Here is a 57,671-nt window from a genome sequence, read left to right on the forward strand (position 1 = left end):
TGGCTCACTCCCAAAGGGCGAGTTTACTTGGCTTCTATGCGTTGTTACCGATTATTAATTTAGAGCCACTAGATTTTCTAATCGGTGCCTAGCCTACAAGCCAAGTAATTCTCGCTGAAACGAGCATCTTGAGGTAGCTTGGGTATATCTACTTCTTCCATTCTCAGAAGGCGAACCGCCATGCAGGATAGATCCGTATTACCCTGTTGCTTTAAACCGGGAAAGTCATCACTTCTGTGTAATAAATGGCAAGAAACATGTTCTATATGTATACCCAAATAACTCCTGCCGGGTTCATTTGGATTGTAGACGTAAAGCTGTTTACGAGGAGAAGAATGATGAAGTTGAAAGCACTACTGATTGCCGTCAGCTTATTCTCTGTCAACATTGCTGTGGCATCTGATCACTGTAGCTGGTACATCGAAGATCGTGGCTGGTGTACACCGTATTTCCCGACTAGTGATCCTTACCCTCCTAAGAAATAAGTGACAAGTTATCTCAGGACGGGACATCGTCTTAAATGACAAAGCCGCTGAATATGTCAGCGGCTTTACTTTATTGACCTGATCTGGACTTATCTGCTCAGATAGTTGCGAAACTAGCTCAGGGCAAACGCCTTCGAAGCCAGCGGCGGTAGTTCGATACAGACATTGCCTTTTCCGTCTGCAACCGATAGCAATACGTCTTCATTGCCATAAAGCTGCTCTTTCAGCTCGTAGGTACCATCTCTGAGGCTCCATGCATCGATTAAAGCCGCAGGTATAATAACGTCTGTGGTGCCATGATCACTCTCGGCAAAGTTGGCAATGATCAACAGTTTTTGCTGTTCGTCATATCGACTGAAACAAAATAGCTGATCGTTATAGCTCGGATTGTTCTTCCGGTTATAACGGTGAATCTCTTGGTATTGACCCGTCATTGCCGAGTTAGTCAGCGAGAAATTAAGCAGACGCTGGTAGAAATCGCGTAATGCCTTTTCTTCATCAGTGAGTAAACCGCCGTCAAACTCACCATCGTTCATCCAACGCTGGTGACTAGGGACGCCATAATAATCAAAGATCGTCGTACGTGATTTAAGACCAAACCCGGCATCATCAGCACCGGCTTCACCCACTTCCTGCCCGAAATACACCATGGTCGGTGAGGTACTCAACGTTGTCGACACCAGCATCGCTGGTATGCCTTTGTTGGCATCTCCGGCAAACTCAGGGCTGGCGACTCGCTGCTCGTCATGGTTATCAAGAAAGTGCAGCATATGGTGTTCAATATCTTCCAACTGCTCCTGCACTTCGGCAATCGCATCGGTAGAGCCCTTGCCCTGCATCACTAACTTCAGGCTGTCATACAGATCCACTTTGTCGTAGAGATAGTCCATCTTACCGAGGTGGATATAGTCACGATATAGGTGCGGCTGGTAGACTTCAGCCATCAAGAAGGCATCCGGGTTTGCCTGCTTGATTGAAGAGTTCATAAAACTCCAAAACTCAACCGGTACCATTTCCGCCATGTCATAACGGAAACCGTCGACACCAAGCTTTAGCCAGTACAAGGCGATATCACGGAATTTAATCCACGAATCAGGTACTGACTTATCTTGCCAGAATAAGTAATGCTCATGGTGATCTTTTAGCTCATACCCCTTCGGTAACTCATCAAAATCTTTAGTCCCATCTGGTTTGACACCATAATTTACCTTGACCGTTTCGTACCAGTCATCGAAGTTTGGCTGAGCCAAGCGCGAACCATTACCGGTCCATTTGGCAGGGTACTCTTCATAAGAGGTATTCAAATCCGGATGGGCTTCGCCGCCTAGAGGCAGATAACCATTTTCAGGTTCTGGCAGTCTGAAGGCTTCGCCCGGAATGTAATAAAAATTATTATCCCGGTGATAGGCCTGTGTCGTATCATCAGATGCGCCAAAATCCTCGACACCGACCGGGTTCGTCAGTCCTTCGTAACGTCGTGCGACATGATTCGGTACGATATCAATGATGACTTTCAGGCCATGTTGATGGCTACGCTCTATAAGAGCCTGAAACTCTTCAAGACGCCTGGCCGGATCGACGGCAAGATCAGGATTAACGTTGTAATAGTCTTTTACTGCATATGGCGAGCCCGCGCGCCCCTTTACCACACTGGGATGATCGGCACTGATCCCATACTGGCTATAGTCTCGTACCAACGCATGATGAGGCACACCGGTATACCAAATATAACTTACACCCAGCTGACGGATCTCGCTTAATGCTTTATCCGTAAAGTCATTGAATTTCCCGACACCGTTTTCCTCAATGGTGCCCCAGGCTTTATTGGTTGTGTTGGTATTTCCAAACAAGCGAGTAAATACCTGATAGACAACATGCTTATCAGGTGTTTTGAGTTTCTTAACGTCAGTCATGATAGGTTAACTCAGAAAGCTAATAGTGGAGATTAGAGAGATGCGAGAACGGGTAAAGGCTTACCCGTATTCTCAAACCACACCAGGACAGATGGTCATCGCCCTGGCGTGGTCAGTTTATAGCGGCTACTTTTTGATAAGCTCAACGAAAGTCGTTTCGGCTGAACGAGATCCGGCACGCTTGGCTTCTTCCAGGAGCTGAAGCGCTTTGTGCATATCATTCTTCTCAACAGCGGCTTTAATTTGAGAGTTATAGAAGGCCTCTGTTTCAGGCAACATAGCCGGTGTACTTACCGTATTGGTGCTAGATTGCTGTGTCGAGGCTGCAGCTGCAACAGGCACAGGCGCAACAACGGCAGTAGTCGGTGCCTTAACAGGTGCCTTTTTCGATACTGGAGCCGTTGCCGAGGCTGAAACAACGAACTCGTCAGCACGATAAGAGCGCAAATTCAGCGGTTTCAGATCCAACTCTAGTGAGCCAAATTTCTGATGCTGAATGACAGGATCGGTCACCATAGGCCTCGCCAGGCCAAGTTCTTCAGCACGAAGACGCTCCGGATGAGGGATCGTGATCTCGCCTTCGCGGTAATCCAGTGGTGAGTAGATAACCATATAAGGCGTTGTTTGCTGATCCATTACAATACGATGCTGGTAGCTTGAAAGGCTAAATAGGTTTGCTGGCATGACATCAAAGTCATCAAGAGCAATGGTCTTAACAATTTGAAATTCAGGGTCTAACAAAATAACTTTTGGAGCAAAAACACCGGCAATTTTCATCCAGCTTTTTACATCAACTTGCAGGCGTTCGATATTGCGAGGGATAGCAAATGCCGCAAAATAGCTTTTCCCTTCAGCGAATTCACTCACTTGAGAATAGTCATCAATGATGAAATCAATCTTATCTCCATTCATTGGCACCCAAGAAAACTCACTAAATGAGTTACAACAAATTGGTGCAGCCACTGCGATATCTTTTGTTAATTCAGTTGAAGGGGAAGCCGTACAGCCAAGTAAACTTGCCGCCAGCAAAGCCGCAAGTGTTGTTTTAATTATTTTCATCTTTGATCTCCCATACCCTAACAACATTTCCCGGGTATATATCTATTAGCATCCGGACAAATCTACAGCAGAATCCAATAGATATATACTCAAAAAGGCAGCCCTTGGGCTGCCTTTAACATTAAATGGCTTAGAACCAGATTTCAGTGTGAACACCAACAACAACTTGGTCATCACCGTTGCGAATACCGATGATACCAGCACTCTCCTCATCGTCAGCTTTAATGTAGCTTACGTAAGGTTTGATTTGTGGACGACCGAAGTAGTCAGCATTAACTGTGAACGCTGAAGCTAGTTCTAGGTTGATGATATCACTCTCAACAGAGTCGCCAGAGCGGCCCCAGTAACCATCTTTACCTTCTTCGTGACCGTAAGAAGCAGTCATTTCAAGACGTAGGTTATCGTTTACTTTGTAAGAAGGACGAACCGCTGCGATGTAACGCTTAAGATCTTCAGCACCAAACAGTTCATCCAGAGCACCGATGTATGTCAATTCAGAACCCATCTGCCAGTTATCTGAAATGTTTAGTACACCGTATGAAGTCAGGAAGATTGACTGTGCATCATCATTACCGCCAGCCCAGCTACCGAAGTTTACGCCACGGTTTTGTGCAACGCCTTCACCGTATGCGATTGCAGTCTGAGTCCAACCGTCTAGACCGTAGTAGTCGCGGTTATAAGTAATTGCCATACCTAAGCCGCTGTCAGAGCTTGAGTCTTGGTTCGCCTGAGACATTACTTTCAGATCGAAATCAAAGCTGCCGCCAAGTGCTTTTACACCGTAGTAATATAAATCGATGGATGTAAGCGTCTTACGCTCACCTTCAGGTAATAAGTCAATACCGCTAGGGAACTTATCTGCATCAGCAGAAACTACAGCAATACCTGCTGTGTTGCCAGCCAGTTTAGTCTGGATACCAGCACCAACACCTGAAGACTGTTTCCAGAACTCACCAGAAAGAAGACCTGCTGCTCGGTTGAAGTAGCGCTGACCACCCCAGATAGATGTATCTTCACCTAGGAAAGAAAAGCCACCAATTTCGACATAAGTTTCTTTCACTTCAAACTGAGCTTGGTCGTTATCTTTCTGGCTACCAGGTGATGAATATGCGTAAGAGTTACCATTGCCATATTCAGAGCGAACAACAAAGTCAGACCAAACGCCATTCTGGTGCTCAGTGTGTTTCTTAATTACAAACTCAACCTGGTTAGTACTTTTACCGTGTGTACCTGCAGTTTTGTAGTCAGGCTTACCAAATTCAGTATCAACTGTCTCGCCTTCTACCATACGGTAGTTCATAGAGCCATAGCCGTGTACTTCCCAGCCGTCAGTAATTACGTCTGTTCCGGATTCTGCTGCTACGTTGGCGGAAGCTAGTGCGGTTAGTAATGCCGCTGCTACAGGTACTAACTTGTGTTTCATAGGAATGTCCCTTCATAATTATTGTGTTGGCTACTATCTGGCAGCCTTTCTTTCGGGACTCATATTCAGCTTTCATTCAGACAAACACATCCTCCTAATACCGGGGGGAGTAGGGAGGAGTAGAGGGGCGTAGTAATTAGGGTGTAGCGATGTTTCGTGATACGCCTCACGAAGATCAGGCGTAATACTGTAAGAAAAATACGAAAAGTAAAAGAAAAATAAGAGGCCAGTCACTTATTTGAACTAATAATGAAATAATCAGTAATCTTAATTAATTTAAATTTCTATCAAAAAAAATCATTCCTTGACTGACGAGATTTTCCCGATTTAATAACGGGTATAAATAGGTAAAATAAGCAAAGAGAAGTACCAAATGTTTGCTAAATTAGCTCAACCTTATCCACTAGGGGCTACATTGTGTGATCAAGGTTGTAATTTTTCAATTCACTGCCCAGATAACCAAGAAATTAAATTAATTCTGTTTGACGCTGAAAATAAAAGAACAACCATTGAACTTGGCAACGAATATATGGGATGCCGGTATGTATTTGTTCCAGGCGTAAAAGCAGGACAGCGATACGGCTATCAAATTAGAGACAAGCACGAACTCCGGCTAGTTCTCGATCCATATGCCCAAGCACTGGATAAAACCCCCTTTTATGTAGAACCTTTCACTGCAGATAAGAGCTGGGAATTTGCAAAGTCTGTTGTTGTTGATCACCAATTTGATTGGCAACAAGCGACACTACCGCAAGTTCCTTATGAAGAAACCGTGCTGTTCGAAACCCATGTCAAAGGTTTCACCAAGCAACACCCCCAACTCGACGAACAGCACCAGGGTAGCTATCTCGGTTTATGCCAACCCCAAGTTATCGAGTTCTTTAAAGATCAGGGAATCACCACCCTTCAGCTATTGCCTGTCACTTCCTGTATGTCAGAGCCGCATTTGCTGAAAATGGATAAGGTCAACTTCTGGGGTTACAACAGCCTGTGCTTCATGGCCCCCGAACCACGCTACGCGGCTAACGATGCAGTCACCGAGCTGAAAACCATGGTCCGGGAACTGCACAAAAACGGCATCGAAGTGATTATGGATATCGTATTTAACCATACCGCTGAAGGTGGCGAAGGCGGTCCTAAGTTCCACTTCAAGTGCCTGGATAAAAACTACTACCTACAAGATAGCAACAAGAACTACCTCAACTACACAGGTTGCGGCAATACCGTCGATCTCACTTACCAGCCTAGCCTCAATATTGTATTAGATACCCTGCGCAACTGGGTAACCCACTATCAAATTGACGGCTTCCGCTTTGATCTGGCTGCCACATTGGGACGAAAACGAGATCGTTTTGACACCCAAAGCGCCTTTTTCAAAGCCATCGCCCAGGATCCTATCCTACGGCAAGTCAAACTCATTGCCGAACCATGGGATGTGGGCCCTGACGGCTATCAGCTCGGTCACTTCCCGCGTGGTTGGAACGAATGTAATGACCGCTTCCGAGATACGGTAAAAAGCTACTGGCTGGAAGGCAATAATAACGTCAAGGAGTTTGCGACCCGACTGATGGGGTCGCGGGATATGTTCAGTGCAGGAGGCTGGCCGGACAAACTTCCCGTCAACTTTATCTCATACCATGATGGCTTTACCCTGCATGATCTTGTCTCTTACAATCATAAGCACAACCATGCCAATGGCGAGAACAACCGTGACGGGCATGGCGACAATCGCTCTAACAACCATGGGGTAGAGGGTGAAACGTCCAACTATTCCGTGATATACAAGCGAGAGCGACAAAAACGTAACCTGATGACAACCTTGCTGTTCAGTTTTGGGATCCCTCACCTGCTTGCCGTGGACAGCCTTTCGCACACCCAGGGCGGCAACAACAACGCCTACTGCCAGGATAACGAGATTAGCTGGGCCGACTGGGATCTTAGCAAGGATGATAAGCGCTTCAATACATGGCTAACGCAAATGCTGGCAGCGCGAAAACAGATAATGAGTCCGTTTATTAAAGCCTTCAGCGGGCATGAACGCGGCCATCACCGTATCCACTGGCATCGTTCCAACGGTCAGATGATGACGGCCGAGGACTGGCAGGGACTCAATGCTTTTGCCCTCTATCTGGGGTTATACAAAACAGGCAACGAGCTGATGTTCCTGGTCAATAGCTCTGATATCCCTACCCGCTATCGCCTGCCTAGCGGAAGTAAATGGTCCGTCGTTTGCGATACATCCGAATCTCGCCTCAACCAGCGACAGGTTCAGACGACCTATATGCAAAGTGCCAAATCGATGACGATTCTCTATCGCGAATAATCATTATACCAATCTGGATAAGTAGTTGTTCAGATAGTTGCGCAGGAAAAATCACTTAAAACAAGGCATGAATTGCAGATAACTAGTTGCTCTAATTACAAAATTCATAACACAGTTATAAGTGATTTTAACCAGCAAGAATGATCAAATACTTATGTAGATTGGTATTACACCTTGCCCATGTCAGAGGCAGCGGACGAACAATAGCCCAGCTCATGCTGGGCTTTGTTATACGCCAATAAGGAATTACTGGTTAGAAACAGGTATCACCTACGCGTTACAAGCCAAATTTCGACAGGCTTTGTCAATGACTGCGCCTGATAAGCCCAAACTAGGCAGATAGCGCTTAGCGACAACATCATTGTCAAAACAATCCTCCCCCAATGCGCGACACAAAGCCTGTTCGAGCAAACGGAAGCTTCGGTACTCCCCAATAGCCATCTTGTTAGTCTGCAAATAATTCTGCCTAATTTGCGCTTTGTCGGCCCCCATCAATAGCTGAAGAAAGCCAATAATCACACCGGTTCTGTCCGAACCCAAGCGACAATGCACATGGTAAGGACCTGGGTTGTCCGCAATGTATCGGATCACCGCCCGTATTCCGCTTTGAAAACCAAGCTCCTCGGCATTAAAGCTTTCATCACGATCTGACATAAAATAGACCGTCTCGTAGGCTACCGGTACGTTTACAACCTGCTGCTCTAACCACAGTGTTTTGTAATAGCTGGCTGGAGCCGAACGGATATAACTGGCCAGCTGTTGTGATGTTTCAGATAAATTAATCACAGTACGAACACCGTGCCGTTCAAGCAATTTCATCGCGACGCCCTGACGCTGTACTTCAACATCACACAGAGCAACATGCTCAGAACGGGATGGAACAAGCGGATGATAAGATCGAAAAAGGTTACCCTCAGCGATATTCCCCCCTTCAACCTGACGAAAGTTTGCCAAGGTATATTCGGACGAGAACTCTGCCGCTGACTGTTTGACTTTAAATGAACATTGGCTGTCTTCGGCTATTTGGAACAGCTCTGTTTGGCTGATATTTTCCGGCAACAATAAGTAATTGCACCCGCCGTTACCTTGACTATCAAAGCTTTGGCTATTGAAGTAATAGCCAACCGGGTATTCATTGTTAAACGGAAGCGGCTGAGACGCATCATCCCCCCATAGACAGTATTCTATATAACCTGAGTTACCAATTTTGTTCAGTTCATTTCTCGTTTTTCTCAGTACAAAGCCGTTGCCGTTTTTTTCAAATTTGAATGCCGCCTGCTTTTGCCAATTACTGAAAGTCCCAACCAGATAAAGCTCATCTCCCCGATAAGGCAGCGTGAAGATAACATCATGCTCTGTATATTGATAATGCAGCATTTTCTTCCCATAAAATTGTATTTGTTAGTACAGCAATTCAGCCTGTAATAATGAAATCAGCCGAGGTTGCAATATCCCTAATTTCGCAGACAGTGAGCACAATCATTTGATCACTATCAAAAAAACACCCCGTCATTAGATCTTTTCTTTCGTGAGCCGATTTGTATGATTAATACATATAGTCCAATTTTATTACGAGTTAAAACTGAGTGCCAGAGCTAATGACACCAAGTGTTTCTACAAGAGGTCTTAGCGGCTCTTGCATGAACACCCTGCCATAAAATGATAATTACTTATTGACTTACGATAACTAATTACTGTTTAATGCTTCTGGAAATCAAACTGTCTCATACAAAACATGACAAATAAGTACAAAGAATCGTTGTCTGTTTAGGCATACTTTCGCTGCGATTGACACTCTCTTTATCACCTTTTCAACCACGGAATTCATTATGAAAAAACGCTGGATAGCAATGTCATTGACTATTGTTTGCTTGGCCGGTGTCGGGTATTACTTGTATCCAGTATCGGAGACTGATAACACTCTGCCTGTCATTACGGCATCAATCGGGACGATTGAAAAGCAAGCAGTCGCTGTTGGACAGATAGTTCCAGCCCATTCGGTACAGATAAAATCCCAGATTGAAGGGATTGTCGGCGAGGTTTATCACCAGGAAGGTGATAATGTTGAAGTCGGTACACCTCTATTTAAAATTCGTCCCAATCCAACACCTGCGCGGCTTACCCAGGCAATGACTGAACTGATGGCAAGCGAAGCCGAGCTAGAATCCAGTCAAATTCAGCTAGATAACCTTAAACGTCTTGTCGTTCAGAAAATCGTACCGGAAAACTACGGGCAATATATTGAAGCTAAGGCCAAAGTGAAGCGAGCAATTGCCGATCTTCAGCAAAAGCAACAAAACCTGGATTTAATCCGCAGTGGCGAGTCTTCGATAGGGACATCAAAGCTGACATCGACTATCTTCGCCCCCATCAGCGGTACGGTTCTCAACCTAAAAGTAGAAGTTGGCGAGCCAATCATCTCAACTGAATCCAGCCAGTCCGCAACAGAAATGATGTCACTGGCGGATATGAAGGACATGATTTTCAAAGGCAGCGTCAGCGAGCATGATGCGGCGCAACTTCATGTCGGCATGCCCGTTACACTGACTCTAGCTCCGTATTCTGACCAAGAATTAACCGGCATCTTAAAAAAGGTTGCCGTCCAGTCAGAAAAGCTAAATGCGACAACAAGCAATAAGAACCAGAGCTTTGATAATGGCTTTGAGGTTGAAGTCGGTGATATTCAGTTCCCGGAAGGCATTACAATCCGCTCCGGCTTCTCGGCAACAGCCCAAATAACCCTTAAAAAGGCGGAATCGGTTACGACCATTCCGGAGCGTGTATTGCAGTTTGAGGGAGAAACACCGGAAGTACTGGTCGCCGACGAATCTAAGCAGGGCTTCCATACGAAACCTGTGAAGCTAGGCCTGTCTGATGGCATTAATGTTGAGGTGATCTCAGGCCTGTCTGACGGAGATGAGATCGTAGATTCAAGTATGATGGGAGGTCCTAATGTCTAACCATCAATTATATGGGCGGTTCAAAGATACCGTCATGCCAAAAGCACTATATTCCGGGCTATTTCTGTTACTGCTAAGCACAGGTATGCCAAGTTACGCTTTGACGATCGAACAAGCCTGGAACGCAGCAAAATCTTATGACCCCAACTACCAGAAAGCACTGATTAACGAAAAAGTAGGTGAGGCAAATATTCGCAGCAGTCGTAGTCAGTTGCTTCCGGAATTATCACTTGGTGCCAGCAGCAACTGGAATGAACACGACAAAGATAGCAATGGCTACGACGTGACTTTAACTCAGGTTCTGTGGGATAACAGTAAGTGGTCACAACTGGATGCATCTGAAGCATCTGCATTGGAATCGCAATTAAGAAGCCTACAGGCACACAACGACTTAGCTGAAAAACTCATTACTGCCTATCTGGAACTGGCCAAAGCTCAGGGAGATCTTCGCCTTGCGGAACAAAAGCTAAAAGAAGGAACTAAGATGCTCAATGTCATTGAGCAGAAATTTAAAGCTGGCAAGGTAATGTCAACCGAGTTCGAAGATACCCGGGCAAATCAGCTTGATATTGAAGCCGAACTGTTGGCTCGACGCTCCGAGCTTGAACAAAAGAAAGCGGCCCTCGCAGCCTTGATAAACCACTTCCCACAACAAATAGATGAAATTAGTACCAAGAACCTGACCCAACCGCGTATGGCTATTGAAACTGAAGCGGAATGGCTAGCCATGGCGAAAAATAATAGCCCCGAGCTACTTGCTGCCAAACAAAAACTCAGAACGGTCGAGCTTAAGCAGGAACAGGCGCAGTCTGGTTACTATCCGGTCGTCAACGGGCGGGTTATGTATAGCGATAACGACAACGCCCATCATAGTGATTTAAATGCCAGTATCTCTGTGAGCTTACCGCTTGATCTAAATGGTGCTACCCGCGCCAGTGTTGATCTTGCCAAACTGGACGTTTTGCAAGCGAAACAAGATGTCCGCTTGGTCGAAATCAATATCAGGGAACTTGTTCAAAGTCGCTTTAATCAGATCGACCTCGATTGGCAACGTGTTGAAATGGCGAAAAAGCAGATTCGCTCACGAGAAAAAGCGCTTGAAAATAAACAAACCGTTTATAAAGCCGGACTTGCGGACGCTGACGATGTGATCACTGCACACAATAACCTGTTTGACAGCCGTAACCTGTTGCAATCATTGCTGTACCAATATTGGTTACATCGAGTCGCACTGTTTAAATCTGTTGGCCAGCTCAACGACGATACCGTTAAGCATATCTCACAGGCATTACAATCATGAGTGCAATGCTTCAACAAACGCTACAAACTCTGCTCGCCCACCGGCTACGAAGTTTACTGGCGATAATTGCCATTATATGGGGGGTTGTCTCGGTATTGGTGCTGGTGGCGCTTGGTGAAGGATTTTATCAGGTTAATACTCAGTCATTTTCGATTCTGATGAGTGATACTCAGTCGGTTTATCAGGGAGTGACCAGCAAGCCCTGGCAAGGATTACCAGCCAGACGGGAGATAAAGATCAGCGAAGCTGAAATGCGCCAGCTGGAGCATCAATCAGCCGTTAAAAAACTCTCGGTAATTTACCAGAACTGGGAGGCATCCGTTACAGATAAGCATGGTCGCAGTTTACCCGGCTACGTCCGAGGTGTTGACAGTCACTTTGTTACCTGGCGCAAGTTCAGGCTAATCAAGGGCTCGCGTAATATCACTCCAAGCGACATTATAAATCACAACCGAGTGGTCGTAGTAGGCTGGCAATTAGCGAATATCGGCGATTTATCTTTAGGCGGACAACTAAAGGTAAACGGCATTCCTTTTACTGTCATCGGCATAACCGAGCAAAGTGAAGGAGGCGTTCGTATGGATAATGACGAGCAACAGGTCATGATGCCAAGTCCTACCTTTACCGATTTATGGCAGAAGACCCCTTCCATGTTGCTGGTTGAACCCGCAGAGGGGATCTCCGGCGTTGTTCTGAGGAAAAGCCTGATTTCATTCTTTGCCAAACAGCAGCATTTTGATCCGACAGATAATCGCGCGCTATATCTGCCTGACTTCAGCCGGGAGGCCAAATTCTTCATGTCATTGCTTCGTGGTATCCAGCTCTTTCTTGGTGCCAGCGGAACTATGACCCTAGCCGTAGGTGCACTTGGTGTTGCCAACATTATGTTTTTATCGGTAACAGAGCGTACACGTGAAATAGGTATCCGTTTAGCTATTGGCGCCACGCCAGCATCCATATTGCTGCAGTTTATTACCGAAGGGGGCTTATTGGTATTAGCCGGTACCGGGCTTGGACTTTTGATCTCTTATGGCACAGTGATACTCATGACGACAGTCGGAATACCTGACTGGCTCGGCATTCCGAAAATTACCCTTGATGCTGTGATAATGACCCTTGGCGTTACCGGTGTATTGGCGCTTGTCGCATCTTTCTTTCCGGCGAAAAGAGCATCCGTATTAACGCCCGTAATAGCCTTAAATGCGAGGGCATGACATGTTTGTAATTCGACAAATATTGCAAGAGATGGCTGCCGAAAAATTACGTCTGTTCCTGACGATCCTGGCCGTAGTATGGGCAACGGTTTGTATTACAGTAATGCTGGCTGCGGGTGAAGGCCTTCGTCAGGGACTGATTAGAAGCTCAGAAAGCGGTAACGGTAAACTGATTTACTTGAATGGCGGCTATGCGATTAAAGATTTCGGTCGATTTCATCAGGGAGAGCAGCTCAAACTAAAGCCCGAGGATATCGGAGTGATCCGTGCCCTTCCGTCTGTTAACAGAGCCGAGCCGAGCGCCCTTTGGACGACTAATGTAACTCATGGGGATAATGGCACCTGGCAGTCGCCTTTGGCCGTCTTTCCGGGATATAAAGATCTGATGGACTTTGACATAGCACTAGGTGGGCGTTGGTTTAATCCAATGGATATAAAAGAACAGCGCAAAGTCATCATTCTGGGCCAGAGTGCCGCCTATCAGCTCTTCAGTGATAATGATGATTTTGACTGGATTGACTCACCGAAATTGACAACCAACCCGGTTGGTAAAACCGTCAAGGTCGGCAATGAAACGTTTACTTTGATTGGCTTATTAAAAAGTGATAGCTCTTATATCGAAAGTGGAACTCCTCTGGATTACGCCGTTTTCATCCCTTTTTCAACATGGCAGCGCTTCAACCCCAATGGTGAATTAAACGCTATCAATATAGAGCCGAAAAAAACCGTTGTTCGGACTGTGGTTACGCAGAAGGTAAAGCAGGTGATCGCACGAAAATACGGGGCCAGTATGGAAGACGATCAGCTTGTTCAGACGCAGGATTTGTTATTGCGTCAGAAAACCATGCGTCGTTTCTTGATTGGACTGCAGGGTTTCCTTGGCATTATTGGCTTAGTTACCTTGGGTGTTGCGGGTATTGGGATTGCCAACGTCATGTATGCAACAGTAAAACGGGCGACCCGTGATATCGGGATCAGAATGGCGGTAGGTGCCACACCAGGCGATATAAAGCGGCACTATCTATTGCAATCTTTACTGACCATGACAATAGGCGGCGTGATCGGGCTAATGTTGACATTTAGCCTGATAGAACTTCTTCAAAGTATACCGCTCGACGGCAACGTCATTTATGACGAATTAGGGAAGCCTAAACCTGAGCTGTCAATGCCCATTGTAGTCATTGTTGTGCTGTCCTTGGCCCTTGTTGGCATTGCTGCAGCATGGTTTCCAGCCAATCGCGCCGCCACTATTACGCCATTAGAAGCATTGCAAAATGACTGAAAGAAATAATCAACCAAGCGGGACAAGTATGTCGACATCGACCCCAATAGTACAATTACAAGATATTAGTAAGCACTATCAAAGTGGCGAGGAAACGGTTCGCGCACTGGACCAAGTTTCACTTGAAATAAACCGAGGGGAATTCCTATCAATTCTGGGGCCGTCGGGTTCAGGTAAATCAACACTCATGAATGTGTTAGGCTGCCTCGATAAGCCCACTTTGGGTAATTACCACCTCAATAATGAAGATGTTTCAGTCATGACCAGTAAACAACTGGCGATGATACGCAACCAAAACATCGGCTTCGTTTTTCAGGGATTCAACTTGTTGGAATATGCCAGTGCGTTGGACAATGTCGCGCTGCCTTTAGTCTACCGAGGGATAAAAGCAAAAGCGCGGCGAGAAAAAGCGGCATATTTATTAGAACGAGTCGGGTTGGGCGATCGCATGGATCATAAGCCGAACCAGCTGTCTGGCGGTCAAAAACAACGTGTGGCTATTGCCCGCGCGCTAGTTAACGATCCGCAGATCATCTTAGCTGACGAACCAACAGGTGCACTAGACTCACGATCAGGTGCCGAAATTGAAGCCCTGTTCAATGAATTACACCAGGAAGGAAGAACACTTATTGTCGTAACTCACGATACCGCACTAGCAAAACACACACACCGCATAATTAACATCAAAGACGGACAAGTGGTTGGAGATGAGCGTCTTCACCAGTAATACGACTTACCGCTGATGACCATAAAAAAAAGCTCTATTCAAACAACTATTGAATAGAGCCAAGACAATGAATGGAGCTATAGCGAGTTAATCATTCATGTTGTATTCGTTATGCAGGCAGCAATACCGCAAAAGACTCATACGGTTTTAGCGTTACCGTTTCCTCTATTTGCTGGCGATAGTCATAGTTGGAAATAATACATTCAACATTAGCAGCTTGCAGCTCTGCCGGTATATTCAATACCACCTCTTCAGAGGTGAAGTTATTCAGAACAAACAAACGGTGTTGCTCATCAACACGGACATAACCGAACACTTTATCGTGATCTTCAAATACAGGTTCAAAGTCACCATACACAATCACCGGTAAAGCTTTACGAAGCTCAATCAGCTTCTGATAGTGATAGAAAATGGAGTTCTGATCTTCCAGGGCAGCTTCTACATTAATCTCCGGATAGTTAGGGTTAACCTTTATCCATGGCTGAGCCTGAGAGAATCCGGCATTATCCGTTTGGTCCCAATGCATTGGCGTTCGGGCATTATCGCGGCTATTTTCGTGTACCGCAGCCAGCATTGTTTCAGGTGCAACACCGTTCTCGGTTCGCTCTTTGTAGAAATTCAGGGTCTCGATATCACGGTAATCATCAATGCTGTCGAAGGCAACATTGGTCATACCGATTTCTTCACCCTGATAGACATAAGGCGTGCCCTTCATCATATGCATCGTTGTCGCCAGCATCTTGGCCGACTCTACACGATATCGACCGACGTCACCGTACTTAGAGACCACACGCGGCAAATCATGGTTATTCCAGAACAGGGAATTCCAGCCTTCCTCAGCCAATTCTACCTGCCATTTAGTCAGGGCACGTTTGAACTGAGGCAAGTCAAGATCGATTGGATTCCACTTGTCACCGTACTTCCAGGTCAGAGAGATATGCTCAAACTGGAATACCATCGAGAACTCGTTGCGTGCAGGGTTGCTATACAGCTTGGCAATCTCAGGAGTGGCATCCCAGGTTTCGCCTACCGTTAACAGATCTTTTTTGCCAAAGGTCGCCTGGTTCATTTCCTGGATCAACTGATGAAGACGCGGACCATTACCCGTGATCTTCTTGTCAATTTCTTTGCCGATCAAGTCAATTACGTCAAGGCGGAATCCACCAATACCCTGATCGATCCACCAGTTGATCATCTTGTGTACTTCTTCCTGAACCTTCGGATTTTCCCAGTTCAGATCAGGCTGCTTCTTTGAAAAGATATGGTAGTAGTATTCACCCGTCGTCTCATCAAACTCCCACGCACCACCGCCAAACACGGAACCTTGATCATCTGGCACAGAACCGTCTTCTTTTGGCTGACGCCAAATATAGTAATCTCGATATGGGTTATCTTTTGACTTACGTGATTCAATGAACCACGGGTGCTCATCGGAAGTATGGTTTACCACCAAATCCATGATAATTCGAATGTCACGCTGTTTGGCCTCAGCCAGTAGCTGCTGCATGTCTTCCATGGTGCCAAACTCAGGGGCGATATCCTGATAATCAGAAATATCATAGCCATTGTCATCCATTGGCGAGCGGTACACTGGTGATAGCCAGATCACGTTTACACCCAGTTTTTTCAGGTAATCCAGCTTGCCGATGATCCCCTGCAGATCCCCCATGCCGTCATTGTTAGAATCACAATAGCTACGAGGATAAATCTGGTAAACAACAGCATCATGCCACCACTTCGGCGTCATCTTCATGAAAATTGGCTCCCTAAAAAGGCAAAATCAAACAAGTGATATCTTTATTGCCGATATCATAAAACTGTTTTCTGCGGTTTTAAAATACATAAAACCCAAAATGATATAGATATAATCTATATCAAAGCGGATTTAGGCGACCATGATCACAAGAATTAGGCATTGCGCATTTTCTTCGATTCAAATAAATGTGAGACTTGTCGTTATTATTTTCCTGTTCTTCTTTTCCCTATGGATAAAAGCTACAAACAATTCCTTATCGTTGCCGAACTGGGCAATATCAGCCTGGCAGCCAGCCACCTAGGGCTCAGCCAGCCGACACTGACCAGCAATATGAAAAAGCTGGAAGCGAGCTTTGATGTTCCGCTCTTTATCCGTAAATCAAAAGGCGTAGAGCTCACCGAGTATGGCCAGCTCTTACAGGAGCAGGCTCTTGAACTACAACGTCGCCATGATGCCCTGCTACACAAAATGGCCGATCTCAAAGAGCGAAAGACCGAGAAGATCAGAATGGGGACAGGTGATGCCTGGTGGGAGGTGTTCGTCAAGCAAGCACTGCAACAATACAGCCACAATTACCCTTCTATCTCTATTCAACTGGAGTTCGGTAACCACCTCAAGCTAATGGATATGTTGATCCATGGACAAATTGACCTGTTTATCGGGCACGAAATCATCGGCCTGTCACGACGCTGTAATGTCAGCTTTATACCTCTTCTCCAGGATAAAGAAGCCCTGTTCGTTCACCAGTCCCATCCGTTACTGCTCAATCAGGGAAAAGACTCCGATACCGAACTCTACCCGTTGCTTCAGGTCACGCCGGACTCCGAAACCTATCAGCACCTCATCGAGAACCCGCAGCCCAAACAACTGGAGCGGGAAAGGAAAAAAGTCTCTGAGCGCATCGTCTATGAGATCAACTCACTCACGGCAAGCATAGATATCCTCACGACCACCACTGCAATCATGCCCTACCCGCTGAGCATGGCTGATTATTTCTCGCAATCGAATATCGTACCGCTCACGCTGGATCAGAAGGCCCAGACCGGAACTGTCGGAATTTACCACCTCAATGAGCCCCTTGTTGACCATGTCAATGACATCAAGCATCAGCTAATTGCCTGCGGACAGCAGCTCAGCGAATAACTCTATAAAAAAGCCTGCGATACCGACTAAGGTTACGCAGGCTTTCAGTTCTAGGTTCAGGGTATTAAACCCTGACTGTATGCAACCAACTTAATTTCGTTACACTACGAATGTCGCCACTTTGTCATTCAGGTTAGTTGCCTGAGTACTAAGGTGCTCAGCCTGCTGGCGAGCCTCGCTGGCATCATTCGCTAGCTGATCGGTCACATCTTTAATCGTGGTTGTATTCTGTGTGATTTCATCGGTGACATGCGTTTGCTCTTCCGCAGCTGTTGCAATCTGAGTGGCCATATCACTGATCATGGCTACCGAATCATTGATTTGTTCCAGTGCCGCCGTCGCCTGATCGGCATCATCTACCGAGCACTGTGCCAGTTGCGAGCTGGTTTCCATCAGGTTAACGGCTTTAGATGTCGTTTGCTGTAATGTCGCAATCATTGACTGGATTTCTTCTGTCGAGGTATGAGTTCGCTGAGACAACACTCTTACTTCATCTGCCACAACAGCAAAACCACGCCCCTGCTCGCCTGCGCGTGCCGCTTCGATAGCCGCATTCAGGGCCAGCAAGTTCGTTTGTTCAGCAATCCCCTGGATGGTCGACAAAATACTGTTGATCCCCTGGGCATGGTCATTAAGTTCACTGATAACCGTTGTCGCTTCGCTCACTTCTGTAGCCAGATTATTGATTGATACCTTGCTCTGAGCCACCAGCTCGCTGCCGCTGTGAGTATGAGTTGTCGAGTCCTGCGCCGCCCGGGCAGTCTGTTCGGCATGAGAAGCAATTTCCTGAGTCGCTGAAGCCATCTCTGTAACAGCCGTTGCCACCATAGCGATCTCATCTTGCTGGCACTGTAGATCACGAGCCGACTTATCTGCGCGTTGTACCCCTTCACTCGACGTCTGGCTTAGCTCAACACCTTGGGTACGAATATGGCCAATCAGCAACTGCAAGCTGGCTACAAACTGATTAAAGTTTGAAGCTAACTCACCCACTTCATCCTTGCTGTCCAATTCTATACGCTGGGTTAAATCGCCGCCGCCCTGCGCGATCAACGCCAGGGCATTGGATACTTGCTTCAGAGGCCTGAACAAATACCCACAAAGCAGGTTAAACAAGAAGACACAAATAATCACAACCAGCAGCGTCGTCAGCATTTGATCATAGAGCGTACTGTAAAGGGGCGCCACGACAGAGTCATAGTCAATCACAACAACAGTGTTTAGCCCCTTGCCTTCAATCGGCGCAACAAAAACAAAGCTTTCATTACCGTTTAGTACCTTCTTCTCGATATGTCCTTCACGAGCTAAGTTCTTGATCAAGGTATCAGTCAGATCGCTGTCAATCGTGCTAATCGCCTTATTCAACAGCGATGAATCAGCATGAGCAAAAACATTCCCTTCGGCATTAGCGATGAACATGTACCCTTCACCAGGCAATGTCACCTCCTCCAGCTGTTTGATGATGTTCGCCATCTCGACATCCGCACCAAGCACTGCACGCTGGCCTGACACTGTTAACGCCTTGCCCATAGAAACAACCGTTGCGCCTGTTGCTGCCGCAATCGTCGGGTTTTCTACCGTTACAGCGCCATTAAGTTTAATGGCATTTTGATACCAACCCCATTTGCGCGGATCGTTGTTGCCCGGAGGAAGCTGGACATCATTGGCATTCACCTGACTTCCATCGCTAAAGGCAAGAAACACATTGTCGAATTTTGCCGAGTCCCGAACCTGTTTTAAGTGTTCGGTCAAGGCATCATTTGCCGCATTCACTGGCATCGCCGACAGAGCCGAGGCTTTTGAATCCATCCAATCAATAACGTAATTGTTATAGGCCGATGCAACACCGCGAAGCCGATCATTAAGATCATCATCAAGACGACCCAACGAGGAGATAAATGAAAGTGCTGTCACCAGCATTCCACCCAAGATAATGGCGATACTGGCCGAAAGCGCCAGTTTTTGCCGAAGAGTTAGATTAGACATTGATTCCCTTTACGATTCTTATAATACAGCTATACGCATATAATTTTTTCGGCAACATAAACAGTGCCGTATACGGCTTGAAAATAAGCCCCCCGACTTAAGCGAAGATCAAATGCCCGCCATTTATTTCAAGCTTCAAAATTATTACACTTTTATTATACTGTTCAAAGTATCAGCAGTGATTTCTTGACTCACGTCGACAAAATAAATGCCATCAGAGGATAATCAGCCATTATGATGAGCGGTTGTATTCCAGAAAAAGCAAAGCCCTCATGAAAGAGGGCTTTGAGAGGATATTGCTTGCTATCTTATTAGCTATAACTGAGCAGCAGCTATTCTACGCTAAATACTCGGGAGTCTGAGGGGAAGCAACACGTCCCTGCTCTTGTCCCATGTACATACTGACATATTGCTCAGCCGATTCTTTCCATTCAAACTTACACGCCATTGCATTTTGCTGCAGGCGCTTAAACTCTTGTGGTTTCTGGCTGTATAACAACAGGCTGCGCTGGAGTTTGATCAGCAAGGCTTCCGGCATCGGTGCATCAAAAATAAAGCCCGTTGCCACCTGCGGAGTCTGATCATAGTCGATCACGGTATCTTTCAGACCACCCACCCCACGTACAATCGGCAAGGTGCCATAGGCAAGACTATACATCTGATTCAATCCACACGGCTCAAACTCAGATGGCATCATAAAGAAATCTGCACCGGCCTCGACACAATGTGCCAGCGGATTGCTGTAGGCCTCGACAAACGCAAACTTCTCTTTATGCGCTTCACTTATATCACGCAGTGCCGCAGCCAGCTTGGGATCACCCGTACCAACTATCACCACCTGTACATCATTGACCAGGAAGTCTTTCAACATCGGAATGATATAGTGAATACCCTTTTGCTCGGTCAGACGGCAAACCATTCCATAAAGCGGTACATCTTCAACCGGTAGGCCGACCTGTTGCTGTAAATCACGTTTACACGCTTTTTTACCTCGCACCAGGCTAACCTTATTGGCTTTAAAACTCTGCTTAATAAAGGGATCCGTTTCTGGGTTCCAGTCTTGATAGTCACAGCCGTTCACGATGCCGTAGAGATCAGCAGCACGGGCCTGAAAGTCGGCTTCCATTCCGTGCGAGCCTAAATGCGTGAGTAATTCAGAGGCATAATTCGGGCTGACGGCATTGACCTTGTCGGCATAAGCCACACCGGCTTTTAGCATGCTGACATGGGAAGGGTCGACTTCAGCATTGATATAACGACGCTGAATCAGCTCAGGGATCAAACTGTACTGATCGTAATTAAATACGCCTTTGAATACCGCATTATGGATTGTGATCACGCTTTTCGTCTGGGCAAAAAACGCATCATCGGCGTACCGAGTCCTGAGCAGGAAGGGAACCAGGCCAGTATGCCAATCATTACAATGAACAACATCCGGCTGAAAGCCCATCTTCTCACATAAATCTAACGATGCGGCACTGAAAAATGCAAACCTTTCACCGTTGTCAGAATATGCCTGGTTGTTTTCCGCATACAGTTCGGGGCGCGCAAAATACTGAGGCGCATCAACGCCGTAGACAGTCACCTTGCCACTCTCCAGCGCCTTCACCTGATAACTCACAGGTGCCGGCTGAGGAGCTACATATAACTCGGTATCAAGCAGTGTCTCTGCCTGCTCAGAATTTGCAACCTTCTGATACAGCGGCATGACAATACGAACATCATGCCCCATTTCTTTAAGCGCTGAAGGCAATGACTTGGCAACGTCAGCCAAACCACCGGTTTTGACCAAACCTTCGACTTCAGACGCCACAAATAAAATCTTGAGCGATTTTCCTGACATCGGTTTCTTTCTAGTAACCAACTTTTGCTCCTTTTGGTATCACGACAATTCCTTCGTCTGACACATGGTACTTCTTCTTATCTTCTTCAAGATTCTCACCGATAATCGTACCAGGTGCGATATGAACATTCTTATCGATAATAGCACGGCGAATCGAACAGCCTGCACCGATCTTTACATCACCCAAAATGACTGACTCACTGATGGTGGTGCCATGATCAACATTGGTACGGAAGCCCAATACTGACTTATAAACTTTAGCGCCACGAATATAGCTACCAGCCGATATCATACAGTTATTGGTATCAACCTTGTGCTCATCACTATCAAGCACTGTTGCGGGCGGGAGTGGCGGATAGAAGGTGTGCAGCTGCCACTGACGGTTATATAGAGAAAACGGTGCATCTTCTGACAACAAATCCATATGTGCCTGCCAGTAAGACTCGATGGTACCAACATCGCGCCAGTATCCTGTACTCTTCTCTCCCGGGATCACATTGGTCGTAAAGTCATAGACAAATACTTTACCCAGCGGAAACAGTTTAGGAATAATATCTTTGCCGAAGTCATGGCTTGACTGTTCGTTGACTGCGTCTTCCTCGAGCTCTTTACTCAGTACGCCAGTTTCAAAAATATAGTTCCCCATGGAGACTAACGCATGATCAGGATCACCCGGAATCGACTTCGGATTCTCAGGCTTTTCCTCAAAACCGACCATGCAGCCATTGGCATCCACTTCTATCACCCCGAAAGCACTGGCTTCACTCAACGGCATACGTAGGGCCGATACCGTTAGATCCGCTTTCTTCTCCAGGTGGTAGTCAAGCATCTGCTTAACATCCATTTTGTAAATATGGTCGCTACCGAAAATACAAACTTGATCCGGCTCTTCGAGTTCAACAAAACGCAGATTCTGGTAAATAGCATCTGCCGTGCCATCATACCAGCGCTTACCCATCCGCATCTGTGCAGGGATCGGGTCAATAAACCGGCCCGTAATACCTGAAACATTCCAGCCTTTCTTCATATGTACGTAGAGTGACTGAGATTTAAACTGAGTCAGTACATAAATCTTCATCAGATCAGCATTAAGGAAATTATTTAATGCGAAATCTATCAGGCGGTAACTACCTCCAAATGGCACTGCAGGCTTTGTACGCGTATCCGTCAACGGACGCAGACGCGACCCTTCTCCACCTGCCAAAATCATTCCTAAAACACCAGCCATAGTGTACCTCCTTGTTAGTAAGCAATCATGCTCATATATATCACATTTCCATGCTTATTGAGAATGCTTTTGCAGTGAATCTTGATTGATACATTACAAAAGTAAAAATTTATTACAACGTTCACACTTATTGGTATGACAACTACTCCTTTCACTCCGACAGTGACTGTCTCGTCCTCTTATTTATTGGTGGGAAATATCAATAACGAGATTTTATATAATTGTCATAATTCACGGAGCGCCCGAATTTGCTAGCTAAACGGCTCTACTCCCCCTGTCTCCTACCTCTTTGGGAGGTAGATAGCTGAATACTTTTTCAAATACAGCCAGTAGACTTTCTGTAGATTGTTAATGGAAGCACAAAACATGACGACGAGCTTTTCAACTCACCTATCGCCAAAGGCAACCAATGTTATTCTCCATGCCTTTGACTGGCCTTACAGCCGTATAGCTGAAAATGCCGAAGCCATTGCCAAATCAGGCTTCAAAGCGGTACTAGTATCGCCACCGATGAAGTCCAAAATAACGAACAAAGGCACTCAATGGTGGCAACGATACCAACCACAGGACTACCGGGTTATTGACAACCAACTCGGCAATACTGCTGATTTCGAGCAGATGACAACAACCTTAAAACAACACGACTTGCTGGTTTATGCCGATATTGTATTCAACCACATGGCCAACGAGTCCGATCTTCGCACTGATCTTGACTACCCTAACGCGGGCATATTGCAAGACTATGACGAGAAAGAAGAATATTTTGAATCGATAAGGTTATTTGGCGATTTATCTCAACCGCTTTTCACCGAAAGTGACTTTGTTCAGGCATTTCCGATCGAAAACTGGAAAGATCCATGGCAAGTACAGAACGGCCGTATTAGCAGCGGGCATGAAGATCCCGGGTTACCGACGCTCAAATGCAATAATAATGTAGTAAAAATACAACAGTCCTACCTAAAAGCGTTAAAGCTATTAGGTATAAGTGGATTTCGTATTGACGCGGCCAAACATTTGACCCTTGAGCACATTCAACAGGTTTGGGACGAAAAGATCAGTGAAGGCACCCACATTTTCGGAGAGATCATTACCGACGGTGGCGCAACGAAAGAAGAATATGAGCTATTTCTCAAGCCATACCTAAAAGACACCCGGCTTGGCGCGTATGACTTCCCGTTATTTCATTCTCTTTTCAACGTGTTTGAAAAAGGAGAACCGATCACGGATCTAGCCAATCCATACTCTGTCGGTCAGGCGCTTGCTAATGATCGAGCTATTACCTTCGCAACGACCCACGACATTCCCAACAATGACGTGTTCCTCAACCAAGTCATGACCGAGCACAACGAGCGACTGGCCTATTGTTACGTGCTGGGCCGTGACGGTGGCGTACCACTGATCTACTCGGACTTGGATACCAGCGGTATTCTGTCGGATAACGGAAAACCAAGATGGCTCGATACCTGGCAGGATCCTATGATGCAAAACATGATCCGGTTCCATAACCTTACCCATGGCGAACCGATGCACAGCTTCGATCATAGTGACGATCTGCTGATGTTCCAACGCGGGGATACCGGTATCGTGGTGATCAACAACGGTAGCAAGGAGAACACTATTTCGCTTCCGGCAGGTAACTATATGGACTTGCTCGATATGGACGGCACATTAATTGAAACCGCTGAAGTAGTGACATCCGGGAAGGCGTGTCCAGACAATAATAACAACGATACGTGTTATCAGATAAGGCTTCCCGCTAAATCCTGCGCAATGTTAGTCAGAACCTAGCAGAAAAACAGCAGACAGTTGGATAGGTTAAAGGTTGATAGCCGAGTGCTATCAGCCTAATCAATATCAGTAATCTTGCCCGTATAAAGGTCGATTTCAAGTTCTACCTTGCGGCCTTCTTTGTCTCGCGCTTCAACTTCAATTTCGTTCTCTTCGCGCTCCACCTTAATCTTCCTGAAATCATGGTAGCCTTGGTTTTGGAGCATTCTCATCGCCTTGGGGACGGTCAACGCACTGGAGGTTGTCTCTTCAACCGGATCAGCCATTGCCGGTACCGCTGCAAGCAGGCTGCCAAGGCACACCCAAGACGCAAAGACACTTAATACTTTCATACTACTTCCCACAAAAAAGTATGTGATAGGTCATCATACCAGAGCAATCACACTATCAATGATCACAAGCGCTAAATGATTGTGAGCCAAGTCACGTTATATGCCATATAACACATGAATTCACTCTAAGGGTAATTGCGAACACCACACGATATTCCGCTCACAAATAAAGGGGGGCGCAATATATTATTGCAAACCAACCCTCGCCTACCGGCAAGGCCAATGAGAAAGATAGTATAAACTTAATCGTAAACCATTATTGCACCTTGCACATTTCAACCTTAGATGATAATAATTATCAATTCGATCACTGCAAGGGGTTGGTTCACTACATGGAAAAAAAAGCACGGCTCTATAGCCTATTTTTCAAAGCAGAAGAGCGATTTCTTAATCACCCTGTCATACCTGGTTTCGAGCCTGATATCATTATCGAGTTTGTCCAGTCAGGGCTTAATCTCGCCTCCTATTACTGTCGCCACTCGCCTAACTATAACCCTTTGCTTCAAGAACTCTTTTTACGCCGAGTATTCTTTCATCTCACAGACGCCATTGCGCATAGAGGGCATTCGCGAATTTTCCGCCGCATCTGCCTTGATCATCTGCATTGCCCTTTATTGGCGTTGAAGAAACATTACGGCCAGTCAGACGAAGGGAAGCGCCAGCTTCATTCTCTGCAACGTAACCTCTTGCAATTACACCACACCTCCGGATTCTAAGGATATCTATCATGAACTCCCGTTATCGCATCGAGAAAGACAGCATGGGCGATGTTCACGTCCCGCAAGATGCCCTCTATCAGGCTCAGACCCAGCGAGCTGTCGACAACTTTCCGATCAGCGGCATTACCATGCCCAAGCAGTTCATTCAGGCACTGGCTTTTGTCAAGCAAGCAGCGGCACGCAGCAATTTAGAGCTCAAGTTACTCGAGCATAATATTGCCCACGCCATTATTGATAGCTGCCAGGAAATCATTGACGGCCAACATTTGGAGCAGTTTCCTATCGATGTCTTCCAGACAGGTTCAGGAACCAGCTCAAACATGAATGCCAATGAAGTGATAGCCACTCTGGCCAGCCAGAAAAGTGGTAAAACGGTCAGCCCCAACGACCATGTCAACATGGGGCAAAGCAGTAATGACGTCATCCCGACCACTATTCAGGTCAGTGCCGCCCTTACCTGCCACTTCCAGCTATTTCCTGCACTGCAGCACCTGATTGACACTATTGATAGCAAAACGGAATCTGTTGGCCACGTGGTAAAAACAGGCCGTACCCACTTGATGGATGCTATGCCAGTCACACTCGGCCAGGAACTGCAGGGCTGGAAGATACAACTTGAAAAAGCGCAGTTGGGCATCACACATGCGCTGGAAAATGTGACAGCACTGGCCCAGGGTGGCACCGCGGTAGGTACCGGGATCAATGCCGAGCCAGAATTCGCGGCTATTTTTGCCAATAATATCTCTGTCTCGACAGAAATCAATTTCTCCTGCAGCGATAACTTTTTCTATAACCTGGGCAGCCAGGATGCCATTGTCGCCTTATCTGGCCAGCTCAAGACAGCTGCGGTGGCCGTCATGAAAATATCCAATGACTTACGTTGGATGAACTCAGGCCCGCTTGCCGGTCTGGGCGAAATAGAATTAGAAGCTCTTCAACCGGGCTCCTCTATCATGCCGGGTAAAGTGAACCCTGTGATCCCCGAGGCAGCGGCTATGGTTGCAGCTCAGGTTATCGGCAATGACACCACAATCACCGTTGGTGGACAATCAGGTAATTTCCAGCTCAATGTAATGCTGCCTGTGATCGCGCTTAACCTCATACAGAGTATTGAGCTACTTGCCAATGCATCCACGCTGCTGGCAGATAAAGCCATCGGTAGCTTCACCGTCCGGGAAGATAACTTGCAGTTGGCTCTGGCAAAGAACCCGATATTGGTGACAGCGCTCAATCCGGTAATTGGCTATCTGAAAGCCGCAGAAATAGCCAAGAAAGCCTACAAAGAACAAAGGCCGATTATCGATGTCGCGGAAGAGGAAACAGATCTCAGCCGTTCAGAGCTTGAGTCGCTCCTCAACCCGAAAAAACTCACCGAAGGTGGCGTTGCTCACTAGGCTTAACCAATAATGATTCTCTCATTTTCTGCTGACAACAACGGAAAATGAGAGGGCTTCGACAGCAGCATAAAGAATAGGCAATCGGCTCTATCAAATAGACTCGAAAAGACAAGGAAGTTCGCTCACCAGCACAGGGCGGCCAATGTAATAACCTTGCATATAATCGACCCCCAACTCCCTAACCGTATTGAAGTCGTTCTGGCTTTCGATCCCTTCCGTCAATACTTTGGCATTGAGTTCATGTGCCAGGTTAATAACAGCCTGAAGTTCTTCCGGCTTACCATCTATGTAGTCCGTCAACAAGCTGCGGTCGACCTTAATAATGTCCGGGTTAACTTTCCTGACACGGCTTTCCGATGAAGCATCGACACCATAATCATCTATCGCAATACGGAAACCGTAATCCTGCATATCCTGAAGCGAACTCACCAGCAGCCGGTCATTGGCACAGGTATGCTCGAGGATTTCAAAATAAATCCTGTCATTCGACAAACCCAGCTCCTTGACTCTAGAAATAAGCGAGTTATACCCATATTGCTGACTACCGGCATCTAACGCTGCAATGGGCGTCATATTCAAAAACAATGCGCCGTCAGAGACAAAACGCACAAAATTTCGTAAGTGTATAACCCGGGCCAAACGATCAAGGTTTATCCGATCACTGGAAGGCATAAAACCTGTACTAAAGAAAGGCTCTGTCTGTAACTGCAGTCCATCCTGACCATAAATTCTAAGCAGCGCTTCATAACCAAACAGCGCACCAGACGCTGAGACTATTGGCTGGAAAGCACTTTTCATCGTGTTTCCCTTATAGTAAGCACTGCAACTCCCGACCTCCGATTGAGTCAGGTGCTGTTCGAGCTCATCCCTTGTTCTTAATATTCTCGCCACTGACTATCCATAGTTGCCGATGTGATATAAACAAACATAATTCTTCCCGCATACTTTCATAGCAACCGTACAATATCTTAGGAAGCAACTCACATAATTCCTTTGGACTATACAGATTTTTCAGATCTACATTCGTTTCACTAATGAGACAGTATTTGATTTTCAGTCAGTTATGACGAGTAACACTATGTCTGACAACCGTCTGCCTTCAAAAATACATAGGAATGAAAGGGTACTGTCATAATCCCTCACTATGCTCTGCGCTTATACAAAAAGACAGATGAAAAGATGAAAGGAAGAGCAGTTTGACACACACGAACCAGGCTATTAGCAGCAAGCCTTATCTGGCTGTATTTGATCTTGATGAAACGCTTATTGCTGCTGACTCTGCTTGCCTATGGAGTGAATTTATCGCTGAAAAAGAGCTGGCATCAGATACACACCTGGCAGAAGAACGCGAATTAATGTCAGCTTATGCCAACGGGACGATGGACATGGATAGGTACATGCAGGCGACCCTGAAACCTATTATCGGCATGGACAGCAAAACGCTGACTCAACTGGTGGCAGAGTTCATCGAGAGGAAAATCAAACCGGCATTTTATGCCGATGCTATTTCTCGCATTCAATGGCACAAACAACGCGGCGATATAGTCTTGGTGATTTCGGCAACAGGTGAACACCTGGTAAAACCTATTGCTAAGTTGCTCGGTGCCGATGATGTCATTGCGATAAACCTCGAACAGATTAACGGCATCATCACCGGCAGAACAACCGGAACACTCAGTTATCAACAAGGAAAGGTGACAAGAATGAAAGCATGGATAGACGATCACGACATCCAGTTCAAAGGAAGCTATGGCTATAGCGACTCAATCAATGATTTGCCGATGCTTGATGCCGTCGACCGCCCGTTTGCCGTCAATCCAGACCCTGCTTTGGCACTACATGCACAAATGCAGGATTGGACGATAATGGACTGGCGCCACGAGAACAACATTTTGCGGTAAGGCTGTACCTCCAGCAAGCATAGGCCTTTTCTAATACGGAAAGGCTTTAAGCTTTGATAATCTCAACTCCGGCTTCTGACAACTCTGCCAAAATAGCCTCATTAGCATCTTTGCTGGTCACCAGAGCCGACAGTTTATCGAACGAAGCAATAAAGTGAGTACCCACTTTATCCAGCTTACTGGCATCGGCTAACCCAACCACAGTCTCAGATTGCGCTATCATGACTTTCAATGTCTGAGCTTCTTCCAGATTATTGATCATTAATCCCGAACTGGTATGCAATGCAAACACGCCAAGGAAGCATAGATCGAAATGAATTTCCTGCAACATTGCGTTAGTTGCAGCGCCGACAGACATAATCGCAGGCTTAAATACTCGCCCGCCGACTAAGATAAGCTCGATATTTTCATATGAGATAAGCTGACTGGCAATGAGCGGACTGGGGGTCACCACCGTAAACGGAAAATGCGTCGGCAAATTCTGGGCAATGTGCAAACACGTTGAACCGGAGTCAATCAGTACAGTTTGCCCCGGCTGAATGAATGACAGTGCCTTAAGGGCTATGGCCTGTTTCGCCGGCTCAACTTCATCCTTTCGGTCGCGATAGTCGACCAGATCGTGCTGGCAAGGCAAAGCACCACCATGTACCCGCCGCAACAGCCCTTGCTGGGACAGACTGTTCAGATCACGCCTTACTGTATCTTCAGACACGCCCAAGTGATGACTCAGCTCCGTGGCATATACCCTGCCCTGCGCCCGCAGCATCTCTAATATTCTATGTTGCCTTTCTTGTAATAACACTTTGCCGTTCTCTGCATGTTTTTACGTGATTTTACTGTATTCAAGCGGAATTACCAGTTGCAAACCTGCAAGTTACTGCGCTAACATGCGTGAAATAAAGTTATTTTGCATGATTTTGCATTTTTGAGAGGTTCTATGGTCGATGTTAAGGCAATCTTATTCGATTTAGACGGTACGCTTGTTGATTCAACCTCTTGTGTTGAAGCCGTTTGGGAGGAGTGGGCTACAAGGCACGATGTCGATAAAGACAGACTGCTGGCAGAAGTACATGGTTGCCGGGCCTTGGAAGTTATCCCAAAGTTCAAACCAGAGCTGAATGTCCTGGAGGAAAATGACAAGCTGCTCAAGCAAGAAATCGAGCACGCATCCGAAGTAACACTTATCCCGGGCGCTGATTCTCTATTACATTCCCTCAAAAATTTGCCATGGGGAATCGTTACCATGAGCTCAAGAGAACTGGCACGTGCCAAACTGGAAGCCACTGGGCTGCCGATGCCTGATGTACTTATTACTGCAGACGATATTACCCACGGCAAACCTAACCCCGAATCGTACCTGTTGGGAGCCGAGAAGCTGAAAGTCGAGCCATCTCAATGTTTGGTGTTTGAAGATGCTATTTCAGGGATAAAAAGTGCAAACAGCGCCGGAATGCAGGTAATTCAAATAGTATTTTCTGGTCATAGCGACATTCAAACCGATATTCTAAGCCATATCGAAGACATGACGTCTGTTTCAGTTACTGCAACAGATAAATACCTGACTATTCGCGTATAAGTTACTCATAATATTCAAGTATACAAAGAGCAGCTCTAGTGCAATTCCCCCTGCCTGAGCTGCTCGCCTTCCCACTGTTTCGGCTCCCTCAAAATAGTTCATTCAAATAATTTGATGTTGTTGTTCAACTTGCGTGACTTATGTTTCACAAATTAATAACTAAAATATAGCTATTCAAGTTTGGAACAGATTGATTTGCCGTAATGAAAAATGCACCGAAACCTTATGACTGGCTATCTATTACTATTCACTGGCTCTCTGCCGTTGTGATCATCGGCTTATTTGCCGTTGGGCTGTGGATGGTTGATTTGAACTACTATTCTCAATGGTATAAACCGGTTCCGCACTGGCATAAATCAGCCGGTCTATGTCTAGCTTTTGTCACCCTTTTCCGCCTTGTTTGGAAAACCCTCAAAGGCCACCCGGCCATTGAAGGTGCCCGTTGGGAGCAAATGGGAGCAAAAATGGCTCATTGGGTTATCTATGTCATGCTATTCGGGCTTTTTATTTCGGGCTATCTGATTTCCACTGCCGACGGGCGAGCCATTGAAGTGTTCAACTGGTTCTCGGTTCCAGCGGCAGGTGAACTGTTTCCTAACCAGGCAGATATTGCTGGCGAGGTTCACTACTACCTTGCATTCGGCCTGATCGGGCTGGCTGCGCTGCACGCACTTGCTGCTTTAAAGCATCACTATATCAACAAAGACAATACGTTAAAAAAAATGTTGGGAGTAAAGTAAACATGAAAAAGCAACTACTGGCTCTGGGTCTACTGACTGCGTTATCTATTCCGTCTATTGCTTCTGCAGCAGACTACATGATTGACACCAAGGGAGCACACGCTTCCATCAACCTCAAAATCAAGCATCTCGGCTATAGCTGGATCAAGGGACGTTTTAATACTTTCGACGGTACTTTCAGCTACGATCCAATGAATATCTCGGCATCCAAAGTAAGCGTGAATGTAGATACCACCAGCTTTGATACCAACCACGCAGAGCGTGACAAGCACGTACGCAGCGAAGATTTTCTGGACGTGAAAAAATACTCAACGGCAACATTTACCAGTAACAAGGTCGAACCAAAAGGCAACGGCGAAATGACTATCACTGGTGATCTGACCCTTCACGGCCAGACCAAGCCGATTGCCATTGATGCCGTGTTTGTCGGTGAAGGCGAAGATCCGTGGGGAGGCTACCGCGCAGGCTTTACCGGTACAACCCGCATTGAGCTCAAAGACTTCGGTATTCAGGTAATGGGTGAATCAAGCTACGCCGATCTTGAGCTACATGTCGAAGGTATTCGTCAGTAACATCCATCAGTAACAACACACTGTCCTTTCCTTTTAATCCGGCATTTTGCCGGATTTTTTTATCTGCGTGTACAATACTGATAATCAAAAATAGTTACCTATAGTAACAGATTGAAATATACCCTCTGAGCTAGGATGATAGGCCCAAGCTCAAGGGAATATCGATAACAAAGTTATCGCGTTAAAGAGAAGGTAAAGAAAATGACACCACAAGAAAAAGAACTGATTCAAAATGTTGCCAATAAACTGAAGCAAAGCCCGGACAAAACCAAGGATGCTGACGCTGAGAAACTGATTGGCGATGAAATCGGTTCCCAGCAGGATGCCATCTACAAGCTGACTCAAGCCGTGCTGGTACAGGAAATGGCGCTCAAGGAGATGAAACAGAAGAACGAATACCTTGAGAAGTGTGTCGAGCACCACAAGTCAGAATCAAACCGAGGTGCTTTCAGCAAAATGATGGGCGGCAACCGCCCGGCACCTCAACCACCTAGGCCTGCACATCAACCAAGCGCATTCGGCAGCTTCATGCAAACAGCCGCAAGCGTCGCGGTTGGTATGGTGGCCGGTAATATGATCAGCAATGCCCTATTCGGCAATGATGAACCAGCTGCGGACGAGATGGCCGCTGCGGATGCTGCACCAGATGCCGCGATGGATGAAGGCCTGGCATCTGCTGAAGAAAGTACTGGCGGCTTCCTGGATGACTCATCTGGCTTTGCCTCTGACTATACCGAGACCAGTGGTGGCTTTGGTAATGCCGGATTCGGTGACGCTGGTTTCGGAGAGAGTGGCTTCGGTGAAGGCGGGTTTGGTGATGCTGGATTTGATGACAGCTTTGCCAATGCACCGTCGGATGATGGCGGTTTTGGCGGCGGTGACAGCTTCTTCGGCGGCGGTGATGACTTCGGTTTTGGTGACGACGACGTCTAAGACTGAATATTATTCATAGACTAGAAGCTCAACAGCTCACATTTTAGCTGTTGCGTTTCTTATTATAGAAGATGCAGCTACTTCTCCTCTTCTCCATTTTCATTGGCATGCTGGTGCTCGTTCGCCAGCTTGAGGTTTTTGCTGCATCCAAGTTAGCGCAGTACGGTAAATACCGTTTGCGCTACCTTACTGCCTTTATCGGCACCCCGGTTCACGAGCTCAGCCACGCCTTGCTATGCGTGCTTGCCCGGCACAAGATCCATGAGATCAAGCTGCTGCAATTAAACGGCAGTAGTCAACTTGGTTATGTCCATCACAGCTTTAATCCCAAAAGCCTTTACCAGCAATGCGGACGGTTCTTCATTGGCATTGCCCCCGTCTTCGGCGGCCTGCTAACCATGGCTATCATGTCGAAAATCATCTACCCGCATTACGGCTTTGGACAGTTGGTTGGAGCCAACCAGAACAAACTGCTAGCTATCAGCAGTGTTTCTGGCTACCTGGATGTTTTTGCGCAGAACATAGGACACGCTCTGGCGCTCTTTACCGAGCTTTTCAATCAGGGAAAACTGAAATTTATTGTATGGTTTTTCGCGATGGCGTCCATTACGAGCCATATTTGTCCTTCTGCCTCAGACATGAAGGGGGCGGCAATCGGCGCCCTGTTCCTATCGGCCCTGCTCGCTTTTCTCTTCTTCGTTGTAAATATTAATCTCTATAGTATCGCCTTAACAACTATCAGTCTGCTGCTGGGTATCCTGATGCTGTTTTTCCTGGTGCTTATCATCTATTTCCTACTGATTATCGTTATTGCCAGGTTGCTGCCTTAATACCAGCGCTTCATCTTTTTCATTTCTTTTTGCGTAATTTTCTCTGGATTTCCGTCCCTCGTTATTTGCTCTGCCGATATGGATACTAAGCGCATTCCCAAACAATGAGATAGACAACATGAGCATTCAAGACACACTACATTCAGAGCGCATCCGCAACCAATTAAAGAACAACATGATTGGTGTTTTCCTTAACTTTATCCTGCCCGGCCTTGGCCACTGCTATGCCGGCAAGGTGATGTTCGGCCTTATCTTCATGCTGATTTCTGTGGTATGTATTTTCACCGCATTTCTCATTGTACCCGGCATTATTTATCTTGGTATCTGGATCTGGACCATGGTGGCTGTCAACCGCCTGATCAAGAACAACAACGAGCAAATCCTCAGCAAGGAGCTGGCAGCGCTTAACCCGGAAGAAGGCACAAAGCCCCTTGCTAATACAGCCGAAAACACCACAGTAAACGAAGCCAACTAACTGCTCCCTCCCCCAAGGATTTAAGGCAAAATATTAACCTTGCCTTAAATCCCTACTTACTTTCTACGCTTGCACTATACGGGTTTTCAATGCGCCCTTTTATTCCTCGCCACTTTCACCAAGCGATAACAAGAAATACAGCTGGAACCGATTTTATTGTCAGCGATATTCACGGCCAGTACCGGCAACTTTACCGCGAACTAACGCGCTGTCAGTTCCGTCCCGACAGAGACAGGCTGTTTAGTACCGGGGACTTGATCTCCCGCGGCCCGCAGAGCCCGCACTGCCTGGAGCTGCTTTTACAACCGTGGTTTTGTCCCGTACTGGGCAACCACGAACAACTATTCCTGTTAGGATTTTCCAATCAGACGTTCTGGGACAAGCTTATCGATAACGGAAGCAGCTGGTTAAAGGCTTTCCTCCACCAGCCGCAAATGCTGCTTCGCTGGCAGACCCTGATTTCACTCCGGATGCCACTGGCATTAACTCTGTCATTTGCTCATCAGCAAATTGGCATTAGCCATGCCACTGCCCCAAGGGACTGGCACGAGGTTGTAAAAGGCCAACTGAGTACTGAAGAAGTGTGGCGAATGTTATGGAATCGAAGCGATATCGACACTGTGGGCAAAACATCTATACGCAATATTAACCTGACACTGCATGGACATAACCCAAGCTGCAAACCGGTCTACCGTCAGAACCAGTGCTGGCTAATGAGTGACGATGGTAACCAGAGCCTGGTGGTCAAACCGATCAAATACTATACAGAACACCAGAACCAGTCTGAATTTACGTAAAAAAGCAGGATTTCTCTGTAAAGTCACTTTATTATCAGTTGGTTAATGATTCCAATGAGTATAGAGCCGAACATGGTCAAACCGTCAATCACTCGCCTGACAGAAAGAGACGATGCCACCCAGCTACTCGAAGGGTGGCGTTCTCGAGATAAGAAAGCCGAACAGCTCTTTTTTGCCGCTGCCTACGAGGATATCAAGGCCATTGTCAGACGGCTGCGGGAAAAAAACGATCCGAGCAAAACTATATTGTGCGATGCATCGGTTACCGAGCTTAGCCATGAGGCCATTCTGAAGCTCAACCGCTGGCGCAATGACGAAACCCCCTTTACTCATCGCAAAGAGTTTATCGAATATGTTCGCCGCTCGGTGTGGCATTTGTTGTTCGCCGATCCCGACGAGATGGCCAAGCGCCAGGAGTGCAAACTGGCCTACCTGTCACAGCTTAACGATACGCAGAATGATAGCATCACGCCCGATATGTCACAAAGTCACGACCTGCACAAGGCATTGCTGGAACTCAGAAATCGCTATCCCGAGCAAGCCGAGGTCTTTGAGTATAAGCATTTTGCTGCCGTCACCAATAAAGAAATCGCCACCTTGCTCAAGGTCAGCGAAAGAACCGTCAACAACCGCTTGCAGTTTGCCACGCACTTTTTGAAAAAAAGCCTGACCTAAATGGAAATATCCGATCTCTACGCCGAACTTCTTGATCTAACTCCCGATGAGCAGCAACTGCGTCTGGCAGCCCTGAGCAAAGATTACCCAGATGAAGTCGCCGATCTTGCCGACATGCTCGCACTGTCGCTTACCGGCATTACCCTACTGGGTGAAAATATAATTGCCAGTGAAGTAGGCACGCCTAATCCGCTAGCCTCGCTCATTGGTCAAAAGGTCATGGGGTTTACCCTTTCCGAAGTACTGTCGGAAGGCGGTGCCACCGGGATGGTTTTTCTCGCCCGGCAAACAGTCGAATCGCCCACCGGTAATGAACAAGCCCAGCACTATGCAGCCGTGAAGGTTCTGCGCCAGAATATTCTTACCGCCAGCGAGACCGACAAACTGTTTTTTCGTGAAAGCAGTAACCTTATGGCGGCAAAGCACCCGAAGATTTGTCAGCTCTTTGGCGTCGATAAAATAGACAGCCATGACTGCATCGTGACCGAGTACATTGACGGCAAAATGCTGCATCAGCATCTCGATATGAAAAGGCTTACACGCACCGAACGCCTGATGCTGTTCAGGCAAGTGCTTGAAGGAATGGCTTTCGCCCACAGCCGGGGGCTCTACCATGGCGATATTAAGCCGCAGAACATTTTGGTTGATGGCCGCGGTCAGATAAAAATCATCGATTTGGGTTTTAGCCGCCAGTTCGACGATAATCATGCCATCAGCCCGGACAATGCCGCCCATTATATCAACGCATTCTCTCGACACTGGAGTGCACCTGAGCAGCAGTCCCAGGTGTGGTATAAAGCGCGATCGGATATCTATTCGCTGGGTGTTCTTTTGTTCTACATGCTCAGCCTGAGATGGCCGGATATCAACGGTTTCGATACCGACTTTTCTGCCACTAATGCCCTCTGCACCTTCTCAGATATTGATCCTGAGCTCGCTGCTATCATCAGTAAGGCTACGCAGCCAGAGGCTATAGAGCGCTATCGCGATGCCGATGAGCTACTCGAAGAAATCGACGCCTATCTGGCAGGGCGGCCCGTTAATGCCTATTCAAGCAAAAGTAGCTATCGGTTAAGAAAGGCCATCCAGCGTCAGCCTTTCTTATCCTCCAGCCTACTGGCACTAATATTGTCAGTTGTCGGAGGGACGGCTATTGTCACTCACCAATACATCACGTTACTCAATGAGCAGCGGTCGAACCGCCAGGTTATCAATCAGATAAGTAACACCTTAGCTTTCACCCGCCCGGCACTGACCGATACGATAAAAGCGCCATCGATCAACGATTTATTCACATACGCCGCTCAGCAATGGCACCATAGCCAACAAAACCTGACCCCGGATGCGCGTTACCATACGGGGATCATTTACGCCAACGGCCTGATTGCCCTAAGACAATATCAAGTTGCCATCGAGCTGCTCTCTGCACTCAAGGAGCAAGCTGAACAGACTCATGAGCCGACCGAGCGCAGCCATTACATTACAACCTTGCTTATCCGGGCTCAGCGCCTATCCGAGCAACTCAACCCGGCCTGTAACCCGGATTACCAATCACCGGATTTTTCACCCTTATCATGCCCGAGCAACCAGTTGGCTCAGCCATACTTTGCCCGGTTTGACAGCCAAGGCACATTTTCCTTGGCTGAGTTAGGATTGCTCGCTGAGATCCTCAAAGTTCCACAGCAGACCGACGATGACATTTATCTGTCACGATATAAATATCTATCGCAGTCCTTGGCTCAGCAGGTGACATCTCAGGCTGCTGAGTGGAAACAGCTCCCGCTTGCCCAGAAGAAAGGAATCTATGATCTGCTAACCGGACTGGACTCCCGCTCTGCAATGCTCCTCATGGGATCACGTTTCACATGGCTGACAGATAAGCAAAAAGAGGCGCTTGTACAGGAACCAGCAAACTGGATATCTGACGATCTCACTGCCAGTGAAAAATACCAGATCCTCGATCTTGCCAGTATGGTTTCCTACAGCCTTGGTAATAACGACTTTGGCCAAAAATACGACGAACAAAAACAGGCTCAGCGTAAGCAGTCGCTACCGCTCAACGAGCTTCACTTGTCATTTCAACCGGTGATGGGAATAACCTGGGAGAGTTACAATGAGAGCCAGCACCAGTTATATGAGTCGGTCAAAGAACTGATCAACGGCTTCCGCGAATCGAATGCCCATACCCATAGTGCCTTTGACAATCTGGTAAATGCCTATTTGTTAATTGGCGATCTCAAGGGTGCTAAAGCGAGCTCGCAGCTATTATCGTCATCTTATATGTACTCCAGCAACGCCAATATCAATGCGTACGGAACTGCCCCTTCAGACATGACACTTGCAATCTGGTACCGAGACTGGAGTGCGTTCCGTCAGGCCTACAAGCGTTATAGCGGGATCAGGAAAATTTATCGCAAACAATACCCGGATCAAGGACTGGAGCCAGAGCGCTATTTTGATCTGTTTGCGGCTATTCTTAATGGCGGCGCTGCTAAGCAAGATATTGAAAGCCTGAGACAAAGCTATTTGCCCTACACAGACAAACTAGCAGCTGATGTGTATATCCACTACGCAAGACTGCTCACAGGTGAAACTGAAGCGGCTATTGCTGGCTTTAAGGAATTAATGCAGGACAATCAGGATGATACCAGGTTGTTGTTCACCCATAACAACCTCCCGGCATGGGACGATGCAAGCGCGCTCTATGGCAGGCTGCTTATCCTTTCGGGACAAGAAAAACGTGGTATCCGCTACCTTACAAAGAAGCGTGAATTCAGCATTTTGAAGCACCCAGAATCATTGTATAACCTGCTGCCAAGCCTCTATCTGGCAGAAGCTTATGCAAAGCAAGGGAATCATAAGCAGCTAAAGGCAGAAGTGAGCAATATAGCCCCCTATATCGACCGGTTGGAATTTCGTGGTGATCTTAAGTCACTCGTTGATAAGGTCGTGAGGCCACACTCAGCTGAATAAAAAAAAGCCACTTATGCGGTGGCCTTCAGATAATTGTTTTAATCACTCATCGCGAGGTTAGGACTGGGATAACTCATCAAGCGGCAGCCAGTCGACCTCAACACCCGCCTGGATAAACATATCCTGGCTGACTTTGATTTTATCTCCCCAGCGAGAAAGAAAATCTTCCGTCTGCTCCGGGCAGTGCACCGCTGAAATACCGGTTTGAATAATTTTTGCTGCGCAGTTAGGGCAAGGGAAATGAGTTACCCAGATATCACTGCCCGCCAGATCACGCTTGGCAAACAAAATGGCATTCTCTTCAGCATGCAGGGTTTTTAGCAGCTTCATCTCACGATCATCGGTGTCGGCACTGTCCGAGATACCGTGCGGATAACCATTGAATCCAACCGAGACGATTCGGTTACCGTGAGTGATCACCGCACCCACCTGTGTCGAAGGATCTTTACTCCAAGAACCGACCAACTCGGCCATTTGAAAAAAGCGCACAGCCCATTTAGAAATCATGTTCTTTACCTAATTTTGTCGATTTCAGTTATTTTGCAAAACTTACCCGCTCACCTCAAGACCCAAATAGAACATAATTGATAACAAATATTCATTCGAGTCATTTATATACCCAATAACCCCACCTTCAGGTAATAACATTAATTTTATTAAGCAAGAAAATGAACTACTCCGATCACTTGTCAAATTAAACATAGCAATTTGAGAAGACATTAATTCGACAACATCTATCGATAATTTCACCTTGAACTTACGAACAAAGAGAATTCGAGATGAAAAAAACGTATCTGGTTTGCTGTATGGCACTCATTAGCGGACATACAATGGCTGAATTAGGCGAACCTGGCTTCTCAGGGGAAGTTTCTGCGCTTGTGGGATTTGGTTCAACAGAATCCAATTTCAATACAGACAGTGATAAAACAATCAGCAATGTCGAAGACTCAGGTAAGTCAGAATCTGAGGTATTGGCAGCGCCTCTCGGCCAGCTTCGCTATACATTCGGTCAACTGGACCACCATCAAGTTTTCATCGGGACATCACGAGAGGATATCGCAGTTGGTGATTTTGCACTGGAAGCCGGTTACCGGTATGGGCTGACAGAAGAGTCTTCCATTGCTGTCTCATTCCTGCCGACTATTATGGGCGGTGAAACATGGGAAGATCCGTATCTGACAGGTACCAATCGCCAGACAACTGATATTTCAGGCAACGCTTACCGCTTTCAATATGACAGCATCATGGACTCTCCATTTTCGTTGGATTTGGCCTATTACACAAAAGATATCGATACTGAGCGATCGGGCTCCCAGTACACCAGCGAGCAACAGAAACAACTGAACCGAAACGGTAACGGGTTTTACTCAAAAGCATCCTATAAGTACATGATTAACAACTCATCGCTTCTTCAGCCAGCACTTATTTATAAGACGTTCTCGGCAGATGGTGATGCAATGTCAAATAAAAGCTACGGCGTTGAGCTGTCTTACATAAAGTTTGTCAATCGACATGCTTTTTCTATCTCTGGTAAATATCTCAATACAACTTTTGATGCCATCAACCCTATATTTGATATCGAGCAGAAAAATTCCGAGTACAGCTTCTTCGCCGGATATGAATACGACGAGTTTATGGGGTGGGATGACTGGGCACTCAATGCTATCGCCGGCTATGACATAAAATCTTCAAACATCAACTTTTACGATGAAACCGAATATCTGCTTGGTGTCGGCGTGACCTATAAATTCTAATGATTTTGTGGTCCCCCTAGCTATCATCTTAGCTAACAAGCTCCGATTGCTGTAAAGCCCACACCTAATGTGGGCTATGAACTAATCTTTTCACCATACGGCTTTGCGACTTAGGGGCTGGGTAGGTGCATATATACCTGAAATTAAAGCAAGAGTATTTTATCTTTCCTATCAGAATATCGACGGAAACTATACTGTTTTGATAACTATGTTTTAATTTGAAATATTTCAGATACACGGATATAGCCATTCGCCAGCATCCATTGAAAGCGCACTAGTCGTGGACAGTAGGTATTGAGTGAATATTCATGCACTCACAAAATAAACACCTATAATTACTGTTGATCACAACAGGAAAGAGAGTAAAGGTGTTCATATGAAATGGTTAATTTCAACATCAGTCGCTTTATTTTTGTTATCACCACATGCAATAGCGGCACAGTCAACTGAGCCAAACCTTAAAGATATCCAGCAAGCGTGCAAACTAAAGCAAGTCACTCATCGCTGTGAAGTTGTTAACACTGAAAAAAATATCACTGGCATTTGTATTGATGCGCAATGGTATGGATTAATCTGCTCTGAACGTAAGAACTTAAGCAAATAGAAGTAAAAGTTAAGGCTATAAGTGTAGCCTTAACTTTTACTTCTAATAGAAAGCGCTTACTTAACCATTGCCACTATTCATTTAGAACTCAAGCACACCATTACATCTAACAAACTGATATTAATGAATTTAATGTCGCGATGCATTTCCAAACCCGAATACCCCGCGCAAGACTGTGAAAAAATCAGTCTTGCGCTTTTTTAATGACTATTTATTTAATCAATAATCAGAGTCTGAATAGATCGCGCTGGCATTTTTACATAACAGCCTCGCTCAAGGTTATTCAACGCATAAACTACGTCACGATCAAGACGATTCATTATTACAACAACTTTTTCGCCGTTCGGATTCAGAAACGCTGTTGCTTCGAGATCATCACTGGTAGTCGCTATGGCTACACGATACGCACCACGCTTTATAAACTTTGAAAAATGACCAAAATAATAATATGACGGGTTATAAATAACCTCATCCTTCAGAGTATCTCCAATAACAGGTGCACTACATAGGTTGTTCACATGATTGGGGCCGCCTGTTTCATCGAGAAATAGGTTCCAATCGCACCAAGCACTGGTATTGTGATTCAAGTCGTTGATCATAGAATGAGCATAGCGCTCTCCTACCTGCCACTCGCCGATATGCGGACCAAATTCCTGACAGCCTTCGGTGAACCATATTTTTTTATCTGGATAAATATCGTTCACTAACTTAAGGTTGTCATAATTATCCCCCATATACCAATGGATACCTATACCGTAAACGTACTTAGAAGCGTCAGCATCATCGAACATTTTCTGTGCTCTATCATAAGCTTCAGCGCGGTTGTGATCCCAACACACTATTTTGATATGGCCGAGTCCTTCTTGCTCAAGGGTAGGACCAAGATAATCACGAACAAAATCCCGTTCTTCTTCAGCGGTATATACACATGAATCCCAAACCTGTGTTGCCGCGGGTTCATTCTGAACAGTAATCGCGCTGACAGTCACACCTTCATCTTCCATCGCTTTTATATATTTGCAGTAATACAAAGCCCAGGACTGGCGATACTCAGGCTTCAGCTGCCCGCCATTATTCATTTCACCATTAGTCTTCATCCATGCAGGTGGACTCCATGGCGAAGAGAAAATGGTGATCTCTTCCTCAGATAGCGCCTTCGCCCAATGGATCATAGGGATAATTTGTTGCTTATCACGCTCAAGAGTAAACTCATTGAGTTCGGGATCTTCTGTCTCGCAACATGCCCAATTACCAAGGGAAAAGTCACAACTATTGATATGAGTTCGACAGAAGTTGTACCCAATCCCCTTTTCCGGATGAAAATACGCTTCCATCATCTTTCTCTGGTTCGTGGAGCTCATGCGATTTAGTACATTCGCAGCCGACTCGGTAAAAGCGCCGCCGAAGCCCTCCCATTCCTGGAAAGTCTTTCTATCATCCAAATAAACGACAAACAGCTCGCCAGCATCGGTATACGTGATATTCCCATCCTGCTGATATCCTTTGCGCAGATCATCCACCGGTACCTCGGATAACCTAAAGTCCGAATCTTTTGCTGTTAGGTATAATTTCATGATAGCTCCATGTTGCTTTTATATTATTACGTGCCTTAAGAGCACCTACTCCGAAATATTTGTTTCTGTTACACCTTAAATCTTGTTACGAGCTGATTTTGCTCCTGGGCAAGTTCATCCAGCTCCCTGCTTCCCGCTGAGACCAACTCCATTGACTGATAATTGGCATCCGCTATGTGGCTAATATCTTCAAGGCTTCTGGCTATAGAGTGAGTCGTTGTGCTTTGCTCTTCGGCAGCTTGAGCTATGTGACTGCTCATCTTACTAATTTCAATGATAATTGCCTGAATTTCCTCCATAGCAGAATTAGCATCGGAAGACTGCGTTATGCTCTTGTGCATCTCGCTGACACAGCCTTGAATAACCGTGGATGCGTGCCCGGAGCTCTGTTGCAAGTTCTGGATCATACTTTCTATTTCTGACGTTGAATCCGTCGTTTTTTTGGCAAGTACCCGGACTTCATCAGCTACGACAGCAAAACCACGCCCCTGCTCCCCTGCCCGTGCAGCTTCGATAGCAGCATTTAGCGCCAGTAAATTAGTTTGATCGGCAATATTACGTATAACATCTAAAATCGAACCAATATCGCTGCTCATTTCCCGAACTTTTGAAACGACAGCGACAGACTCGTCGAGCCGTTCGGACAGTTGGTGTATCGTCGAAATGTTGCTGGCCATTACGCCCCTGCCTGTTTGGGCAGCCATTTCAACGTCTCGCACTCTTTCTGTAGAGCACTGTGCACTGCCAGCAACATCTTTGACCGACTGCTCCATTTCTGTCATTGCTGCCGCAACTGCAGCGGTTTGCTGGCGCTGTTCATTTAACCGAACTTTGGATTCCGTTGTGGTTTCCTGGTTTTTAGTTGCAACCTGTCTTAGGTTGCCCAATGCTGCACTTAGCTGGCGTAGAATATCCTGAAGATTTGAAGCTAGCGTATTAATATGTGAACTAAGCTGATTAAACTCAATAAAGCTATTGTCGTGTACTCTTTGTGTCATATCACCATCAGTCAGTGCTTCAAGCGTTTTTAACATCACGACTAATGGTTTACGGACATTATTTGCCAACAACCAACCAAGTATAATCGCAAATACAGTGACAAATATGCCCATTAAACTAGCTTGGGTATAACCGTTACTATAACTCTCATTCGCATTTTTTATCGCACTTCCCATTAAGCGTTCAGCTTCATTACGAAATGTGTCTAAAATAGCCATGGCCTGATCGATTTCATCAGTGAGCACGGAGATATTGGTATATAAACGAGTAGTCGCTTCGACATAGGAGAAGTGTTGATCCAGCACCCCTCCTTTATTTCCGATATCACGGGTAAACTGTTCAACGGATTGATCAAATTTACTCTCTAATGATGGTAACTGAGCAACTAGGCCTTTATAAGCATAATTTAAGCGTGTGACACTGCGTTTATTATCTTTCAGAGCCTTTGAAATAATATCGACATTGTCACTGGCCAGAGCATCAGAAGTAATTTGTTCGGTCTGTTTAAGCTTAATAAAGTAGCTTTTGGCCATCAGCTTAACCGCCACATTATCCTGATTGCTAATGTACTCCCTCATCCCAACCCGTAACTCTGTTTGCAGCTGTTGGAAACGTCGAGCAGCTTTGTTCCGCTCTTCATCCGCAATCAACTGAGAACGGTAGTTGCCCATTGCTACATAGGCTTCAGAAAAGTAGCGTTCCTTCAGAGCTGCCAACAAGGCGACTTGTTCTGCAAGTGTCGAATTACCCTCAGAAACATCAGATAATTGCCCTAGAACGATATCAAAACTGTCATGGGCCAACCTGTACTTTTCAGCATATGCTTGCATTTTCTCTGTATTATTACTGACCAAGAAGTCTTTAAATAGTTTATCCGCAGCTAATAGCCTGACACTGGTTTGGTTAACCAGCGAAACTAGAGGAAATACATCTGACGTTACCGATTCTAACTGATCATGGATTCGTTTAGTTCCAGTCAACATCAATACAACTGTCGAGACAAGTAAAAGCACCATTAAAGCAAACCCGGCATACATCCGCTTAATTACCGAGGTTTGTCGTTTCTTTCTCATATTTGTTTTATTTCCGTGAGGCACTACCAGCCAAGTAACCCCAAGCAAAAGATAATTAAAGCATTACTATCTTATGCTTGGGAAAAATAACGATGGATTAGATGATAATGTGGAAGGCAACACGCACCTTCCATACCGGTGTTACTTAACTAGCCGGACATTTTTTATACTAAAGTGTACCCCGGCCTGAGATGCTCCCCAGTCTGGTAAAATGGCCAATGGTTTATTCACTTTTTCAATATCTAACGTACCTGTATTTAAATCAGAAACAGGAACCGAGACATGATGCCATTGCCCAGTCACATAGTGAGGCAATGAGTAATCTTCACCACTTGTATCGCCTGATTCCATTTTAATCACCAGGCCAGGACTTGGAGTTTCACCCACATTAGCTGGTGCCCCATAGGAGTGAATGAACAAATCAAACTCAAGCGCACCTGAATCACTATAATTGACAAGATTCTGAGCATCACCTTCGAGAATCACAATTCCCTTATATATCTCAGGACTTGTTGCATCATAGACAGCTTCAACGGTGTGTTCAGTATCACCATCCGCCGGGCTAGTAACGGTTACATGGCTATTTATACCTGCCCAAGTATCTGTTCGTGTCTGCCATGTTGTGACAGTTGGTTGCCAAACACCCCAGACATCTGCATCCGCATCGTCTAACGGCGTTAATGGCGGCTCAGCCAGGGCTGCACAATTCACCTCTTCATCAGCCGCATCCAGACTACGAGGAACAAAGCGGATTTCACCAAGATCAAACTGCATAGTACCGTCAGTCGTCAGCAGAAATGGTGTATTGAGCATCGAAAACTCCATTCCTTCCTCAGCAAAGCAACTGAGCGCAAACTTCATTGTTGTCCACTCAGTAGAGACTGCCGGCAACACGTCATTGATCTTAATATCACCAAGACATGGCCACTCACAGTGCATCGCTAGCGTGACATCAGCAGCCGCTGGCTGAATCATTCTGATATCAAACTGAAGTGTTGCATCAGCATTGGCATAAGCGTTCTTATCAACCGCCTTCTCATCTTGTGTCTGTAGGTAAACCTGAGCCACATCACTACCATCAAACGTAATGTTGATAGCATCCTGCTGGTGCTTATAGTTGATTGGTGTGGTTGTTATTGAGCCAGTTGTAGTAACAGAACCATTTGAAACCTCAATGCCTGCCCAGCTGCTTGCTGGACCACCAATTTTTGCAGCAAACTCACCGGCAGACTGAGCTCCGTATATTTCCAGGTTAGATGTAGCAACTCCATTATCTGGCGCTCCCTGACCACAACCGTAGTCACGAGCATCTAGTGGTAAGTTGTTTAAGTCGAACTCGGAACTCTCCGATGAGCTATAAGAAAGACCGGCACCATAAGGGAACAAAGGTTTATGCTCACCGACAATATCCTGCTCGGTTGCCGGAATCACATAATCGGTGATGTTAGGCGCAACACGGTTTATGGTTGTCGAGCATTTTTTCATCGGCCACGAGTAAGAAAGACGGCCCGTAAAATCTTTACCGTCTTTGCTGAACAAGACATCGGTAATGCCACCAGCTTCAGTACCCGGTAACCAGGCTGCGACAAAAGCATCGGAGTTATTAATCTCCTCGTTGACATATAGCGGGCGCCCTGAATAGAACACCGTAACGACTTTCAGACCTGCCGCTTTTAGCTCTTTGATTTTATCCAAGTCCACCTGATATGAATTTTTGAGAGAAGCGAATTCCAGCGTCTGGTTAGATTTAATATCCCCGAACATTTCGGCGTATGGATCTTCTCCAATGACGACGACTGCGACAGTATTCTCCGTTACCTCGCCGATATCGGTAATGATATTTTCAGCACCAACTACGTCTCCCAATGCCATCTGCATGGTTGTTGCACCTGGAAAATCATTTTCAATGGTATTTTCATTGCCCTGCCATGTCAGCGACCAACCGCCGGTCTGTTTCTGAATGTCATTAACGGCACTACCGGCTATAAGGATTTTCTGCCCGTTGGAAAGCGGCAGTATGTTACCTTCATTTTTTAATAGCACTAAAGACTGGCTAACCGCTTCCCGCGCCAGCGCTCGGTGTGCTGCAGAACCCAGCAATTCTTGCTGGCCAGCCAACTCACGCTCAGACGGCATAGGTTTTTCCCAAAGGTTCGCACGTAGCTTTACGCGCAAGATCCGACTGACCGCATCATCGATACGTACCATTGGTATCGTGCCGTCATTAACCTGGGCAATGACATTATTGTAAAACGCCTTCCAGTCACTATTGGCGGTAACCATGAACACATCGTTACCGGCATTGACTGCTGCCGGGCAGTTAGAGGCAGTACAACCATTGATTTCACCCTGGCCATTCCAGTCGGTAACAACAATACCGTCGAAACCCATTGTGTTTTTTAATACATCAGTGATCAGGTACTTGCTGCCGTGAATTTTCTTGTTGTATTCGCCGCTTCCTGTCAGATCATAATTCGCATCATTGTGCCAAGAGTTGAATGAGGACATCACCACCTGAGCACCGGCATCCAAACCGGCGAAGTAGCCTGTCGCATGGATATTTCTCAAGTAATCTTCACTATAATGATTTTCGCCACGGTCAGCACCATCCAACGTGCCTCCGTCACCCACCCAGTGTTTGACGTTTGAAATAACATTGCGCTCGCCAGCCAAGCCCTCAGAACCGCCTTGAATACCTTCAACCATCCGGCTTGCATACTGGTAGATTATTTCCGGATCTTCCGAATAACCTTCATACACTCGTCCCCACCGGTAATCTCGCGGCGCTGCAACGGTTGGCGCAAATGTCCAATCCAAACCAGTTGCTGCAATTTCCTCCGCCGTTACCTTACCAATCTCATAAATCAGATCCGGGTTATTTGCTGCGCCCAGCCCGATATTATGAGGAAAAACCGTCGCTTTAAATACATTATTGTGGCCATGGACGGCATCAGTTGCCCACATAAAAGGAATTCTAAAACCACGACCAGAATAAGCATCCTCCAGCGCCAGCCAATATTTATCCGACTCTTTGGCCCAGTCTTCCGCTGTAGAATATTTATTCTCATTTGGCCATGCACCGCCGCCATTGAGCAATGAGCCTAACTTATACTGTTTTGCTTCTTCTGGCGTTACCTCAAGAAGATTGGGCTGGATCATCTGCCCAACTTTCTCTTCAAGTGTCATTTGCGACAGTATTTCAATAATCTTACTTTCAATTGCTGCTTTTTTTTCTACAGCACTGTTAATTACTGGCCATTCTGAAAAATATGGAACCTTTGACTGAATTAACGCATTTCCATTAACGTCAGCATCATCTGAACTATTACAACCCGACAAAACCGCCAATGCGATTAAGCATGGCAGTATTTTTTTATTATTATTCATTATCTAGCCTTAAGGTTTTTTATAAGAGAATACGAGTAAGAGCAGCCTTCTTATCGGCTGCTCTAATACCTTGAGAATTAAGTCAGAATTACCACCATGCTTCCCACATTGCGCCTACGGCAACTGTGTCACGCGTCGTATCACCAGAACTCAATGAACCATCACCGGCCACCTTGTTATCCGCTTCCCCGACTGTTGCGTAGAAACGAAGCATCGGACGATCCCAGGAGTTCATACCAATTGCGATGTTTTGAGAAAGAGTTACTTTCCATGCTGAGTTTTCATCAGCATTATCATAATCAACCAAAGAATAGCCAGCTTCTAGCCATGTAGAGTGGGTATCATCCCATGAGTGCATTGGACGGATGATGGCACTGTAGTTAGTACGGTCATCAGCCGCATCACTTGCACCATCATTGTTGTGGTAGGCCACCAGGTAGTCCATCGATGAACGTTCACCAAGAGAAACGCCACCTTCAAAACTTGCATAGAGTGTATTTAGATCATCGGTTTTATTGAAAACAGAATTATCTGAATTATCGGTATAGCGAAGGCTAAGTTTGTTGCCATTAAAGTTGAAAATAGTGCCGAGCTGGTAAGCATTGTCTAGTTCAGCTTCATCAGATGATTCATCAGACAGTCCATAGTTAGCGTAAATATCAAGAGTTACACTTTCTGCCAGACGGATATCATGCAACCTTGTGGTAAGTGCATAGTCACCATTATCACCAGTACCAGTGAAATTATCACCATCAGTTTGCGCTACGAAGCCCACATCAAACTTTACACTACCCAGCTCAAGGTTCTTAATACCCGCACCCTGTCCATCGTGAGTCATGAAGAAGTAATCATTCAGCCCCTGTTGCGGGCGCTGATGAAAATCTCGCCCCGCCCAAATATAGGCATTAGGTTGTGACGGAATAACATTGGAGACGCCGGCATAAAACTTTTTCAAAAAGACGTCAGCATTACCCACACTATCTGTAAACTCATCACCACCAGCGGTTTGTGACTCTATCGAACCTGGCATTTTCCACCAGTTCTCCATCATCACGACGACATCCCATTTAGTCCCATTACTACCCTCAAAGCCTTTTGAGAACTGGAACTCCCCCCCATTGCTTTCATTCCCGAGACGACCCGCAGCGTTACCAGCAAGCTGCCCGTCAGCAAAGACATAGTCATTTCCGTCATTTTCGTAGTGGAACCCATAGCGTGCGTAGCCTGTGAATGCAAAATCGTCTGATTCAGCATTAGCAAGATGAGAAACCGATAACGTCGATGTTGCTAATAGGCATGCAAGTGTAAGGTTTGATAATTTCATTCTAACTCCAAGAATTGTTATTTCTATTTCCATAAAAAACGAGAAAGAAAGCGCTTTCTCCAAAGGGTAAAAAAATAGTTACTTATCATGAAAAACAGGCTATCTCAGCAACAAAGACCATCAAACAACAGCCAATTGCTTATAAAACACACTACCGAGCACCTTTAAGCCAGAGTATATGAATAAATATCCCGCAATAAAGTGATCAAAATCACCAAAGCAAGCGCTTTCACGAGATCAAACTCACACCACAAGCAAAAAAACACAACTATCACAGAGTGAGACAAACATCACACACAAGAACACTTACATCTAAGTTGTTGATTTATAGGCTATAAATAAAAACCGACTAGCAACTCAAATGACTACAGAAATAAAGCCGAATAAACCGTACCCGTCTCCTTCCAAACACTCCTTTCTCAAACATTTCAATCATTCATGAACATCAGAGAGTAAAGTAATATAAATACCTAACAGTAAAAGCTGGCAAGAAAACCTACTTTTATGCGAACCAATTACGAAAACCTGAAAAGCACTTACTCAATAACTGGCATTGATTTAACAAAAGAAGCGACTAAAGCCATAAACCTCTTAGTAACCAGTGAACTAAAGACACGCTAGGTCGTACATTTATCTGCAGTTTCATAATACAACTCACACCATAATCCTATATAATCAATAGCTTAAAAAAGGCATCACCAACAGGGATACAATGTATACCCCAAGAGTTAAATCTCATTTTCAATTAGCCGCTCTAGCCAGCTAGAAAGCGCTTGCTTAAAATTGTTATGTAGCTCAAAATTACTAAACGATATTCTATTTTCTCGGTGATGCCGAAGGTAGAATACTGCACATGCCACCCCGACTCAGTGGTTCTGAGTCAGTCATCAAAATGATTTGTTCCATTCGTTGTAAGGAAGTTTCGTTGATCACAATAAAAGAAGTCTCTGAACTTGCACAAGTTTCTCAGTCAACAGTTTCCAGAGCCTTAAATGGACACCCAACAGTCAAAGAATCCAACAGAGCGAAGGTTTTTGCGGCCATTGAACAGCTTGGCTATAAACCAAATGCGTTTGCTCAGGCATTAGCTTCAAGCCGATCAAATAGTGTAGGTATGCTCGTCGGCTCTTTGGATGGCCCATTCTACGGTCCACTCATGCACATGGCTGAAGACACTGTTCGCCAAAAAAACCTTCATTTAATAGTTACCAGTGGCCAGGAGTCCCATGACAAAGAAGCCGACTCCATTCAGTTCCTGCAGTCTCGTCAAGTTGACGGCCTGATTATTCATTCTGACCAATTATCAGATGATGAACTAATCAAAGTCGCTAAACAAACGCCTTCAACGATTATCTTGAACCGCTATATACCTGAGTTATCAGACAAGTGCATCTGTATCGATAACGAGCTTGGCGGCTATCTTGCCACCAAGCATTTACTGGAAAGCGGACATACCAAAGTGGCCAGTATTACCGGGCAAATGAGCAAAATCGACAGCCGAGACCGATTGCAAGGGTATAGAAATGCGCTGGCCGAATTTGGCATCGAATATAATGCCAATCTGATTGTAGAGGGACGCTTCGACCATAGCGGAAACCATGAAGCAGTTAGACGACTTCTCGACCGTGACAGCGACATTACTGCCATTTTCTGCCAGAACGATAATATTGCATTAGCTGTCTATGATGTTTGTAGTGAAAGAGGCATCACTGTCGGCAAGGATCTCTCAATCGTCGGTTTTGACAATGATACTTACAGCCAACACATTCGTCCTAAGCTCACAACAGTTAACTTCCCTGTTCTCGAAATGGGCGTCGAAGCGGCAAAAGGCGTGCTCGCGCTATTAAATAACGACGCCTATCAACTAAAAACCAAGCTTACCCCCGAACTGATCTGCCGGGACTCAGTTTGCAAGCAAGATTAATCGCGAATGGGGCCTCCTCCCCATTCGTTTAACTCTATTTGCTTACGCTAACACCCAGGCAATACGACCGATATCGAACTCGCTCGGCCCTTCACAATGCAGACTGAATGGCCGACGATGGCCTACTTTGCTCTTTTGACCATTCAGTAAATCGCGACCGTATAGCTTCACCGTTTTCCACTGTCCCAAAGGTGACATCTGCCATTTTTCAAGCGACAGCAGAGAAGAATCAGCAGCAACAATTGATATCGAGCCATCACTTAAGATATCTCGTACACAGATATCAAGCTCCAGATAGTCATTCTCTGAAACACAGATTTCATCATCGCCTTCCAGTTCAAGCGAAATAGTCAGTGACTGCTCCCGCTCAACCCGAACTCGCCGTGCATCCTGTTGATGCTTATAGTTTACCGGAGTAATTGAAGCACCATCAAAAGCCATTCCGGAGTTTGATGAAACTTCTTTCTCTTGCTTTAGCATCGAGCCATAAACTAATAGCCGGCATTCTGTATCCGCATCAACGCCAAACAGGGAAACCACCGAGTCATCCTTATCCAACTTAGAGTCGGCGCTATCTAAGAGCAGCTTATTGTCAGCTAAACCTGGGATCAAATCCCCCTGGGGAGCGCAATAGGACAGCCCATAGCCATAAGCAAATAACGGCGCATGCTCCCCATGTTTATCCTGCTCATAATCTGGCAGAGCTATCCCCGGACGATCTCGGTTAATAGCCTTAGAATATTTCTTATTAGGCCAACTAAACGCTAACTTACCTGTAAAATCGTAGTTAACCTCTCCCGAGGTACGTCTAAGTAATACGTCAGATATCCCTACTGCTTCTGAACCTGGCAGCCAGGCTGCAACAAAAGCTTCTGAGTGGTTTATTTCATTGTTAACATAAAGCGGCCGCCCGGAATACAGTATCGTGACCACCTTATAGCCCAGTTGATTAAGCCGTATTACTAAATCACAATCTTGTTGATAAATACGATGAAGTGATGAAAACTCCAGAGATTGCCAATACTTTAAATCACCGGCCATTTCCGCATAAGGTGATTCACCAATTACCACAATTGCAACATCAATATCTGCTTCTTTCTCATCCGAACCATCACCGAACAGACTAATATTCCCACTACCGATTGTTGCTTCCAATGCCTGTTTAAATGTCGATGCGCCCGGAAAATCGGCTTTGGTCGTTTCAGTTCCCTGCCATGTCAGGCTCCAGCCACCGGTTTGTTTTTGAATATCATCAGCCGCACTGCCTGCAAGCAAAACTTTCTGTTTGCGGGACAACGGCAGAAGATTATTATTGTTTTTTAGCAATACCAGCGACTTACGAACAGCCTCACGGGCGATTTTCCGGTGCTCAGGCGCACCGAGTAAACTCTGGTTACCAGCAAGAGAACGGACCAACGGTGCTGGCTTTTCCCATAACCCTGCACGCATTTTTACCCTCAGGATCCGGCGGACAGCATCATCAATACGTGCTATCGATACCTCTCCGGCCTGTACGCCATCAATCAAATTATGATAGACCGCCTGCCAGTCCTCCCGCTCCGGTACCATCAAGATATCAATACCGGCATTGACGGCATAATTTGCATGGTCATGACGACAGCCGCACACTTCTGCATGCCCGCTCCAATCCGACACCACCAAGCCATCAAAACCCATTTTAGTCTTCAGGACATCAGTCAATAAATACTGGCTGCCATGAATTTTGTAATTGTAGTCACCACTATCCGCACACTTCCCTTCGCCATGATCGTAATTAACAGGGTTTTCCCAACTATTAAATGACGCCATTACTGTTTGCGCACCTGCATCAAGCGCACTGAAGTAACCGGGGCCGTGAATATTAATTAGTTCATTTTCCGAGTATCGGTTTACGCCTCGGTCAACGCCTTCCTCGGTGCCGCCGTCACCGATCCAGTGCTTGACCGTTGCCAGCACTTTGTGGTCAGTTTTTAATTCAGTGGCTGTACCCTGCAATCCCTCAACCATTTTTCCGGCATACTGCCATACAACCTCAGGATCTTCAGAGTAGCCTTCATATACTCTCCCCCAATTATAATGACGGGGGGTGGCGACTGTCGGAGCAAAAGTCCAATCCAACCCGGTCGCCGCGATTTCTGTTGCTGTAATCTGGCCAATTTTCCTTATAAGCTCTGGGTCACGGGCTGCCCCCAAACCAATATTGTGGGGAAATACCGTGGCCATAAAAACATTATTATGACCGTGTACGGCATCTGTCGCCCACATAAAAGGAATTCGAAACGTTCGCTTGCTAAACATCGCTTCAGTTGCCTGCCAATATCGGTCAGAAAGCGCAGCCCATTCAGAGCCGCTGGCATAGCGGTTATCCTGTGGCCACCCTCCTCCGCCATTAAGTACCGAGCCCAACTTATATCGGTGAATATCATCATCCGTCACTGCCCGGTGATCAGGCTGGATCATCTGGCCAACTTTTTCCTCCAGAGTCATCTGTCGCAGGATTTTCTCAATGTTAAGCTCTTGCTGTACGTCCTGTTTTACCTGCGAGGCCACTACTGGCCAATCATGATATAAAGGCGGTTTATTACACATAAAATCCTTCCAAAAAAAAAAGGCAGTTAAACTGCCTTTAAAATGAACTGACGACAATTAACCCCATAAACTTGATGCTAATTGCCCCAGCTTGTTGCGGACAGTGTTATCAATCATTATCTTTGGTGAATTAAAATCGCTGGTATCACTATTCTCTATAATAAGAACCTTGCCATCTGCACTCAGCGTGTGGGTGTGAAATACACCTCGCTTAATGTTGTAGGCCCTATTCGGCTCCATATTCCAGCAGGCAATATCAGCAATATTATTCTCTTTATCGACTTCTGCACAGAACAAAATGCACTTTCCAGACAGCAGGACAAAGACTTCATCAGTTTCGTTGTGACATTGAAAATTATCTATTTTGTCAGTCTCTAACTCATCAATATAATTCAGTATCGCAACCCGCCATGATTGAAAGTCAATCACCGGCGAGTAACCCGCTTCGTTATATTCTGACACTTCTAATAGATGATTAGTTGCCTTCACTTTATTTCCCACAACACTTAATCCAATAAAAGTGATAATGGGATAGACACAGTGATCTCTTTAATTTCACCGGTACGGGCAAATACTTCGCGGCTAATCTCATCACTCAGGCTCGTACCCGGTAGATGAAGAGTTTCGCTATGTTTCAGAACGATGCTGACCTGCCCTTCACCTTCTTCCTGAACCTTATAAACAACAGGAACCTGACAGTAAGTAAATGCCAATGACCTTTCTGGCAGGATCATTGTCTGATTCTCGCCATCAAGATTAATGAAGTCAAAACGGCCGCCAGCAGAGATGAACTCGGATTTTCGCAACAAAGACGGTTTAAACTGAATTACGCCCTCTTCAACACATACCCCCAGCTCGCCAAAGCGTGTCAGGATCTCTTCTTTCACCTGCCCCGTCATACCAGGCTGTTGGGCACCGGCATGTTTAGGGGTGTGCGAATAAGGATCCGTCGGGAAGGCACCATAGCTTTCCGGCGTTTTATTAAAACCAATCCCAGAACGCACTTTGTAATAATACTCGGCCAGCTTTTGGGTCACCTCTGAATCCGGATCATTTTCCCAGGAAACGAAGTAGTTTTCCTGGACTGCAAGCAGCAACTTGGAAACCATATGCCAGTAGATACAGCCCAAGCCTTCATAACCAAACATGGTTCCGGAGCGCCCTGTAAACGCCTGATGGTTGAAGACTTCTTCGTAGCAATCAATCACATCTTTGACCGACTCAGAGTCGGTATCCTTATAATCTGGCTCGATGTCACTCAATGCTGCCAAGAGGAATCCTGCATTTTCGAAGTCAGCATTAAAGTGGTAATCGCCATCAGCGTCAGGTTCAACCAACCGGTGGTCACCGTTATGGACCATATTTCTTAGCAGCGCATTACTGTATACGCGCGAAGCAGGAACCTTATTCTTATCGATAAACCAGCTCAACTCCCGGTCTGGATAAAGCATGAAGCTTTGCTGATCCTCGCGAAACATTTCACTGTCATAAAGATTATCCAGCAAATCCACAGCTTGGGCAGCTGTAAGCACCCCCGAACTCAATACTGCAACTTGCCCTTCAAGCATCGGATATAGCTCATTGACACTGGCGCTTTCAGACGAGTAGCTGATAATGTTATACGAATTAAACAACCCGTCCTGACGTCGGTTGGCCGCAATGCTTTCATCTATTACAGCCAAGCTGACATCAAGCAGCCCGTTGATAAGCTGACTGTCAACTTTCGTCTTTCCAGAGAAACCGCCATTGTTATAAACTGTTGCCCGATAATCACCCGAAGCACCTGCAAGCTTATTCAACAAAGCTTTGCGCGTCTGCCTGGTGATGCTCTTACGTTTTAGCTCTGTTCTTGCCTCTGTCAGTACTTGCGCCGTAGCAATAATCCAATCAACCAGTTCAGATGATAAATAAACTTCGATTGCTTTATCTTTCAATAAGCCTTGCACAAAGGCAACATAGCGGCGCATATAATAAAGCGTCACCATAGACAAACCGTTACCCACGATGGCATTGTTGGCATCATTCCATTCCGGACGTTGGGTATTAAGCCAAATACCACCATCAACTACCAGGTTACCCAACTTGGCCAGAAGAGGGACCATCAGCTTCTCGGTCAGGTTGACCAGATAAACATCACCGTCATCATTTAGCAGTAATCGGCCGTCACTCCCCAGCTCCTCAACCTTTTCATCAATAAGATCGTGTAGCTCCTGATTGAAATCGACCGTGTTTTTCGGATCGTCGAACAACGCATTTGCCTCTTTAATGACATAAGGCACATTGGCGTAGCTGAAAATGTTGCTGGTGAGTAGCGAGCTCAATTCCTCAGGCTGATATTTTTTGGATAGCTCCAAAAACTTCAGCAAATAAATAATCTGGTGATCCCCCCAGTAGCCGATGTTACTCCACGGGTCTTCTGGCTCCAGGATCTCCCAGTCGACTCCCTCTTTGGTAATTCGGTATGGATTATAACCATCGGCTGTCGAGGCATTAACGAACTTGGCAATAAATGACTTGATAAAGTTAGGATAACTAACAGCAAGAGCCTCCCAGTTCTGGAAAATATCACGCCAGTTACCCTGATATGACAACAAACGCTCGCCGTTCGTATCTTTTACTTTAATCTCGAAATGGTTCCATGGGCGACTCGGGTCACCGTGACGACGACCGAATGTCAGTGGTAGATACTCATAGCAAAGACGCACAAGCTGGTTATCATTTTGCTCTGTCGCCAAAGAAAGCAGCTCTTCGTATCCAATACGCTCTGGTAGCCCAGCAGTAAAATCGCTATTGCGAGTTGCTACCGTAATATTGGCGTTGGTCAGAGTCTTGATAAAATCTTTTTTATCAACCCAGTAGTTATCAACAACTACACCACCACGCATATTGTTAAATAATACGTTAGCGTAATGGTGAACCGATGTTTCTTCTTCTGCAGTCTTCTGCCAGGCATCACTGCCCGCCATCAGCATCAAGAGCTCTTTGTGGTTTTCTTTGACTGAGCGATTGATATCACTTGCGACGGCCTTAGCAGCCGCCAGGCTCTGTTTCAACTCGACAACATCGGTATGAGTCTGATCGATATCAGCAACGATCTGCCAGGTATTGTCTTCCCCGTTCTCAAGCTCACACTGCTTACAGATGAAATAGGCACCACGCAGGCCGCGGCGAAGTGTTTCTGTTTCTACTTGACTGCCGCGGCGGAAATCTCCAAGTTGCTCGCTGGATAACAAGATTGCCTCATAGTCACCCGCAATACTGAATACCGTTGATGCACGTAGTGATTCTGCAGGGTCGGCGCGATCGCTTAGTTTTGCATACATACTATAAGTGGCTAGGGCCGACTCAGGCAGCAACTCATTCCATTTATAGGCATCCACAAGTGCGCTGCGATCTTGCATTGCCGATAAAGGAGCGCCGGCAGGAAGGATATTCTGAATGCCATCAATAAGCTCCAGCTTTGCCGGCTGCGATGCAAGGTTGGTCAACGTTGATGTTCTGACAAAACCATATTTATCGCTGGTGCACCATTGGTATTTAAAGCTAAGCGATAAATCGGTATTCACTTCCTCGAAAACAATCTTATCACCCGCTGCATTTTTATATATATTTCGTTGGACTTGATAGCGGCCATCATGATGAACGTTAAACGGTTCCCATAATTTGACACCATCTTCGCGAGTTACCCTGATGAGGGTTTTACTCCCCGTGTTCTCGGCACTCTCATGAATATAATCCACTGACTTATAGGGGAACAATGCGTTTTCCGGTTTTACTCGTCCCGCAGTTAAACTGCCTGTAGACGAAATAAACAGCCAGTGGTTGCTTGCCGATACAACGCTGATAAAAAAAGGAGCCATGTGATCGGCATTTTCAATCACATAATACTTTTCGCCATCAAGAGTGACGAATTTACCAGCAACATCGCTGGATTGTTTATAAATCTTACTTGCCATGATATTTAACCGAAGCTTGTGAAAGCGCTTTCATTGTTGCGCAAATAAATGATTAACTATGACCCTATTAGGCGTGATGACACCGAATGTAATGATCAGCAGCAACTTGAGTAACGGAAGGCATCGTCTTTGTACAA

Annotated in this window: 44 protein-coding genes (1 of these 44 running past the window's edge); 24 read left to right on the top strand and 20 right to left on the bottom strand. The window is 46.0% G+C overall.

Annotated features, from left to right (window positions below; translation table 11 throughout):
- Positions 1-335 precede the first annotated feature (335 nt).
- The gene (locus EIZ48_RS15840; RefSeq protein ID WP_160653307.1) at positions 336-485 is read left to right on the top strand and encodes a hypothetical protein; all 150 of its coding nucleotides are present in this window, start codon (positions 336-338) and stop codon (positions 483-485) included.
- Positions 486-598: 113 nt separating this feature from the next.
- Here EIZ48_RS15840 and EIZ48_RS15845 read toward each other — a convergent pair whose 3' ends face one another.
- From EIZ48_RS15845 to EIZ48_RS15855, 3 genes are all read right to left on the bottom strand, one after another.
- A complete protein-coding gene (locus tag EIZ48_RS15845) occupies positions 599-2,398 on the bottom strand; it encodes an alpha-amylase family protein (protein WP_160653310.1) in 1,800 nt (599 codons plus the stop codon).
- A gap of 126 nt (positions 2,399-2,524) precedes the next feature.
- On the bottom strand, positions 2,525-3,457 hold the full coding sequence (locus EIZ48_RS15850; protein ID WP_160653313.1) for a MalM family protein: 933 nt from the start codon (positions 3,455-3,457) through the stop codon (positions 2,525-2,527).
- A gap of 130 nt (positions 3,458-3,587) precedes the next feature.
- Positions 3,588-4,880, bottom strand: coding sequence for a carbohydrate porin (locus EIZ48_RS15855; protein ID WP_160653316.1), 1,293 nt, complete (start codon positions 4,878-4,880; stop codon positions 3,588-3,590).
- Positions 4,881-5,253: 373 nt separating this feature from the next.
- On the opposite strand from EIZ48_RS15855, the gene glgX reads away from it, so the two are divergent.
- Complete coding sequence (gene glgX, locus EIZ48_RS15860) at positions 5,254-7,203, top strand: glycogen debranching protein GlgX (RefSeq protein WP_160653319.1); 1,950 nt, start codon at positions 5,254-5,256, stop codon at positions 7,201-7,203.
- Between the two features lie 270 nt (positions 7,204-7,473).
- Here glgX and EIZ48_RS15865 read toward each other — a convergent pair whose 3' ends face one another.
- Positions 7,474-8,580 (bottom strand): tyrosine-protein phosphatase, encoded by a 1,107-nt coding sequence (locus EIZ48_RS15865; protein WP_160653322.1) that lies wholly within the window; start codon positions 8,578-8,580, stop codon positions 7,474-7,476.
- Between the two features lie 452 nt (positions 8,581-9,032).
- Between EIZ48_RS15865 and EIZ48_RS15870 the strand changes: the two genes are divergently transcribed.
- Genes EIZ48_RS15870 through EIZ48_RS15890 form a run of 5 tightly spaced genes read left to right on the top strand, consistent with a single transcriptional unit; the run spans position 9,033 to position 14,686 of the window.
- Positions 9,033-10,163, top strand: coding sequence for an efflux RND transporter periplasmic adaptor subunit (locus EIZ48_RS15870; RefSeq protein WP_160653325.1), 1,131 nt, complete (start codon positions 9,033-9,035; stop codon positions 10,161-10,163).
- Complete coding sequence (locus EIZ48_RS15875) at positions 10,156-11,463, top strand: TolC family protein (protein ID WP_240152989.1); 1,308 nt, start codon at positions 10,156-10,158, stop codon at positions 11,461-11,463. Before EIZ48_RS15870 ends, EIZ48_RS15875 begins: the two co-directional genes overlap by 8 nt.
- A complete protein-coding gene (locus EIZ48_RS15880; protein ID WP_160653328.1) occupies positions 11,460-12,677 on the top strand; it encodes an ABC transporter permease in 1,218 nt (405 codons plus the stop codon). Before EIZ48_RS15875 ends, EIZ48_RS15880 begins: the two co-directional genes overlap by 4 nt.
- A 1-nt stretch (position 12,678) precedes the next feature.
- On the top strand, positions 12,679-13,959 hold the full coding sequence (locus EIZ48_RS15885) for an ABC transporter permease (RefSeq protein ID WP_160653331.1): 1,281 nt from the start codon (positions 12,679-12,681) through the stop codon (positions 13,957-13,959).
- A 28-nt stretch (positions 13,960-13,987) separates the two neighbouring features.
- A complete protein-coding gene (locus EIZ48_RS15890; RefSeq protein ID WP_160653334.1) occupies positions 13,988-14,686 on the top strand; it encodes an ABC transporter ATP-binding protein in 699 nt (232 codons plus the stop codon).
- A 109-nt stretch (positions 14,687-14,795) separates the two neighbouring features.
- Here the strand turns inward: EIZ48_RS15890 and EIZ48_RS15895 are convergent, their stop codons facing one another.
- Complete coding sequence (locus tag EIZ48_RS15895; RefSeq protein ID WP_160653581.1) at positions 14,796-16,433, bottom strand: glycoside hydrolase family 13 protein; 1,638 nt, start codon at positions 16,431-16,433, stop codon at positions 14,796-14,798.
- A 237-nt stretch (positions 16,434-16,670) separates the two neighbouring features.
- On the opposite strand from EIZ48_RS15895, the gene EIZ48_RS15900 reads away from it, so the two are divergent.
- Positions 16,671-17,585 carry a LysR family transcriptional regulator gene (locus EIZ48_RS15900; protein ID WP_160653337.1) on the top strand — a complete coding sequence of 305 codons (915 nt, stop codon included), beginning with the start codon at positions 16,671-16,673 and terminating at the stop codon, positions 17,583-17,585.
- 99 nt (positions 17,586-17,684) lie between these two features.
- Here EIZ48_RS15900 and EIZ48_RS15905 read toward each other — a convergent pair whose 3' ends face one another.
- From EIZ48_RS15905 to glgC, 3 genes are all read right to left on the bottom strand, one after another.
- On the bottom strand, positions 17,685-19,571 hold the full coding sequence (locus EIZ48_RS15905) for a methyl-accepting chemotaxis protein (RefSeq protein ID WP_160653340.1): 1,887 nt from the start codon (positions 19,569-19,571) through the stop codon (positions 17,685-17,687).
- A gap of 337 nt (positions 19,572-19,908) precedes the next feature.
- Positions 19,909-21,414, bottom strand: coding sequence for a glycogen synthase GlgA (gene glgA, locus EIZ48_RS15910; RefSeq protein WP_439126582.1), 1,506 nt, complete (start codon positions 21,412-21,414; stop codon positions 19,909-19,911).
- A 10-nt stretch (positions 21,415-21,424) separates the two neighbouring features.
- The gene (gene glgC, locus EIZ48_RS15915) at positions 21,425-22,642 is read right to left on the bottom strand and encodes a glucose-1-phosphate adenylyltransferase (RefSeq protein ID WP_160653346.1); all 1,218 of its coding nucleotides are present in this window, start codon (positions 22,640-22,642) and stop codon (positions 21,425-21,427) included.
- A gap of 366 nt (positions 22,643-23,008) precedes the next feature.
- Here glgC and EIZ48_RS15920 point away from each other — a divergent pair, with 366 nt between their 5' ends.
- Positions 23,009-24,430: an alpha-amylase family glycosyl hydrolase gene (locus EIZ48_RS15920; protein WP_160653349.1), complete on the top strand. Its 1,422-nt coding sequence runs from the start codon at positions 23,009-23,011 to the stop codon at positions 24,428-24,430.
- 56 nt (positions 24,431-24,486) lie between these two features.
- On the opposite strand, the gene EIZ48_RS15925 is transcribed toward EIZ48_RS15920, so the two are convergent.
- Complete coding sequence (locus EIZ48_RS15925; protein ID WP_160653352.1) at positions 24,487-24,762, bottom strand: PepSY domain-containing protein; 276 nt, start codon at positions 24,760-24,762, stop codon at positions 24,487-24,489.
- A 332-nt stretch (positions 24,763-25,094) separates the two neighbouring features.
- Between EIZ48_RS15925 and EIZ48_RS15930 the strand changes: the two genes are divergently transcribed.
- Together EIZ48_RS15930 and EIZ48_RS15935 are read left to right on the top strand one after the other, a co-directional pair.
- Entirely contained in the window at positions 25,095-25,478 is a 384-nt protein-coding gene (locus EIZ48_RS15930) for a hypothetical protein (RefSeq protein ID WP_160653355.1), read from the top strand.
- Positions 25,479-25,489: 11 nt separating this feature from the next.
- Positions 25,490-26,875: a class II fumarate hydratase gene (locus EIZ48_RS15935; RefSeq protein WP_160653357.1), complete on the top strand. Its 1,386-nt coding sequence runs from the start codon at positions 25,490-25,492 to the stop codon at positions 26,873-26,875.
- A gap of 93 nt (positions 26,876-26,968) precedes the next feature.
- Here the strand turns inward: EIZ48_RS15935 and EIZ48_RS15940 are convergent, their stop codons facing one another.
- On the bottom strand, positions 26,969-27,676 hold the full coding sequence (locus EIZ48_RS15940) for an EAL domain-containing protein (RefSeq protein WP_160653360.1): 708 nt from the start codon (positions 27,674-27,676) through the stop codon (positions 26,969-26,971).
- A 398-nt stretch (positions 27,677-28,074) separates the two neighbouring features.
- Between EIZ48_RS15940 and EIZ48_RS15945 the strand changes: the two genes are divergently transcribed.
- Positions 28,075-28,779, top strand: a complete 705-nt coding sequence (locus EIZ48_RS15945; protein WP_160653362.1) for an HAD family hydrolase — start codon at positions 28,075-28,077, stop codon at positions 28,777-28,779.
- Between the two features lie 46 nt (positions 28,780-28,825).
- Here EIZ48_RS15945 and EIZ48_RS15950 read toward each other — a convergent pair whose 3' ends face one another.
- A complete protein-coding gene (locus tag EIZ48_RS15950; RefSeq protein WP_160653365.1) occupies positions 28,826-29,581 on the bottom strand; it encodes a DeoR family transcriptional regulator in 756 nt (251 codons plus the stop codon).
- Between the two features lie 135 nt (positions 29,582-29,716).
- On the opposite strand from EIZ48_RS15950, the gene EIZ48_RS15955 reads away from it, so the two are divergent.
- From EIZ48_RS15955 to EIZ48_RS15995, 9 genes are all read left to right on the top strand, one after another.
- Positions 29,717-30,355 carry an HAD-IA family hydrolase gene (locus EIZ48_RS15955; RefSeq protein WP_160653368.1) on the top strand — a complete coding sequence of 213 codons (639 nt, stop codon included), beginning with the start codon at positions 29,717-29,719 and terminating at the stop codon, positions 30,353-30,355.
- 203 nt (positions 30,356-30,558) lie between these two features.
- Positions 30,559-31,095 carry a cytochrome b gene (locus EIZ48_RS15960; protein WP_160653371.1) on the top strand — a complete coding sequence of 179 codons (537 nt, stop codon included), beginning with the start codon at positions 30,559-30,561 and terminating at the stop codon, positions 31,093-31,095.
- A 2-nt stretch (positions 31,096-31,097) separates the two neighbouring features.
- Positions 31,098-31,667 (top strand): YceI family protein, encoded by a 570-nt coding sequence (locus EIZ48_RS15965; protein ID WP_160653373.1) that lies wholly within the window; start codon positions 31,098-31,100, stop codon positions 31,665-31,667.
- Between the two features lie 201 nt (positions 31,668-31,868).
- Positions 31,869-32,600 carry a DUF2076 domain-containing protein gene (locus EIZ48_RS15970; RefSeq protein ID WP_160653376.1) on the top strand — a complete coding sequence of 244 codons (732 nt, stop codon included), beginning with the start codon at positions 31,869-31,871 and terminating at the stop codon, positions 32,598-32,600.
- Between the two features lie 71 nt (positions 32,601-32,671).
- The gene (locus tag EIZ48_RS15975; RefSeq protein WP_160653379.1) at positions 32,672-33,430 is read left to right on the top strand and encodes a hypothetical protein; all 759 of its coding nucleotides are present in this window, start codon (positions 32,672-32,674) and stop codon (positions 33,428-33,430) included.
- Between the two features lie 118 nt (positions 33,431-33,548).
- On the top strand, positions 33,549-33,905 hold the full coding sequence (locus EIZ48_RS15980; RefSeq protein ID WP_160653382.1) for a DUF6677 family protein: 357 nt from the start codon (positions 33,549-33,551) through the stop codon (positions 33,903-33,905).
- 89 nt (positions 33,906-33,994) lie between these two features.
- Positions 33,995-34,702 (top strand): metallophosphoesterase, encoded by a 708-nt coding sequence (locus EIZ48_RS15985; protein WP_160653386.1) that lies wholly within the window; start codon positions 33,995-33,997, stop codon positions 34,700-34,702.
- Positions 34,703-34,774: 72 nt separating this feature from the next.
- Positions 34,775-35,377 (top strand): ECF-type sigma factor, encoded by a 603-nt coding sequence (locus EIZ48_RS15990; RefSeq protein WP_160653389.1) that lies wholly within the window; start codon positions 34,775-34,777, stop codon positions 35,375-35,377.
- Positions 35,378-38,350, top strand: coding sequence for a serine/threonine protein kinase (locus EIZ48_RS15995; RefSeq protein WP_160653392.1), 2,973 nt, complete (start codon positions 35,378-35,380; stop codon positions 38,348-38,350). It abuts the gene before it with no gap.
- A gap of 57 nt (positions 38,351-38,407) precedes the next feature.
- Here EIZ48_RS15995 and EIZ48_RS16000 read toward each other — a convergent pair whose 3' ends face one another.
- On the bottom strand, positions 38,408-38,857 hold the full coding sequence (locus EIZ48_RS16000) for a dCMP deaminase family protein (RefSeq protein ID WP_160653395.1): 450 nt from the start codon (positions 38,855-38,857) through the stop codon (positions 38,408-38,410).
- Between the two features lie 272 nt (positions 38,858-39,129).
- Between EIZ48_RS16000 and EIZ48_RS16005 the strand changes: the two genes are divergently transcribed.
- Together EIZ48_RS16005 and EIZ48_RS16010 are read left to right on the top strand one after the other, a co-directional pair.
- Complete coding sequence (locus tag EIZ48_RS16005; RefSeq protein WP_160653397.1) at positions 39,130-40,104, top strand: DUF2860 domain-containing protein; 975 nt, start codon at positions 39,130-39,132, stop codon at positions 40,102-40,104.
- Positions 40,105-40,480: 376 nt separating this feature from the next.
- Positions 40,481-40,708, top strand: coding sequence for a hypothetical protein (locus EIZ48_RS16010; RefSeq protein WP_160653400.1), 228 nt, complete (start codon positions 40,481-40,483; stop codon positions 40,706-40,708).
- A 215-nt stretch (positions 40,709-40,923) separates the two neighbouring features.
- On the opposite strand, the gene EIZ48_RS16015 is transcribed toward EIZ48_RS16010, so the two are convergent.
- The 4 genes from EIZ48_RS16015 to EIZ48_RS16030 form a co-directional block, all read right to left on the bottom strand.
- On the bottom strand, positions 40,924-42,282 hold the full coding sequence (locus EIZ48_RS16015) for a glycoside hydrolase family 30 protein (RefSeq protein WP_160653403.1): 1,359 nt from the start codon (positions 42,280-42,282) through the stop codon (positions 40,924-40,926).
- Between the two features lie 68 nt (positions 42,283-42,350).
- On the bottom strand, positions 42,351-44,354 hold the full coding sequence (locus EIZ48_RS16020) for a methyl-accepting chemotaxis protein (RefSeq protein ID WP_160653406.1): 2,004 nt from the start codon (positions 44,352-44,354) through the stop codon (positions 42,351-42,353).
- A 141-nt stretch (positions 44,355-44,495) separates the two neighbouring features.
- Positions 44,496-47,741 (bottom strand): glycoside hydrolase family 3 protein, encoded by a 3,246-nt coding sequence (locus EIZ48_RS16025; RefSeq protein WP_160653409.1) that lies wholly within the window; start codon positions 47,739-47,741, stop codon positions 44,496-44,498.
- An 88-nt stretch (positions 47,742-47,829) separates the two neighbouring features.
- Positions 47,830-49,065, bottom strand: a complete 1,236-nt coding sequence (locus EIZ48_RS16030) for a carbohydrate porin (RefSeq protein WP_160653411.1) — start codon at positions 49,063-49,065, stop codon at positions 47,830-47,832.
- Positions 49,066-49,990: 925 nt separating this feature from the next.
- On the opposite strand from EIZ48_RS16030, the gene EIZ48_RS16035 reads away from it, so the two are divergent.
- The gene (locus EIZ48_RS16035) at positions 49,991-50,989 is read left to right on the top strand and encodes a LacI family DNA-binding transcriptional regulator (protein WP_160653414.1); all 999 of its coding nucleotides are present in this window, start codon (positions 49,991-49,993) and stop codon (positions 50,987-50,989) included.
- Between the two features lie 42 nt (positions 50,990-51,031).
- On the opposite strand, the gene EIZ48_RS16040 is transcribed toward EIZ48_RS16035, so the two are convergent.
- From EIZ48_RS16040 to EIZ48_RS16055, 4 genes are all read right to left on the bottom strand, one after another.
- Positions 51,032-53,578 (bottom strand): glycoside hydrolase family 3 protein, encoded by a 2,547-nt coding sequence (locus tag EIZ48_RS16040; RefSeq protein ID WP_160653416.1) that lies wholly within the window; start codon positions 53,576-53,578, stop codon positions 51,032-51,034.
- A 57-nt stretch (positions 53,579-53,635) separates the two neighbouring features.
- Positions 53,636-54,079, bottom strand: a complete 444-nt coding sequence (locus EIZ48_RS16045; protein WP_205298595.1) for a hypothetical protein — start codon at positions 54,077-54,079, stop codon at positions 53,636-53,638.
- Positions 54,080-54,084: 5 nt separating this feature from the next.
- A complete protein-coding gene (locus EIZ48_RS16050; RefSeq protein WP_160653419.1) occupies positions 54,085-57,534 on the bottom strand; it encodes a 1,3-beta-D-glucan phosphorylase, GH149 family in 3,450 nt (1,149 codons plus the stop codon).
- A gap of 67 nt (positions 57,535-57,601) precedes the next feature.
- On the bottom strand, positions 57,602-57,671 hold the 3' portion of the coding sequence (locus EIZ48_RS16055; protein WP_160653422.1) for an ABC transporter ATP-binding protein. The gene runs 908 nt beyond the window's last position; the window shows 70 of its 978 coding nt (coding positions 909-978); its start codon lies beyond the right edge, outside the window — the gene reads right to left on this strand; the stop codon is at positions 57,602-57,604.

Origin of the sequence: Photobacterium alginatilyticum, from assembly GCF_009910675.1 — a bacterium.
In the GTDB taxonomy this organism is placed as follows: domain Bacteria; phylum Pseudomonadota; class Gammaproteobacteria; order Enterobacterales; family Vibrionaceae; genus Photobacterium; species Photobacterium alginatilyticum.

Bases quoted from the DNA above. Each gene is read 5' to 3' on its own strand.
- EIZ48_RS15840 (WP_160653307.1), top strand. From the start codon at position 336: ATGATGAAGTTGAAAGCACTACTGATTGCCGTCAGCTTATTCTCTGTC.
- EIZ48_RS15845 (WP_160653310.1), bottom strand. From the start codon at position 2,398: ATGACTGACGTTAAGAAACTCAAAACACCTGATAAGCATGTTGTCTAT.
- EIZ48_RS15850 (WP_160653313.1), bottom strand. From the start codon at position 3,457: ATGAAAATAATTAAAACAACACTTGCGGCTTTGCTGGCGGCAAGTTTA.
- EIZ48_RS15855 (WP_160653316.1), bottom strand. From the start codon at position 4,880: ATGAAACACAAGTTAGTACCTGTAGCAGCGGCATTACTAACCGCACTA.
- glgX (WP_160653319.1), top strand. From the start codon at position 5,254: ATGTTTGCTAAATTAGCTCAACCTTATCCACTAGGGGCTACATTGTGT.
- EIZ48_RS15865 (WP_160653322.1), bottom strand. From the start codon at position 8,580: ATGCTGCATTATCAATATACAGAGCATGATGTTATCTTCACGCTGCCT.
- EIZ48_RS15870 (WP_160653325.1), top strand. From the start codon at position 9,033: ATGAAAAAACGCTGGATAGCAATGTCATTGACTATTGTTTGCTTGGCC.
- EIZ48_RS15875 (WP_240152989.1), top strand. From the start codon at position 10,156: ATGTCTAACCATCAATTATATGGGCGGTTCAAAGATACCGTCATGCCA.
- EIZ48_RS15880 (WP_160653328.1), top strand. From the start codon at position 11,460: ATGAGTGCAATGCTTCAACAAACGCTACAAACTCTGCTCGCCCACCGG.
- EIZ48_RS15885 (WP_160653331.1), top strand. From the start codon at position 12,679: ATGTTTGTAATTCGACAAATATTGCAAGAGATGGCTGCCGAAAAATTA.
- EIZ48_RS15890 (WP_160653334.1), top strand. From the start codon at position 13,988: ATGTCGACATCGACCCCAATAGTACAATTACAAGATATTAGTAAGCAC.
- EIZ48_RS15895 (WP_160653581.1), bottom strand. From the start codon at position 16,433: ATGACGCCGAAGTGGTGGCATGATGCTGTTGTTTACCAGATTTATCCT.
- EIZ48_RS15900 (WP_160653337.1), top strand. From the start codon at position 16,671: ATGGATAAAAGCTACAAACAATTCCTTATCGTTGCCGAACTGGGCAAT.
- EIZ48_RS15905 (WP_160653340.1), bottom strand. From the start codon at position 19,571: ATGTCTAATCTAACTCTTCGGCAAAAACTGGCGCTTTCGGCCAGTATC.
- glgA (WP_439126582.1), bottom strand. From the start codon at position 21,414: ATGTCAGGAAAATCGCTCAAGATTTTATTTGTGGCGTCTGAAGTCGAA.
- glgC (WP_160653346.1), bottom strand. From the start codon at position 22,642: ATGGCTGGTGTTTTAGGAATGATTTTGGCAGGTGGAGAAGGGTCGCGT.
- EIZ48_RS15920 (WP_160653349.1), top strand. From the start codon at position 23,009: ATGACGACGAGCTTTTCAACTCACCTATCGCCAAAGGCAACCAATGTT.
- EIZ48_RS15925 (WP_160653352.1), bottom strand. From the start codon at position 24,762: ATGAAAGTATTAAGTGTCTTTGCGTCTTGGGTGTGCCTTGGCAGCCTG.
- EIZ48_RS15930 (WP_160653355.1), top strand. From the start codon at position 25,095: ATGGAAAAAAAAGCACGGCTCTATAGCCTATTTTTCAAAGCAGAAGAG.
- EIZ48_RS15935 (WP_160653357.1), top strand. From the start codon at position 25,490: ATGAACTCCCGTTATCGCATCGAGAAAGACAGCATGGGCGATGTTCAC.
- EIZ48_RS15940 (WP_160653360.1), bottom strand. From the start codon at position 27,676: ATGAAAAGTGCTTTCCAGCCAATAGTCTCAGCGTCTGGTGCGCTGTTT.
- EIZ48_RS15955 (WP_160653368.1), top strand. From the start codon at position 29,717: ATGGTCGATGTTAAGGCAATCTTATTCGATTTAGACGGTACGCTTGTT.
- EIZ48_RS15960 (WP_160653371.1), top strand. From the start codon at position 30,559: ATGAAAAATGCACCGAAACCTTATGACTGGCTATCTATTACTATTCAC.
- EIZ48_RS15965 (WP_160653373.1), top strand. From the start codon at position 31,098: ATGAAAAAGCAACTACTGGCTCTGGGTCTACTGACTGCGTTATCTATT.
- EIZ48_RS15970 (WP_160653376.1), top strand. From the start codon at position 31,869: ATGACACCACAAGAAAAAGAACTGATTCAAAATGTTGCCAATAAACTG.
- EIZ48_RS15975 (WP_160653379.1), top strand. From the start codon at position 32,672: ATGCAGCTACTTCTCCTCTTCTCCATTTTCATTGGCATGCTGGTGCTC.
- EIZ48_RS15980 (WP_160653382.1), top strand. From the start codon at position 33,549: ATGAGCATTCAAGACACACTACATTCAGAGCGCATCCGCAACCAATTA.
- EIZ48_RS15985 (WP_160653386.1), top strand. From the start codon at position 33,995: ATGCGCCCTTTTATTCCTCGCCACTTTCACCAAGCGATAACAAGAAAT.
- EIZ48_RS15990 (WP_160653389.1), top strand. From the start codon at position 34,775: ATGGTCAAACCGTCAATCACTCGCCTGACAGAAAGAGACGATGCCACC.
- EIZ48_RS15995 (WP_160653392.1), top strand. From the start codon at position 35,378: ATGGAAATATCCGATCTCTACGCCGAACTTCTTGATCTAACTCCCGAT.
- EIZ48_RS16000 (WP_160653395.1), bottom strand. From the start codon at position 38,857: ATGATTTCTAAATGGGCTGTGCGCTTTTTTCAAATGGCCGAGTTGGTC.
- EIZ48_RS16005 (WP_160653397.1), top strand. From the start codon at position 39,130: ATGAAAAAAACGTATCTGGTTTGCTGTATGGCACTCATTAGCGGACAT.
- EIZ48_RS16010 (WP_160653400.1), top strand. From the start codon at position 40,481: ATGAAATGGTTAATTTCAACATCAGTCGCTTTATTTTTGTTATCACCA.
- EIZ48_RS16015 (WP_160653403.1), bottom strand. From the start codon at position 42,282: ATGAAATTATACCTAACAGCAAAAGATTCGGACTTTAGGTTATCCGAG.
- EIZ48_RS16020 (WP_160653406.1), bottom strand. From the start codon at position 44,354: ATGAGAAAGAAACGACAAACCTCGGTAATTAAGCGGATGTATGCCGGG.
- EIZ48_RS16025 (WP_160653409.1), bottom strand. From the start codon at position 47,741: ATGAATAATAATAAAAAAATACTGCCATGCTTAATCGCATTGGCGGTT.
- EIZ48_RS16030 (WP_160653411.1), bottom strand. From the start codon at position 49,065: ATGAAATTATCAAACCTTACACTTGCATGCCTATTAGCAACATCGACG.
- EIZ48_RS16040 (WP_160653416.1), bottom strand. From the start codon at position 53,578: ATGTGTAATAAACCGCCTTTATATCATGATTGGCCAGTAGTGGCCTCG.
- EIZ48_RS16050 (WP_160653419.1), bottom strand. From the start codon at position 57,534: ATGGCAAGTAAGATTTATAAACAATCCAGCGATGTTGCTGGTAAATTC.